Genomic DNA, 57,671 nt, shown 5'->3' on the forward strand with positions numbered 1-57,671 from the left:
AGGAATATAAAAATATTCAATGTCAGTAATGGCTTTTGCTGAAAAATCATACGTTTTTTCTAAAAACATACCTCCATATGGGAATATTGTATTATGTTTCACATAATCAGTATATAAAAACGTACCAGAGCTATCTGTATCTTCTAGTTTTACATAGCCAGATTTGATTAAAAATAACTTGTCCCGATTATCTCCCTTAAAAAATAAAACATGATTTTTAGATGCTTTTCTTAAGTGTGTAGCTGCCATTAATTGGTCAAAACAATCTATAGGTAAGTACTGAAATTCCTCTAGATTTCGCAACATTTGGTAATCATCTTTAGATATCATATCGCCTTCCCTATTATAGTTACTATCACCGACTGGCACAAATCCTTAAATGGTCATACTTTGATGGGTTATGTCCAGTATTTTTTGACTGCTCTTACCTTTTAGATACTTTTGAGCATTCTTTTCAATAAAATCAAGTGCAGCCTGCAAATCTTCCATTCTATCACTATCCAATAACTCAATGACAATAAAGGCATTCTTTGTATCACTGGTAATCATTGTCCGTTCTCCATCCCTCCAATTAAGGCATCTACAAACAGCTCCTTTATCATCTCTATAACATAGCTCACCAGCTAAAGTAGGAGTATTTTCCGAATCTCCAATCAAATAAAAGGCGTCTCCTCCCTCAGTGAGTTCTAATCGCAAATCACCTTCAAAAGTATCTCTATCTTCTGCACCGACTGGCAAGGCATAACGTAGACTGGCGACATTATAAATATCTACCAAAGGATTGATACTGCCGATTGGTTTATCCTTGCTAACCCGTTTCAACAAGGCTTCAATACTTGAACGCGCTCCCTTCTTCGTTTTAAATTTCTGATAAGCTTGTCTGTAAACTTGTATCTCTGCATTATCACTAAACTTATCTTCAATCAAATAAGTCTTAGCTGTTTTTTGACTTTCTTTCAACAATTCGATAATAGAGTCTGGTGACTGTTCTTGAGACTGAAAATCCTTTAATAAGATGACACCAATTTTAGCTTGAGGAAACAATTTCCAAAAAGAATCATCAACAATAAATTTTGACATATAAAACAACTCCTTTATTTTATTATACCTATTATTATACCTAGTTTTAAATTTTGAACAAGTAAAAAAATCTTTACAGGAGGTAACCAGCAGAGCCAATAGACTGCAAATATTTATCTTGATAATTTGATATTTATGATATAATGAAAGGGAGTTACTACTTTGTCACATCACAAGGAGGTAGAAGTAATTTGAATAAAAAAAAGATGCGACATAAACTAATTCTCTCTTTAATCTCTGAAAAAAAGATTAACACTCAACAAGAACTGCAATCTGAACTCTTAAAAAATGGAGTAGTTATTACACAAGCTACGCTTTCGAGAGATATTAAAGAATTACATTTAATTAAAGCGTCCGGTAACCAATATGAGGTTCATAAAATCTCTCCAAGTCGCTGGGAAGAGAGACTGCGATTCTATATGGAAGATGCTTTAATTATGCTAAAACCTGTCCAGAATCAAGTGATACTAAAAACACTGCCTGGCCTGGCCCAGTCATTTGGCTCAATCTTGGATTCTATGCAGCTGCCTGAAATTACAGCGACAGTTTGCGGTGATGATACCTGTCTTATCATTTGTAACGACAACGAAACAGCCATTAACTGTTTTAATCAGCTGTGTAACTATACCCCTCCATTTTTCTTTAGTGATAAATAGAAACTATGGGCTATTTAAAATAAGCTGTGACACTTTTATTAATTATAAGGAGAAATAAATGAACTACAATGTACTAATCGCAAAAGAGATTGCTAAAATCGTTCCTGACTTAACGCAAGAAGAGATTTTAAGGTTACTTGAAAAACCGAAAAATACCGAAATGGGCGATATTGCTTTCCCCACTTTTAGTTTAGCTAAAATTTTCCGTCAGGCTCCACAAAAAATTGCCAGCGAACTCGCTGAAAAAATTAATGATCAAGCCTTTGAAAAAGTAGTGGCAACCGGACCTTACCTTAATTTTTTTCTGGATAGAAAGGCTGTATCAACCCAGGTTCTAAGAGAAGTTGTCAGTCATGGGAGCGATTATGGACAACAAACAGTGGGGCAAAATCGCAATATTGTCATTGACATGTCCAGTCCCAACATTGCTAAACCTTTTTCTGTCGGACATCTGCGCTCAACTGTCATTGGCGATGCTCTATCTAATATCTTTAAAAAGTTAGGCTATAAAACAGTAAAAATCAATCACTTGGGTGACTGGGGCAAACAGTTTGGCATGTTAATTGTCGCCTATAAAAAATGGGGCAATGAAGAAGCTGTTAGGGCTCATCCTATTGATGAACTTTTGAAACTCTATGTTCGGATTAACGATGAAGCTGCAAGTCATCCTGAGCTTGACGAAGAAGCGCGGGAATGGTTCCGTAAACTAGAAAATAATGACGAGGAAGCTATGGCTCTCTGGCAATGGTTCCGCGATGAAAGCTTGGTAGAATTTAATCGTCTTTATACCGAACTTAACGTTGATTTCGATAGTTACAATGGCGAAGCTTTTTACAACGATAAGATGGATGAAATTGTTGAACTGTTGACTGAAAAAGGACTCTTGAAAGAATCTGATGGCGCTCAGGTGGTCAATCTTGAAAAATACGGCATTGAGCATCCAGCTTTAATTAAGAAATCTGATGGTGCCACTCTCTACATTACCCGTGATTTAGCAGCCGCCCTCTACCGCAAACGCGAGTACGATTTTGCCAAAGCTATTTATGTTGTCGGTCAGGAACAGTCAGCTCATTTCAAGCAATTAAAAGCTGTGCTAGCAGAAATGGATTACTCTTGGAGTCAAGATATTCAACATGTTCCCTTTGGACTTGTAACCCAAAAAGGTCAAAAATTATCAACGCGTAAAGGAAATGTTATCCTGCTTGAACCAACAATTGCCGAAGCTATCAAACGCTCCTTGGCACAAATTGATGCTAAAAACCCTGATTTAGCTAATAAAGAGGCTGTTGCTCATGCTGTTGGTGTTGGAGCCATTAAATTTTACGACCTTAAGACAGATCGAACAAACGGTTACGATTTTGATCTTGAAGCAATGGTTTCCTTTGAAGGGGAAACTGGGCCTTATGTTCAATATGCTCATGCCCGCATTCAATCTATCCTTAGAAAAGCTAACTTTCAGCCTGAACCTAATGAAAATTATCCTTTAGAGGATGCTGAAAGCTGGAAAATTATTACATTAATCCAAGATTTTCCAAATATTATTGTTAAAGCTGCCAATAACTTTGAACCATCAATTATTGCTAAGTTTGCTATCCTTTTAGCTCAAAGCTTCAACAAATACTATGCGCATAACCGTATTTTAGACGACGGTCCAGAACGCAACAGTCGACTGGCTCTTAGCTATGCAACTGCTACTGTTCTCAAAGAAGCACTCGCTCTCCTTGGTGTTGAAGCACCAGATGAAATGTAAATAATAAAACCTCTCTTAAATTCTTTTACTTGGATTTAAGAGAGGTTTTATTAAGTTTAAAAGGCTTATAATCCCTATAATGGATTTACCCACTAGAGGCATTATAAGCCTGTTTTACTTTGTCACTGTAATTAATTACTTACTTTTATTTATAAAGATTCTATGCTCACCCCTACGAATAATGAAATCGGGACTGATAACTTCTTCTACATTTAAAACAGAAATAAAAGCAGCAGGATCCAATTCTTCCATTAAAGTCTTGAGTTCCCTGACTTCTACAGGATTTAAGACAACATAAAGGACATTTTTCCCTTTGCCAGAATAAGCACCTTGTCCTTTCAAATAAGTGACACCTCTATTGAGTTCTTTGAGGACAGTATCGGCGACTTCTTCATATTTATCTGTAATAATCAAAACACCACGCACAGAATAGCCGCCATTTTGTATAAGAATAACAACCTGACTGAACATGAAGCTGGCAATAAGAGCATACATCATCTGCGGAATCGAAACATAAGTCAAGGATAAGAGCATGACAAAAATATCAAAACCTAAAAGGGCTTGCCCCAGCTGAATACCATACTTCTCCTCAACAACGCGCGCAATAATATCAGAACCACCAGTTGTTCCGCCATAGCGAAAAACAATCCCGCTGCCAATCCCTGCACAAATTCCTGCTACTAGAGATACGACAAGATAATCATGCTGTAAATCAATATGAAGGGGGATTTTTTGAAAGATATAGACAAAAAAATACATGGCAGTCGTGCCATAGATTGTATAAACCATGGCTCTCCGTCCAAAAATAGAAATCCCTAAAGCCATTAGCGGTAAATTAAGAAAATAGCCCGTATAGGTCGGATTAATCCCAAAAAGTGCGTGGATGACCAAGGTAAGACCTGCCATCCCCCCTTCAGCTATATGATTAGCCATATTAAAATTAACAAAACCAAAGGCATAGATAGCTGCTCCTAAAGTAATAAAGATGATATTGCTAGAATGAAAGTTATGTTCTTTTTTCATAATGCCTCCTTATATCAAAAATTATCACTCATCTTCAACAAAACGCCCAATGATATTAACATTATCTACTACCGAAACAAAAGCATCTTTATCTGTTTTTTTCATGATATATTTGAAGTCATTAAACTCTGCACGTGTAATGATGGTAATCAAGACAGCCTTGTGTTCATGATTATAAGTGCCCTCTGCATCATTTATGATAGTAACTCCCCGATTTAGCTTATGATGAACCATACGAATGACACGATCAGGTCTGCTGGTAATAATCATTGCCTGCATTTTCTTTTGCTTCACAAAGACAGCATCAGTCATTTGACTGGATACGAAAATAGTTACCATAGAATAAAGGGCATACTGCCAGCCAAAAGTCAAACCAGCAACTGTCATAATTATAATATTAACTATCAGAGAGACACTGCCGACATTTCGACCCGTTTTTTTACGAACTAAGAGACTGATAATGTCTGTTCCTCCGCTGGAAACATTATTTTTCAGAGCAAAACCAATCCCTGTCCCCATTACCAGTCCCCCAAAAATGGCGTTTATCATCGGATCAGATGTCAGCGTGATTTGCGGAATAAATTGTATAAAAAGGGAACTTAAAGTTACTGTGATAAAGGTAAAAACAGTAAATTTATGTCCTATGGTATACCAAGCAATCACCAAGAGAGGAATATTGATAGCATAAAAAGTCACTGAGACGGGGATTGTAAACCCTAGATATTTGGTTGATAAAGCTGAGACAATCTGTGCTAGACCTGTGGCACCACTAGCGTAAACATTTCCTGGCTGAAAGAAGAAATTAACAGCAATGGATGATAATAAAGCATAAATAATAGAACCAGAAATGCGCTCTCCATATTTTTCTTTTGAAATAGATGATAAAACATGGATAATTTGATAACGCTTAGCTAACTTTTTTAGTTGATGCTTGAAGATGAGAGAGAACTTATTTTTATTCATTTTCTTCTTGAGACTCTAATACTTCTAAAGATAGTTCATCAAGCTGCTTATCGGAAACCAGACTTGGAGCTTGCGTCATAGGATCAGAGGCCTTATTATTTTTCGGAAAGGCAATCACTTCTCGAATGTTGTCTTTGCCAGCCAGCAGCATAACAAAGCGGTCCAACCCCAAAGCTAAGCCCCCATGCGGAGGGAAACCATAATCCATAGCTTCAAGCAAAAAGCCAAACTGTTCCTTAGCGCTTTCTGGTGTAAAGCCTAAAGCAGCAAACATACGTTCTTGCAATTCTTTATGATTAATACGCAGACTGCCGCCGCCGAGTTCATAACCATTTAAAACAATATCATAAGCTACCGCACGTACCTTGCTCAAATCACCTTCGAGTTCAGCAGCCGTATTTTCTTGCGGTAAGGTGAATGGGTGATGGGCACTGGTATAGCGTCCCTCTTCTTCAGACCATTCAAACATTGGCCAATCGACCACCCATAAGAAGTTGAATTTAGAATAATCAATCAGACCCAGTTCTTTAGCCAGACGATTACGCAAGGCACCCAGAGAATTATTTGCTACTTCAAGACTGTCAGCTACGAATAAAACCAAATCATTTTCTTCAAGCTGTAAAGTCTCTGTCAATCTATCTTCGATTGCCGTTAAGAATTTTGCCACAGGACCTGCTAGTTTACTGTTATTATATTTAACCCAAGCCAGTCCCTTGGCACCAAATTGCTTGACAAAGTCTGTCAACTTATCTATATCCTTACGAGAGTATTGATCTGCAGCATTCTTAGCGACAATGGCTTTTACAGCTGGTGCCTGAGTAAATACTTTAAACTCAACATCCTTGACAGTATCTGTCAAGTCTTGTAAAGTCATTTCAAAACGAGTATCCGGTTTGTCAGAACCGTAGCAATTCATGGCATCATCATAGGATAGTCTTGGAAATGGCAATTCAACCTCAATCCCTTTACTATCCTTCATGACACGTGCAATCAGACCTTCTGTAATATCTTGAATTTCTTCTGCTGATAAAAAGGAAGTTTCCAAATCAACTTGCGTAAATTCAGGTTGACGGTCTCCTCGTAAGTCTTCATCACGAAAACATTTTACAATTTGATAATAACGATCAAAACCTGCATTCATCAGCAACTGTTTGGTAATCTGCGGACTCTGCGGAAGAGCATAAAAATGCCCCTGACTGACACGGCTTGGTACCAGATAATCACGCGCTCCTTCTGGTGTTGATTTACTCAGCATAGGAGTCTCAACGTCAATAAAATCCAAATCATCAAGATAGTTTCGAATCGAATGGGTCACTTGAGCACGCAGCTTAAAATTCTTCAGCATTTCCGGACGGCGGAGATCCAAATAGCGATAACGCAAACGTGTGTCATCAGTAACTTCAATATTATCCTTAATTTCAAAAGGTGTTGTTTTAGACGTATTTAAAATCGTTAAAGCTTCAACCTGTAATTCGACTTGGCCTGTCGGCAGCTTGTCATTAGCCTGATCACGTTCAACAACAAGTCCTGTTACTTCAATAACATACTCACTGCGTAACTGCTCAGCAGACTCAACAACTTCCTTAGGTGCATTTTCTGGATTAATAACTAGCTGCATAATCCCTTCTCGATCACGTAGATCAATAAAAATAAGCCCCCCAAGATCTCGGCGTCGGCCTACCCATCCCTTAAGAGTCAGTTTTTGGCCAACTTCTTGAATGCGAACAGAACCAGCATACATTGAACGTTTCATATTATTTCCTTTTCTATGACTTTACTTCCTTATCTATTTTAGCACAAAAACAATGAAATGAAAGCAGCTTTATTTGAATAAAAATAGTAAATAGTGGTCTGAAAGATGATCTAGCCACCGTTTATCTTCATCAAACGGTGTAATAGATAAGTCTTCCATTCTTTCATCATGATACTTATAAACTTTCATTTAAAAATAGAATAAACTACAGTTACCTAAAAAAGGAGCCAGTCTGCCTGATGCGGAACTAACTCCTTTACTTAATATCTTTTGATTAGCCTTTAAAAATGCTAATCAAAAGGTTATTCTTGATTTAATTGTTTAAAAATACTAGCAAAATTTGTTTTGAGGTCATCAAAACTAGCGGTTATTTCCTGACGAGTGGTATTGTTTTTAATCGTCACTTGTCCAGCTTCGACCTCACTCTCACCCAGTGTTATGATTAATTTAGCTTTAAAAGCATCGGCTGATTTGAATTGTGCCTTAATTTTGCGATTCAAATAATCACGTTCTGCTGAAAAACCTTGTTGACGAATAGCTTGAACAAGTTCTAAAGCTGTGCTGTTAGCTCCATCTCCAAGTACAGTCATATAGACATCCAAACTCTCATCTAGCGGCAAGTCAATCTTTTGCTTATCAATAACCAATAACAGACGTTCCAAACCAAGACCAAAGCCAAAACCTGCTGTTGCTGGACCGCCAAAGTATTCAACCAAACCATCATAGCGGCCGCCAGCGCAAATCGTTAATTCACTCTTATCAACTTTAGTAATAAATTCAAAAATCGTATGATTATAATAGTCAAGGCCACGAACCATATTAGTATCAATGACATAAGGAATTTTGAGCAGCTCTAACATATCACGTACAGCCTGAAAATGTGCTTGTGACTCCTCATCCAAGTAGTCCAGAATGGAAGGAGCATTTTCAACAGCAGCTTTATCCTCTTTTTCTTTAGAATCCAATACACGTAGAGGATTTTCTTCCAAACGGCGCTGTGAATCTTTAGAAAGGCTGTCTTTCATCGGTGTTAGATAATCAATTAGTGCCTGACGGTAAGCTTTACGGCTGTCTGAATTTCCCAAACTATTAAGGTGTAAAGTAACGTCTTTGATTCCCAATTCATTGAACAGCTGATAAGCCATGGCAATGGTCTCTACATCAGTAGCAGGATTGCTAGAACCAAAGCATTCTACTCCTAGTTGATGGAATTCCCGCAAACGCCCTGCCTGAGGCCGTTCATAGCGAAACATCGAGCCAATATAAAATACTTTAACAGGTTTTTGAACTTCTGGTGCAAACAGCTTATTTTCCACATAGGAACGCACAACTGGAGCAGTGCCTTCCGGACGAAGAGTGATGTGACGATCTCCCTTGTCATGGAAATCATACATTTCCTTAGTTACAATATCTGTCGTATCACCAACAGAGCGGCTGATCACTTCATAATGCTCAAACATCGGTGTTCTGATCTCACCGTAATGATACTTTTTAAAGGTTTCGCGCGCAAAATTTTCCACATACTGCCATCTAGCGGTTTCTTTAGGTAAAATATCCTGCGTTCCCTTAGGTTTTTGTAACTTCATATCAAAGTCTCTTTCTAAACTAAATTCTTCTTATCTATTCTATCATAAAATGGTAGACAAAACAGGTCTAATCTCAAAAAGCACTAAAGGAACGGACATGCTTGCCATCTTTGATATCCAAAATAATTGTATCCCAGATAGTATCTTCCTACCTCCTCATCTACCGTGTAGGCTAAAGCCAACAACATAGTAACTGTCTCAAAATGGACTATAATCTCTTTTTTACTTTTTCAAAAAATGTTTTGGCATAATTGTTCTTGTTTAGACGAGAAATCATTCATACTATTGACTAACAGTTCATAATCAACAACAATTTTTAAAGTATAGCTTTTGAGATAGGGCACAAATCCGCTGTTTATCCACTTTAATCAAATTTTCATTAAAAATTAGTTAATGTATTGATTTTCCTGAAAAATAGCGCTATAATGCCTTGTCGATAAATTTTTAGGAGAAAAAAAGTGTTTGAAGCTTTAAAAACATTCCTGCTGGGAAAACCCTTAAAATCTGAGCCGGAAGAAGGAGACAGCCATTCGCTGTCTAAATCGCAGGCTTTAGCTATGTTGTCAAGTGATGCCTTATCATCTATTGCTTACGGACCTGAACAGGTCATTTTAGTCTTGACAGCCTTATCAGCTGGAGCTATTTGGTGGTCCTTGCCAATTGGTATCGGTGTCATCATCTTATTGATTAGTTTGACGATTTCTTACAGTCAGGTTATCCATGCCTACCCAAACGGCGGCGGAGCCTATATGGTATCATCGGACAATCTGTCGCCTTCAATGGGACTTCTGGCTGGCGGCAGTCTTCTGATTGACTATATGCTGACAGTTGCTGTCTCAGTCTCATCTGGAGCTGATGCTATTACGTCAGCCTTCCCAGCTCTTAAAAGTGTTAATCTTGAGATTTCTATTGTCTTAGTCTTGATTTTGATGATGATGAATTTACGCGGTCTGCGTGAATCAGCAACCGCTCTTTTTATCCCTGTTTATCTTTTCATTGCATCAACACTATTTCTTTTAGTTTTTGGACTCATCCAAATCTTTACCGGAAATCTCTCTTATGCCGCAACTGCTCATATCGGCCAACCCATATCAGGTTTGAGCTTGGTGCTTTTGCTGCGTGCTTTTACCAGCGGTTCTGCATCTCTGACTGGTGTTGAAGCCATCTCAAATGCTGTTCCCTTTTTCAAAAAGCCTAAAGCTAAAAATGCCGTTAAGACATTGGTGATGATGTCTGCTATTCTTGGTTTTATGTTTATTGGCATCACCTTTCTCAACTATTGGCTTGGTATCATTCCAAATCATAATGTGACTATCTTAGCCCAAATAGCTCAGAAAGTTTTCGGTCACAGCGTTATCGGACAGGCTCTCTTTTATATTTTCCAAATTGCAACAGCTCTTATCTTAGCAGTTGCTGCTAATACTGGATTTTCAGCCTTCCCAATCCTGTCTTACAATATGGCAAAAAATAAATACATGCCCCATCTCTATTTAGAAAAGGGAGCCCGCCTAGGTTATTCTAACGGGATTTTGACCCTAGCTTTCGGTGCTATCTGCCTGCTCTTTATCTTCAACGGATCCACTGAACGCCTCATCCCGCTTTATACCATCGGCGTCTTCATTCCTTTTGCCCTAGCACAAACAGGTATGATTGTTTATTGGAAGAAAACCCTAGGAAAAGGTTTTCTGAAACAGGCTTGGGCCAATATCCTCGGTGCGGCTATTTGCTATGGCATTATTCTGATTCTATTAATTTTCCGTCTGCATGATATTTGGCCATTCTTCCCTATTATTGCCATTCTGATTGCCATGTTCCAAAAGATTAAGAGCCACTACAACAGTGTCGCCGAACAGCTGCGAATCACTGAAGCTAATAAGGCTGTGCATTATTCTGGCAATAAAGTCCTTGTGCTCGTTGGCAATATGACTCAAGCTACTATTGGAGCTGTTAATTACGCCCGCTCTCTCAGCAAAGATGTCATCGCCCTGCATGTCTCAACGACAGAAACTATTTCTAAAGATAATGAAGTGGAGGAAGAATTTAAACACTTTTTCCCAGATATTACCTTTATCAATGTTTACTCAGATTACCGTGACATTATCAAACCAACCGTCAACTATGTTAATGACATGAGCCAGAAGGCCAAGGCGGCTAACAGCACACTGACTGTTTTAATTCCGCAGTTTGTCCCGCGTAAACGCTGGCAGACCCTGCTGCACAATCAAATGAATCTTCGGCTCAAATATTATCTGAGATGGAACCAAGACATCATCATTTCCAGTTACTCCTTCCATCTCAAGAAATAAAGATTTTTGTAAAGTAAACTTACTTTACAAAAATCTTTTGATATACTGTTAAAGTTGACGTAAGTCATATTAACCCAAAAATAAATAGGGGCTAAAGAGCCCTTTATATCGGCTCTATAATTTCTGTAGCGGGTAGAATCTCCGCTAGATGTTATAGAGCCAGAAAAACTCTCCAAGGAAGGCTTCCTTAGAGAGTAGAAGATTTCTTTTCGAATCCGAAATGACTGGAAATTAACCCCAGACCTGATCTGTGATGGTCTTGATGAGGCGGAGCTTCTTCCATTCGTCTTCTTCGGTCAAAATGTTGCCCTCTTCCGTTGAGGCAAAGCCACATTGGGTGGAAATGCCGATATTTTTCAGAGGGATGAGCTGAGCTGCTTCTTCAATCCGGGCAATGACTGCATCGATATCTTCCAGTGCTGGATCCTTGGAAGTAATGACACCTAGCACCAATTCCACTTGGTCACGGCCATTCCAAATGTCCACGATAGGGGCAAAATCTCCTGATCGCTCATCGTCATATTCTAGGAAGAAAATATCGTAGTTGAGCTGACCCAAGTATTTGGCAACAGTCTGGTAACTTCCCTTAAAGAGATAGGTTGATTTGAAATTTCCACGACAGATATGGGTCGCCACTGTCAAATCTTCTGGCAGACCTTCCAAGACCTTATTAATGACATAGACATCATTCTCGGCGATCTCTTCATAAATACGGCGCTGTTCTGGTTGGTCCTGATAGGTTTCCAGCTGCTGAATCAAGTAAGCCCATGTTGTATCGTCTAACTGGACATAGCGAGCTCCCAAATCGTAGAAATGCTGAATGGTATCATGATAAGCCTTAGCCAAGCCATCTAGAAAGTCTGTCCAGCTATCATAGTAATCTGCATAAAGGTCGCTACGATGGTCACGTTTGATAACAAGAGATGGACTTGGAATCGTGACTTTGGGTGTCACTCCTGCTGGTGTAATGGATTTGAGGTATTCAAAATCGCGGTAAAAAGGATGGTTGGGATTTTCTGCAACTTGTCCATTAAGCCGGACATTGGTGGTGCGAGTTTTAGCACCATGAAATTTATAGGAGCTCTCTTGCTGGTAGGCTTCAAAACCGGTCAATTCCCAGAGGAAATCCAAGTGCCACCAAGAACGGCCAAATTCACCGTCTGAGATCACTTCAAGACCATTTTCAACCTGATGATGAACTAGCTCCTCTACCAGATGGTCTTGAATAGCCAAGAGTTCTTCTTTGCTAATCTTCCCTTGTGTAAACTCCTCACGCGCCTCTTTCAACGCTTGAGGACGAAGATAAGAACCGACATGATCGAAATGAGAATGTATTTTTGCCATAAGAAAACTCCTTGAAAATAATGATATGTTCATTTTAAGGGGAAAAGGTATAATTGTAAAATATATATTTTTTATGGTTTTTGATAGCTTTTGGCTATATCAACAAGTCTGCTCTGCTTTTTCCAAAAAAACTATGTCAAGTAACTTTACTTTACAAAAATCTTTTGATATACTGTTAAAGTTGACGCAAGTCATATTAACCCAAAAATAAATAGGGGCTTATAGCCCATCATATCTTACGGAGGAAAGAAAAAATGGCAGTACCTGCACGTCGCACGTCAAAAGCGAAAAAAAACAAACGTCGTACACATTATAATTTGACAGCTCCAACTGTGAAATTTGACGAAACTACTGGAGATTACTCACGTTCTCACCGTGTATCCCTCAAGGGCTACTACAAAGGACGTAAAATCGCTAAAGCTAAGGCTGCGGAATAATAGAAGGGAGATACCATGCGCGTAAATATTACACTTGAACACAAAGAATCTGGTGAACGCTTGTACCTTACTTCAAAAAACAAACGTAACACTCCAGACCGTCTTCAATTGAAAAAATACTCACCAAAATTGCGCAAACACGTGATTTTTACTGAAGTAAAATAAGGTTTCATTACATTTCAGTACATACTGAAAACCCTGATTTTATGCGATTTTTGAAATTTTGAATTTCAGTATATTGCAGCACAAATTAATGAAATCTCTACTTTTTTTCTCTACCTTTTTAGGTTTGAAAAATTGAATCGGATAGTATAAAAAGTTCTAGTTAGACTAGAGCTTTTTTATGTACCAAAGTCATTTGTTGTGCTTTTGAACAATATATGCTATCATATAACTACAATGAAAAAACCAAAGTTTGAATTTTACACACGCCCAAATGGACGTACTGAATTTATTGAGTTCTTACAAACTATTCCACAAAAAGATCAGCAGAAATTACTTGCTACCATTAGTGTTATTCAGGAGCAAGGATTGTTGGTAGCCCAACGTATGGAATGGGTTAAGAAACTTGACAGTGATATTTTTGAAATCCGCTCAAAGGTATCTTCTAATATTCAACGTGCGCTCTATTTTCATGTGGTCGATAATAGCTATGTTATCACACATGGTTTCACCAAGAAAACACAAAAGACACCAGCTAGTGAAATTCGGCATGCCAAGGAACTGAAAAAAGAATTTGAGGAGAACGACCATGACAACTATTAAATTTGATGATTTTTTACAAGATGAACTTAAAAATGATGATTTCAAAGCTGGCTATTTGGTAGAAAAGGCTATTTTAGAAAGCGCAATCGCTGTTTCTAATGCCAGACAAAAGGCTGGACTATCTCAACGAGAACTTGCTACTTTGTCGCATGTTCCCCAATCAACCATTGCACGAATTGAACGTGGTAACAACACCAGTATTGAGACTATGAGCAAAATTGCTTTTGCCCTTAATCAACCTCTTACCATTCACATTGGGTAATGTCATTATCGTAGTTTAAATAAAAGTAAAAAGCCCTAGTTCAAGGGCTTTTGTTGTCTCATAATTCTATGCTGATTGTAGAAATTTTTCCCAATTTCTCTTTGCAAAGAGAAATTAAAATGTGCTATCCCTTTTCAAACAATACTTTCACACGAGCTAGCAAGCTAATCAATAACTCGCCTGAAACATCTTCGATATACCGATAGTCTCTAGCATTGAAATCTATCGTTACTAACTGGTCGAGCAAGACCTTGCCTGTTGTCTCGGTATCTTTCAGGGGAACATAAAAAGGATAGTCCCTTTTAGTGTTGCTGATAGGGGCAAAGATGGCAAGGTTAGAATACTTTGTGACAACGCTGTGGCTCAAACAAATATAGGGACGATAACCTTTTTGCTCATGACCTTGTTTAGGGTTAAGGTTAATTTTGATGATAGACCCCTGCTTAATACTTACCATTGTTCATTACCAACACTTTCAAAAATGAATGGCGTTACAGAAACTGGCTCACCCTGATAATCTTTAAAAAGGTCATCAACTGTTAATTCTGGGACTGTCGTTGCCTTTTTAAGGATAATCTTGTTCCCTGACACTTCATAATCAAGAATATCATTGGTATGTAATTGTAGTTGCTGTACTAATTGTTTTGGGAGACGTATAGCTGAACTGTTCCCCCATTTATTAACTGTTAATTGCATAATGCCACCTCCTCTTTTTAAATATTATATCACAAAAGTATCATTTTGTATATACTTAAATATCTCAACTTTCTTTATCTAATAAATCCTGAGTATTTACAATATATTGCATTTTTTGGTACAAATCTTCAATTTCTTCTATTCTGTCAAAAGCTTTTTCTAAAACACTTGACTTGTAGGCCAGTTCATATTCTGTTTCAGGATCTAGGATAGGTTCTCTTTTTAATAAGTTATCTAATTTTGTAATAGTTTCTAACGCATAAGCTTCAGGAGTACTATAATCTTCCAAATCTAGGGAAAAATTGTGAAAAGTATTTACAGCCTTCAAAAGTAAGTTAGCTTTATCCACATAGTCGTCAGTCTCAAAGATATTATTTTCCAGTTCAATTTGAGAACTTGTCCCAAATAACTGGTTAGGTGTTGCTTTAAAAAATTTTGCAATCTTTTCTAGATTAGCAAATGTTTGGATACCCCATTACTAATAGGGGGGTACGAACGTACATAAAAAGTAGGTTGAATCCTTGATACATCTTGGGTTGCGGGTAATTGGTTCTACTGATTGGAGAAAAGTCCATTTGGATAATTTTCTTCAATCTTTTTCTTTAGTAATAAATAAAAGCTCTTAGAAATACTGCTATACCAGGAATTCTAAGAGTTTTTATTATTTTACAATTTTCGATATTTTGTTTGATTCTTCAACAAAATATTGTCCTATTTTTTGAAAAGAACTACTATTGATTTTTGATTCTTTTTGCTTACCTAGATAAAGGTTGAAGTTTAGTTGAAAAGAATTATTTAATTTAACTAAATTTATGTCTTTAAAGTTCCCTAAATCCACCAATATTCCTATTGAATTTTTCCTTTCAATCAAGGTTTTAAAACTACCTATATCACTAACTTCTGCTAAAATATTTGGAACAAACTTTGAACCATTGACATATTTCCAAAAAACTTCATTGTGTACAAAACGTTCATTAAATATAACGAAGTCTTCATTACTACAGCTTATTAGGCTAATTGTAGATGAGTTAGAAAACTCATGCTTTTTTGATACTGCTAGTTTAAATGGTAAAGAGGTTAGTTTCATTAAATCAAGGTGATCACTATAAAGCTCTTTAGATGATGCAAATAGTGCAATATCCAATTCATTAGATGATATTTTACTAGTTATCTCTTTTGAGCCGTCCTCAATTAAACTCACTTCATTTCGAAGAATATTTTCAATATTTGTAAGATGATCAGTAAGAGCATAAAAACGTGATAAATTCGCTGATATACCAAATTTAATTCGCTTACTCTTTAAAGATTTTAAGGCAGCCTTCCCCATATCCAATTGTTGTATTGCATTTTCTGAATAGTTTCTAAAAATTTCTCCCTCTGCTGTTAAAGATATTTCTGAGTGTGATTGATCCCTAGTAATAAGTGAAACCTTTAGACTTTCTTCAAGTGATTTAATAGCATAACTAACAGTTGGTTGACTGACATTAAACTTACTTGCCACTTTTGAGTACGTTTTTAAAGTACACAGAGCGTTAAAGTATTCCAATTGGCGGAGTTTCATTTCATCACCTCATATAGATAGTTTTTATAGGAAATGCTGTATTTGACTATATTACATTCTTCCTTCTATAATGTCAACCATAAAGTAACTTTCATAAATCAATAATACGGTGGTTTGCTATTTTGATTTAGTCAAATTGATCAAGTATTTTTTCAAAAGTTTCAATAAGAGATACTTGTTTCCCTTTGGGAAGTTGCTTTATTTTCATTTTTAATCGTCTAAGAGCGATATCAGATAATGGTTCAGGTACTTCTTCTGAATTATTAAAATTAAAAAATTCTTCTATTGTTAAACCTAGTGCAGTAATAACTTTATTAAGAGTTCGAATACTTATATTAATATTTTGATTTTCAATCTGATTAATATATTTTAAACCTAATCCAGCTTTTTCTGATAATTCTTCCTGACTAAGTTTCTTCTTTTTCCTACAGTATTTAACTTTTTTAGCAATGTATTGCTGTAAATAATTATCTTTTACCATAACTATAGGATACAAGTTTCGTAACAAAGTTTTAACCCCTTATATAATACTTTGTATTGTTTAAAATACTATGATGTGCTATAATTTGCTCTATATGTATAGCGCGAGCCTATACATATAGGATATTTTATTCTATAAAAATATTTAAAGGAGTATAGCCTATGGAAAATATTGTTGTCTCCATTTTTCATATTGAAAGTGAAGCCTTTCAAGCCTTTTCGGATCTAAAACAATTTGGACAAACAGAAAATACAAAATTAGCTCAGGCTTCGATTGTGAAAGCTGAAAATGGCGTTATTAACGTCAAAGATAGCTTTGATTTAATGAATTCCTTAGGAAACGATTATTTCAAAGGAGGATTAATTGGTAGTCTAGTCGGAATTTTAGGTGGACCACTTGGTGTTCTCCTTGGTTTCGCAGCAGGAGGAACTATCGGTGCTTCTATTGGTTCAGACAAAGAATTAACCAATTCGGCATTAATCACAACTGTCAGCAAAAATCTTATTAATGGTGAAGTGGCAATTATTGCACTTGTGCAAGAAAGTGATGAATCTGTTTTAAATGCTATTTTTGAAAAGTATCAGGTTCACATTGCTAGGTGGGATGTCGCTACTGTTTCAGCAGAAGTAGAATCAGCCTTCCAAATTCAACAAGACCTAGCGCATCAAGCTAAGGCTCGATTAATGGCTGATAAAAAAGAAGCTCGTCATAAAAAGTTTGATAAGCTAAAAGCTGATATTAAAGAAAAATTTTCAAAAGAGAAATAGCTTTTTAACTTAATCAAGTCATCTTACGTTTATTTTTAATTTTTAAAAGGAGAAATCTCTATGACAAATTCAACTATCCCTCAACCAACTCGTAATAAAGACAATAAAGGCTGGTTAGACTTTGGGCCTCGTAACGTTGAACGTGATCGTGAAAATCCAGATATTTTAGTTCCACCAACAACAGACCATGGTACTTTATCAAATATGCGTTTTAGTTACTCTGATGCTCATAACCGTATGGAAGAAGGTGGATGGGCACGTGAAGTCACCATCCGTGAATTACCAATTTCAGATGAGCTGGCTGGTGTTAATATGGCATTAGCACCTGGGGCTTACCGAGAAATGCACTGGCACAAAGAAGCTGAGTGGGGACTAATGCTTTATGGGAATGCACGGGTAACAGGGATTGACGAACATGGTCAAACCTTTATTGACGATGTCCAAGCTGGTGATTTGTGGAACTTTGAGTCAGGGGTAGCCCATTCCATTCAAGCACTAGATGAAGGCTGCGAATTCTTGCTTGTCTTTAATGACGCCAACTTCTCAGAAAATCAAACCCTTTTGCTAAGCGATTGGCTAGCCCATACACCAGAAGAAGTTGTTCAAGCTAACTTCAAGCAAAGTGAAGAGGTTCTTGAAGCCCTTCCTAAAAAAGAAAAATACATCTTTAACGGAACATTGCCTCAATCCATTGCAGAAGAAAAACGTCCTAACTCAAAAGGGGACACTGTTCATCCACTAACCTTCCATTTGGACGATATTGACCCTATTGAAACGGAAGCTGGTCGTGTTTGGATTATTGACCAATCTGTCTTTCCAGCTGCTAAAAGTATTGCAGGTGCGATTGTTGAAGTGGAACCAGGTGGTATGCGTGAACTTCACTGGCACCCTAAATCATCTGAGTGGCAATATTACATTTCAGGTCAAGCAAGAATGGGTGTTTTCAACTCTAATGGTTTAGCTCGGACGTTTGACTTTAAGGCTGGAGATGTTGGTTATGTGCCAAATGTCGCAGGCCACTATGTTCAAAATACAGGAACAGAAAAACTCGTTTTTGTTGAAGTCTTTCCAAATCCTGATTATTCCGATATTTCTCTTAATAAATGGCTGGCATCTGTTCCTACAAAAACAGTTGCTGAACATTTGAACCTCTCAGAAGATGTTGTGAAACGTTTCCCACAAGAAGCTCAACCTGTTGTCTGGTTTGACCCTGAAAAGATTCAATTCAATAAATCTGAAAAAAAGCCTTTCTAATGACTAATTCTGAAAAGAAAACCAAAAACTTTGATTTTTTAGTCATTGGTGGAGGAATAACGGGGTTAACCGTTTCAAGTAATTTAGCAACTGAAGGTAAGTCAGTTGCCTTGATTGAATCCAGAGATTGGGGTGGAACGAGTATTAACCGTGGTGCAACAGCGAAAAAAGCGATTCTGGCTTTAAGTGAGTTACACCATAAGATTGAAGCCTTTCAAGGTAAAGGTTTCGATGACGTTCCAACCATCAACTGGGAAGATATGATTAGCCATCGTGATTGGCTAGTTGAAGATCAGCGAGCGAGGGCAAAAGAGCGCGCTATTTCTTCTGGTGTTTATACCTTTGAAGGGCAAGCGAGATTTCTAGATGATCACCATGTTATCGTTGATGGACGAGTTCTGTCAGCTGATACGATTGTAATCGCAACAGGGTCTAGACCTCGAGAGCTGACGTTTGAAGGTGCTCAATTTGTAGATGATAGTGGTAATTTGTTACGACAACATCGGAAACCAAAAGAGATTGCTATTATTGGCGCTGGCGTTATTGCTCTCTCGCTCATTTCAAGCTTTACCGAGGCAGGCATTAAGGTACATGTTATTCAGCACAATGATGGTATTCTCAGAGGCTTTGATAAAGAGCTCGTTGATACTTTAGTCTCACGATTACAGGCAAAAGGAGCTGAGTTCCATTTAAATGCCGAACCCATGAAGGTTTTTAAAGAGGATAATGGGCTCTACACCGTATTACTATCAACAGGGGCTTCCTTAAACGTTAATGGCATTTATGATGCTGCTGGACGTGCTCCTTATATCCAGCAACTAGATTTAGAGAAAGCAGGTATTAGCTATAATGCCAAAGGGATTGCAGTTAATGATTATTTGCAAACCTCTAAAGAATGGATTTATGCTTTAGGAGATTGCTGTGACGCTCCTGTTCCTAAATTGACGAGCTACGGTGATTATCAGGCAAAATATCTAGCTAACTTACTATTAGGTCATAGGAGTGATCGTATTTCCTATCCTAAAGCACCTGCTGTAACTGTTTTTAGTATTCCTAAGTTAGGTCAGGTTGGTATGTCTATTAATCAAGCAAAAACAGAGCCTCATAACTATACCATTAAAGCTGTTGATATGAGTCATTGGCAAAATTATAGGCGTGTTAGGGATGATTTAGCACAATTAAAACTAGTTATTGATAATCAAAGTCAAAAAGTTGTTGGTGCAGAAATCTTAAGTGATAGCGCAGATATTTTAGTAAATTATTTAGCTTTACTCATCAACTTGGGGGCCAGCATGCAAGATGTTCAGGATATCATTTTTGCTTACCCTTCCATAGCAACTGATTTATATGGTATTTGGACGTAACAATAAAAGAGGAACTCACTTTTTATGGTGGCTTCCTCTTTTTAGAAGGGAAATCAATGAAAGCATCTGAAATCACGGCACTCAACCAACGAACGATTATAGCTATGTTCCTAACTTTTACGGGAGGTTTTATTGATAGTTTTGCCTATAGCAATTTTGAACACACCTTGCCACTGACCCAATCTGGAAATATGGTTTTGCTGACAAGTGATTTTATTTCAAAGGATTGGTCTGGAGTCTCTATTAAGCTTTCGACACTCTTTGGATTCTTTTTAGGAATTATTATTTCAAGGTATCTTGCTAAAAAAGTTCACACCATTTTCTTGGAGTTTTACTTGCTCTTTCTCTTTTTAGCATCGGTTTTGTGCAGCTATATTTTAATTGATACGGTTAGCGATCCACTTGCCCTATTTCCTTTATCATTTAGTTTAGCTTTAACCGTTGCTTGCTTTGATAAAGTTGATGGACAACCTTATAATGATGCGTTTACAACGGGAAATATTAAAAAAATGGTCTTATACTGGTCAGATTTTGTCCTCACTAAAGATGATAACAAAAAGAAATTAGCCTTATTATTTACAAAAGTCGTTTTTTCTTTTGTAACAGGTGCACTTGTTGCACAGTATTTCCAAAAAATGATATCACGCCATACCCTACTTTTAGTGTCAATACCAATCCTATTTTTAATAATATATTATGGATTTAGTATTTTAAAAATAATTACTTCAAAGTCAGACTGAATATAAAAAGCAAACATGGTACGTAAGTTTTACAGGCAATGTAATCGTCATATCAGAAAGTAGTGCTATGAAATTTTAAAAATATTTTAAATGGAATCTAAGGTAAGAGATTTCAACGATTATTATAAGGACTATATTTTTACTACAAATATTTAAAAAGGCGAACAATATCAACTTCTAAATAGAATCTTAAATTGTTTGCTTCTTTATTTGATTTTGCCGTTTGCTGCTAATTTTTGGATGGCTGAAATTCTATTGACAATAATCTATATCAATAACGGATTTATTTTCCCGCTATTCATGACAACTCTGCAAGGAACTGTCGAAAATGCACGGAGTACCATTTCCTCATTATCAAATGCGGCGATGTACTTAGGTGAAACAATTGCCGGCATTGTCGGAGGAGTCCTTTTTGTAACTTTTACAGGATTCTCAGGAATTTCTGTTTTTGCTGCTATTATGATTGCCTTATCTTGGCTGCTTTATGCACAAGCAGGAGCCTTTAAGAAAAATTGACCATAGATTCTATTGTTTTCACAATAATATTTTATACTAAAAAGACTGAAAAACTAATATTAGTTTTTCAGTTCTTGTCTTGTATTTTTATGATAAATTGTAAAATATAGTGCAACAAAAAAACTCATAGCGTTTCATTGGTGTAAACTGTAAGTAACCACACAAACAGAACCCGAGGAAAAACTATGAGCTACTCCCATCTTACCATAACCGACCGAATAAAGATAGAAACCTACTTAGAATTAGGTTTGAAACCTTGCCAAATTGCAAATAAACTTGGCATGGCGAATAATAGACACTCTCATCTGCAAAACTTTCTAAGTATATATTAGTGACATTCATTATATCACAGATATAAATTTCATATAAAAAGTCTGGTGCTTTCGCCTCAGACTTTCGTTTTCTTATACCATTCCGCCCAATACTTGACCGACCAAATAGGCCACGAGTGCTGCACTCAGACCAACAAGCACTGTACGGAGAATCCCTTTTTTCTTTTCACGCCTCCCTAGTATAACCTATAATAAAAAGGTTTACAATTTATTGATGAATACTTTCAGAAAAATCAAAGAGCAGCGTTAGGGCTACTTTTTGATCCGCAGGGTCAGTGCAGCAAAAGCGAGAGAGCCTAGCATATTATACGATTATTGATGACGCTTTTGTACAGATAATTCTTCTCTGTAAAAATTTATCTTCTCGACTAACTTCTCGCGATTTTCCTGTAACTCTGAGAGATTGCTGTCCAATAACTTTAAATGATCTTCCAACAATGCCAGTCTCTCTGGATAGGTTCTTTCTCCTTTTTCACGAAGATCTGAATAATGCTTGATATCCTTTATCGGCATACCGACAGCTTTTAAGCGCAAAATAAAAAGCAGCCACCGATAATCATCGTCATCGTAATACCTTCTGTTGCCAGCGTCCCTGTGCGGTTTTAACAAGCCTTCGCTTTCATAATATCTCAGCGTGTGAATGCTCAGCTGAGTCAGCTTTGCAAATTTTCCGATTAGATAGTGCATTTTCCCCTCCTGCTTGACCTCTAGTTAACTCTAGGTGTTATAGTCATTATATCTTAAAAGGAGGATTTTTACATATGAGAAATTCACAAGGTTATGTTTGTATTACTGGGGCAAGTTCTGGCATTGGTTTAGAGACTGCAAAGGCGTTTGCAAAATTGGGGAATAATCTCATTTTAGTTGCTAGACGTCAGCAACGGTTAGAAAAGCTCAGGGAGGAAATACTTGTCAATTTCCCAGAGTTAGATATTGTTGTCAAATCAAGAGACCTTTCTATTGCAGAGAATGCTGTGAAACTTTATGATGATTTAAAACCTTACCCTATTATGACTTGGATTAATAATGCTGGTTTTGGCAATTATGACAGTGTTGCTCACCAGGATTTAGAAAAAATCGAGAAGATAATCCATTTGAATATTGAGGCTTTGACCGTACTTTCCTCTCTTTATGTCAGAGATTATCAGGATAGCGATGATGCCCAGCTAATCAATATTTCATCTCGCGGCGGCTATATGCTGGTCAGCAATGCTGTGACCTACTGTGCCACAAAATTCTACGTCAGTGCCTTCACTGAAGGACTGGCGCTAGAGATGAAAAACAACCAGCATAAACTGCAGGCAAAAGTCCTTGCCCCAGCTGCAACGCAAACCGAATTTGGGAAAGTCGCAACAAACTCCAGCACCTATGATTACAATCAGCATTTCAAACAATACCACACCGCTAAAGAGATGGCAGATTTTTTAATCCAGCTGTATCAAAGCGACAGCGTGGTGGGTTTAGTGGATGTCAAAGATTTTAGCTTTCACCTGAGCCCGCCGCTTTTTCACCATTAACTTTAGACGATAAAGCTTCGATAGTCTTATGTATCGAGGCTTGTTTTATTTTTTAATGTTCCTCTTGTCCCAGCAGGCTGGATTAGTGATATGGGAACCGACTGAAGGAAGCTTAACGGACAAATTATTTTTGAAGGCACAATTTTAGACTGTCAAACCTCTAAAATGACAATATTTGAAACAGCTGCCCTGCAAAGATGATGTGGGGCGTTTTCTCTCATAAAAAATAGAGAGTGAATAAAAATTAATTGATAGCCGTCAAATCAACTTTTTTCACTCTCTTTATTTTGAGGCTCGGGCGAGATCAGCCGCTGGATAAGATTTCTCTCGTCCGCTGCATCACATCACTAGTTCAGTACAAAGTTCAAAGACCAACCACTTGTCTTCTCTTGGCATTATACTGCCGGCTCTGTTGGCAGATTCATTCCTTTCCAGCCTTCAAATGCTCCTGCCAGTTCATAGGCTTTGAAGCCAGCCTTATACAGAGTCAGTAGAGCTTGTTTCCCTAAAATCGTACCACCGTTCCAATCATATACTACATAGGTTTTACTCTTGTCAAGATTATCCAACTGATCAGGTAAGTCCTTAGCAGCTATGGCCTTTGCTCCCTTGATTTGTTCCTTCTTCATTTCAGCCGGAGCATTGCGAATATCAAGAACAACATAGTCCCCATTCCCACTTTTCATGGCTTCTAAAAGGGGAAAATGATTAATGTATAATCCCATGTACATTTCTAAAAATTCAATTTTATCCATTATTTTCCTCCGATCTTATTTGCTATACTGTCAAGTAGGTCTTTTTGCCAATCAGACAGGTTTGCGATGACATCCTGCTCTATTTGCTGCATTTCTTCCCAACTGTTTAGTACTAAGTTTTGACCCTTACGTGTCACAGCTATTAGATTTTGCCGCCTGTCTTTGGGATTTTGCTGACGCTTTACAAAGCCTTTTGATTCAAGGCTATCAATCAACTGCCCTACTGTGGTCCTGTCAATAAACATGAGCTCACTGATCTTAACCTGTGTCATGGAATCATGATTGGTAAGAGTAAGCAAAATGCCATAATCCCTCGAATCAATATCATAAGATGACAAATGTGTTGAAAAGCGCCTATCCATTTCCTGAGCTACTTTACTCAGTGCATAGCCCCATGATTGTTCTAATTTCAAATAATCACCTTCTCTGATTATCAGTATAACTGATTATATGATTTATCCATCATTTTGTCAAATATCAAAAAACATGAGGACTTTGGCACTGGCTCCACCAGCGGGGCAGAAGACAATCACTACAATTTCTTATTGAGTAAGATAGCTTTATTGCCAGCTTTTAAAAATGTTACGTATTTTTAGATAAATCTTTGACAAAGCTGTTATTAAACTGTATTCTTAAGATAAGAATACATCAAATCTTTTTGATATGAGGTGATTACAATCAGTCAGTATACACGTAACGCTCAAGTTTTCAAGGCACTTGCTGATGAGAAGCGCCTGCAGATATTGGATTATTTACAGCATGGGGAAACATGTGCCTGTGTCTTGATTGAGGCCTTAGATATTCCCCAGCCGGCACTGTCCTATCACATGAAAATTTTATGCCGGTCTGGACTTGTTATCAGCAGGCAGGAGGGAAAATGGAAACACTACAGTATCAGTAGTTTGGGCTTCAGCTATGCCATAGAGCGCCTCGAGCAATTAACCGCTGCTGACAGCAGACATTCTAAAATGTGCAATTGTCAGCGAAAGTCATCTTAAGTATGACTTTTATTTGAACATAATATATCAATTTTTTTTGATGTATTATCTGTAAAATAGGAATGGAGACATGATAATGGGGACATTTATCCAAGATCAGATACTCGGTATGAAATGGCTCAACAGACTGATTGGCAGAATTCTGTCATTGCTCGGTCTTAACTTAGAGTCAAGACTGGGAGGCAGCTTACAGTTTTTTATTTACGATGTTATCAAGATTACCATTCTTTTATGTGTCTTGATTTTTATCATTTCTTATATTCAAAGTTATTTTCCGCCAGAACGCAGCCGAAAAATTTTAAGCCGTTTTGACGGTTTGGCAGCAAATAGTATCTCTGCTTTGCTGGGAACCGTAACACCTTTTTGCTCTTGCTCCTCCATTCCTCTTTTCATGGGATTCTCAAGTGCCGGACTTCCAGTTGGTGTGACCTTTTCGTTTTTAATTTCATCGCCGATGGTTGATTTAGGAAGCTTAATTTTGCTGATGAGTATCTTTGGCGGTAAAGTTGCTGTTATTTACGTTGTTTTTGGCTTGGTGCTTGCCGTTGTCGGCGGCTCCATTATTGAAAAACTGGGCATGGAAAAATATGTTGAGGATTTCGTAAAAAGTGCTCAGGCTGTTAATTTGGAGGCAGCAAGCTTATCCCAGTATGACAGACTCTCTTTTGCCAAAGAACAGGCTGCTGAAACCTTTAAGAAAGTCTTTCCTTATATTCTGGCAGGTGTCGGCATTGGAGCTCTTATTCACAATTGGATCCCAGAAGGTTGGGTAACTCAGGTACTTGGCAGCCATAATCCTTTCAGTGTGATTCTTGCAACACTTATTGGTATTCCTATGTATGCGGATATTTTTGGCTCTATTCCAATTGCTGAAGCCCTTCTGAGTAAGGGCGCTCAGCTGGGAACGGTACTATCTTTTATGATGGCTGTCACCACTCTCAGCCTGCCGTCACTCATTATGCTAAAAAAGGCTGTCAAGCCTCAGCTCTTATGCGTTTTTGTCCTTATTTGCACTGTTGGTATTATTTTAGTAGGATATGGCTTTAATATCCTGCAGTCATTCATATTTTAGGAGGTATAAAGATGTCACTATTTGCCAAAAAAGAAAATCAGCACCCTAACAAGACTGCTGCTGAAAATGATGCTGCCGTTTTTAAAGTACTGGGATCCGGTTGCAAGAAATGCCAAACTCTAGAAACTAATGTCAGGCAAGCTTGTGAGGAAACGGCATTGAATGCTGCTGTTGAACATGTCACCGATTTCAGCCAAATCGCTAACTATGGTGTTATGTCTACGCCAGCTCTTGTTTTAAACGATGAAGTCATCTCTGCCGGTAAAGTCTTGTCAGCAGAGGATGTGAAAGTCATTATTCAGGAGAAACTGTCATGACCTAAAGCTCAAAGTTGCCTTTGTCTGCCTGCACAATTCCTGCAAAAACCAGATGACCGAAACCCTGTTCCATTATTCAGATATTTTTGAGGCCTATTCAGCAGGGATACAGACAAAATTAAAACAGCTTAGGTAAAATTTATCTAGAGCTGTTTTTGTTGTTAATGTCCCCCTCTAACTGGCTAATACGAGGCTTTATTTAAGTCCTGGAAATCTGCTAATAAACCGCAAGAGCAGCACAAACCAAGTCAAGAAAACAGGCAAGGCGCATGCTTTTTCGACACTTATTTCTCTCCTGCTTTCTCTAGCAGACTAACTAAATCATAAGTCTCCTCAATGAATTGTTCACGGCTATAATTTTTTTGTGATAAAAACCACTCAATCATGGCAATAAGTCCAGCAATTCGGATGTGGATGGTAAAATCTTTTGAGTTGCCAATTTCCTCAGAAAAGACGCTATCGTTCTCTGTTAAAAATACTTTGAGCACTTTGCGTATCGAACGAATGGCAAAGGGATAATTCGTTTCATTGAATAAGCGTTTGAAAAAGATGGTCTTTTCCTGAAGATAGTCATAAAGCTTACCCAAGCTGACAAGAAATACATCTTGTTGGCTAAGGGATTGCATCAAGTCAATATCACTGACAATTGGCAGCAGACTTAGCAGATAAGCATCTAAAAGGGCATACTTATCCTCAAAATGTAAATAAAAGGTTGAACGATTGATGTCAGCTAGGTTGCTAATATCATTGATGGTTATTTCGGTAAAATCTTTTTCTAAAAGTAAGTTTGCAAAGGCTTCATATATAGACTTTTGTGTTCGTTTGAAGCGACGATCTTGTTTATTCATTGGTGATTTCCTAGACAATATTAAATATGTGTTGATTATACAACAAATAGGAATTTTTGCCCATTGTTTCCTCGTTTTCATCTGATAAACTGAAGGCATTAAGAAACTGGAGGAAAAACGATGAAACGTATTATCTTTATGGGAGTTCCCGCATTTGGTCACACCAATCCGACCTTATTAGTGGTCCAAAAATTAGTTGAAAACGGACATCAGGTTCGCTACTATACCGTCTCAAATTTCAAAGAAAGCTTAGAAAGACTTGGTGCTGAGGTGATTTGCTACGATGAGAAAATGGCTTATATGACAGTTGAACATGTCAATCAACCCACTCACAATCAAAAAAACCATTTTTCAGCCCTTTTAGCCATCGTTTCAGAAGCTATTGAGGATATCCGAAATACCTATCTTGAAGAGATTGGAGCTTGGCAGCCTGATGTCATTGTTGGCGACTCTCTTGCCCTGTGGGCCTCTGTCATTGCTGATAACCTAGATGTTCCATACGTTTCCTACAATACGCATTTCGCTTTTAACGAACAGACACCAAACATGTTAAGTGATACTTCTTTCAAAGACAATTTTAAAATGTTTTTGCACTTGCCTGAAATGATGGCAAATTACCAAAAAATAAAAAGGCTTGGCTATCCAACCAAGCACGTCACCGATCTCGCTTTCACCAGAAGTGACTGTCCTGTCATCGTAACAACATCACGGAGTTTCCAGCCTGCCGGTGCTAGCTTTGGCGAAACGATTCACTTTGTCGGACCGGTTATCCGAGAAAGCACCGCAGTTTGGAAAAAGTCTAATCGCCCGCTTGTTTATATTTCATTGGGGACTGTTAATAACCAAGCGAGCGACTTCTATCGTCACTGTTTTACAGCTTTAGGGAATAAGGAGTTCGACGTCCTCTTATCTGTTGGGGCCAAAACAGATATAAACTCATTAGGACAGACTCCTCAAAATTTTCAAGTCGCTCATTCGTTTGATCAAATAGCTGTGCTAAAGTCAGCTGATGTTTTCCTCACTCATTGCGGCCTAAACAGTACTAGCGAGGCACTCTATTACGAGGTTCCCCTCCTTGTTTTTCCTCAAACAGTCGAACAAAATATGGTTGCTGAGCGAGTTCTGGCAGCTGGTGCTGGTTTCAAACTTGAAAGCTGCGCCCCTACGACCATAGCTCAAGGCATTGAGGAAGTCCTTTATCATACTAATTATAAGAAACAAGCCAGCAAAGTAGCACAAGATTTTAGAGCTAGCGGTGGTGTTGAAGCAGCTATGCAAATTATTCTAAATCCCAAACAATAATGGAGTGAATAGCCTATGAGCAAGACAGACAGAACAATCAAAAATTCAGGTCAAGAAATTGTCTGCGCTAGCATCAAAAACCTACGTGATTTAGGTGGTTACAGAACCGTTGATGGAAAAACGGTCAAACACCATCTCCTTTTCAGAGGACCTGTCTTAGCAAATCTCTCTCAAGAGGCTCAAGCAAGGATAGATAGCTTACAGCTCAAACAAATTTTAGATTTAAGGTCAGAGCAGGAAGCCATGCAAATGCCCGATTATATTCCGAAAAAATGTTCTTATGTGAGACACTGTGCCAGTGTCATCAACGGAGTTGAAATCGACCTATCTCCAGAAGCATTAAAAAACAATATTTTCAAAAGCCCTTGGAATTTTATCCGCTTGCTAAAAAACTCTTTCAATCAAACCAGTTATAATGACATGGTCTTTTCAAATCCAGCCTTCTATGAGCTCTTTCAATTACTAGAAAATCAACAAGTACCGCTTTACTTTCATTGTACAGCCGGAAAAGACAGAACTGGTCTGGCAGCACTTCTCGTCTTATTGGCATTAGGCGTAACCAAAGAACAGGCTTTAGATGATTTCGAATTGACAAATCATTACTATGCGAAGAAGATTAAAGCAGCACAAGAAAAACATCAATTACTATGTCGTTTTTCCAAAAAAGCAAGGCTACTTATCCAGTCAAGTGAAGGGGTAACTAGACTAGCTGCAGAACATGCTCTGCAAGCTATTTTAGACAAATACGCTTCCTTTGAAAACTACTTTTATCAAGAATTTGGTCTAGATGAGACAAGGTTGGAACAACTTAGACAAAATTATACAGCTTAACGTATTTTAAAATCATACAGCGCCTCTAAGAATAGGCAAAAAGTCCATCTTTTGAGGTGTTGTATGATTTATACCAAAAGACTTCCTACTCCATCTAACTAGGTCATATAAAACTTTATTTAATCCCTAGAAATCTGCTAATAAACCGCAAAAACAACATAAACCAAATCAAAAGTGCAGGAATAATGATAAAGATAGTCTCAAATGGCAGTAACCAAGGATAGGCCATGACAAGCTGCGATAGTGCGACAAGTATCCCCGTAACTAAAATGAGCTTAGATTTTTTAGACAGCGAGAAACTGATGGTCACAATAAACACAGACAGCGCTAGGGAAGCCATGTGAACTGCTGCCACCATAGATGAGATGATCAGTTTAGCAATGGTATCATCTAAAACCATATGATAGACTGGGTAAACAAGCCTTCCTGAAAATAGAGAAGTTAAAACTAAAGCCATAGCAAGGATAATGATCAAACTGCTGCCAATACTTTTAACCAGTCGACATTTGACGTAGGCCAATAAGAGATGACTAGAGATGAGCAGAAAAACCGCAGAGAAGATGGCTGCTTCAGAAATAACCGCAAGGGCTGTGCCATGTTTTTCTACCCATAATACGAGTTCAGAAGAGGTTGATAAATCTTGCGTTATGGACATCAGAAAGTAATAAATGGCTGAAATGAATAAAGCAAAGCCCCAAAGCGAGCAAAATAGCAAGTATTTTTCTATTTTTCCCTTGTTTTTCATTTCGCCTTTCCCTCCATGATATGCTCTATCAAAATAAGTTCATTTCACAAAGCACTCACTATTTCAAACCATTAAACTTTTCTGTTTTCAGCTGCTTTATGTCAATCCCCTTATCCGCAAGAAACTTTTTCATAGCCTCAACATCATCAGGCTGACCAGCTAAGAGATAGGTGGCTTTGTTGCCGTACTTATCTACTACTTTCTTCAAGCTTTCTTTACTTTGGGAAAGGCTGGCGCTGCTGTCGTAGGTCAGCTTGCTGTCTTGTTGATCCAGCCGATACAATTCTTTATCAAAGACCGTCACTCCCTTATCCAAATGGTTGAGGATAAGGTCACGTTTACCGACCCACTCTTTAACGATTGGCCTCATCGCTGCAATACCAACATCAGAGGCAAAGCAGACAAGCGGTGAATCATCATTTTGAATCTTTAAGGTGGACTCCAGCCAACTCACCTCAACCTTGCTGCCAACTGGCAAACTGGTCAAGGTTTTCTTAAAAGTACTGCTGCTATTATGCGTCAGAATGAGAATCTCATTGTCATCAGGATTGGAAGCAATAGTCAGCCGGCGACTCTTTTGAGCGCTTTCTTTGACTTCAGGTAAAGTAATCTTAGCGTAAGAACCAGCTTTCCAAGTCATATTCTTGGGTTTCGTCAGATGAATGAAATAAAGATCGCTGCTGGGATTTTCAATGGATTTGACAGTCAGAGTTTGACTGCGGCCCAAGTAGCTAATCACTCCCCAAGTTATCAGACAGCCAAGAAGTCCCACTGCAAGAATTGATAGAATAATCGTTAACATTTTAGAAGGTCCTTTCTTCATTTATTTTCTCCTTATTATTGCCAAAATTTAAGCGATAGCCAAGCCGCCAAAGCAAAGACAGGAACAAAACCAATTACCTTAATGATTAAGTCCGTATCCGGCAGGCTGTAAATATAAAGCATGGTAGCTGCTGCCGCCAGCCAAATCCCTAAAACTTTGCAAATTGCAGGCAAGTCCGCAATCATGCAAAGTCCAATAGCGGCAAGCAGCAAACCGCCTGTCACAAAAGACATAAAGTCAGGGCTTGAAAAATTGATTGGCTGTAGAGTCGCTCCCCAAATCACCACCAAAAGCCCAATCACAGCCAAGGCTGCTCCAAAAATACCTAATCCATTCATTTCTTTGCCTCCATTTTTAGTCATAATTTTTCTCCTTTTATTTTAAATTTGAGTAACCTCTAAAACCTGTTTGCTTAGGACTTTTCGATTGAATGAACAAAAACACTTATTCATTCAGTCGCTTTTAAAAAATAAAGAATTTCTATTCTTTATTTAAAAAGTCCTTTGACAAAATAAGTAGCTAAAATTTCAATGGTCTGACTGACATTAGAAAAATCCTTTTCAGTGATATGGGTGTCCATATAGTAGAAAAGCTGATAAACCTGCAGCACCTCTTGGATTTTCTCTTGAGAATAGCCTTCTGCCAGCATGCGATTAGTAAAGGTTTCCACTAAAAACTGATGAAAGGGATTATCAGACTTGCCTTTTTCTGAAGCATAATAGCTGTGCAGCTCATCAGAGATGGCGGGATTATACCATTCTGTCAGAATCTTATTGGATGAAATAAGGCTGCGCGACTGCCCAAAAATCTGACCAATGAGTTCAACCGCGTCTCCTTCCCAATCAATCTCATCCATCATAGCTTGGCGCACGCGGTTATTCTCATCAATATAAACATCCAGAAAAATAGCTTCCTTGCTGTCATAGTAATTATAGAAAGTCCCAGCTGCCACTCCGGCTTTTTTAGTAATTTCAGAAATGCCTGTCGCCTTGTAGCCTTTTTTCGAAAAGATCTCACAGGCAGCTGTCTTTAAGGCTTGTTTTTTGTTTGTCAGCATCAATACCATCCTTCTCAGCAATATGAATGAATTTCAACTTCTATTCATTCATATTTTACAATCTTTTTTTCTGCCTGTCAAGCCAAGGATCAAAGTTAAACGCCTTATCGCTTTAAAGAGCAGAAAAGAAAGCGGAACAGATTTCCATTGCGGTTAACAATGGCGTTTTAGTCTTTATCCATATGATGTTTTTCTTTCCACCCTTTAATATAATTGAGCCTTTGTTTTATTCTGGCTTCATTGCCTTCTTCGGTTGGTTTGTAGTAAGTATGATTGGCTACACTTTCAGGGCGTGTCGGCATTGCTGTCAGCTTATCTTTATAAAAATGCGCCAGCTGGTAGCCTTTGCCGTAGCCGACTTTTTTCATGAGTTTGGTAGTCGCATTGCGCAGGTGCAGAGGTACAGGTTCGTCAATGGTCTGCTTGATATCTTTTTGCACAGCCGTTCTTGCCTTATAAACAGCATTGGATTTGGGTGCTAAGGATAAATAAATCACACACTGGGTTAAATGCACATCACACTCGGGCAGACCGATATAGCGGCAAGCCTGAAAGACATTGACTGCCAGATTAAGAGCACTGTTGTCCGCTAGGCCGATATCTTCGCTGGCAAAACGAATCAAGCGCCTGGCAATATAAAGAGGATCTTCACCGCCGTCAATCATCCGTCCCAGCCAGTAAATGGCCGAGTCCACATCGCTGTTGCGCATAGACTTATGAAGGGCAGAGATAATATTATAATGCTCTTCGCCAGCCTTATCATAGTAAGCCGTTTTCTTATCCAGCAGCTCTTCTAAAAGATCGCCTGAAATAGTCACTTGTTTATCTTTTATATCGCTGTTAATCACCAGCATTTCCAGCGTATTGAGAGCCGTTCTTGCGTCCCCGTTAGAATAAATGGCAATTTGTTTCAGCAAATCATCGCTGACAGTAAGCTCTAAATCCGGAAAGGCCCGCGAGGATTTGAGAACACGTTTGAGCAAATCTGTAATATCACCTTCACTCAACTGTTTGAGGACAAAAACACGAGTGCGTGACAACAGGGCTGAATTAACCTCAAAAGAAGGGTTTTCAGTTGTCGCCCCAATCAGAATGATACTGCCCTTTTCGACATAAGGCAAAAAAGCATCCTGCTGAGCCTTGTTAAAACGATGAATTTCATCAATAAAAACAATGGTACGCTCCCCCAGCTGACGGTTTTCCTCCGCTTCGTTCATAATTTTACGGATTTCTTTGATCCCATTTAACACCGCGCTGAATGTAATAAACTTTGATTTGGTCTTTTTGGCAATAATTTCAGCAAGCGTCGTCTTTCCCACTCCGGGCGGTCCCCAAAAAATCATAGATGACACCTGATCCTTATCAATCATTTCCCGCAAAAACTTTCCTTCCCCCACCAAATGCTTTTGACCAACAAAATCATCCAGATTGGTCGGTCTCACACGGCTGGCTAGGGGGGCTGCCATATCCATATCTTGATCAAATAAAGATGTTTGCGGCACAGCTCTCCCTCCAATCTCAATACAATAACAAAATCTTAACTGACTGTTTTTATTTCAGCATCTGCTGTTTGACCTCCAGTTAACACTAAGGACTATCCCTATTATAACGCAAAAGAAAGCTATTGGGCAGGGCCGCAAATAAAAAACTTATGGCATAAGTTCAGTAGCCACTTGAAAACAGCCAAAAATTAAAGGAATAAATACTGGCAAGCCATCTGGAACTGGAATGCTTGATAAAAACAGCTGACCGACTGCTTCTGACTCATTTGTCCCTCACGAATTCCTGCCGGGCTGGCTCTTGATTTTTTTGGAAAAACCATTTAAATAAAATGAAAATATTTTCCGAAAATGATTTGATTTATAAGAATATTTCATTTTTTTACATAAATTTGATACACTACTAATAAATAGAATTTTTTCTCCGCCTATTACTAACTGATAATCGGAAAGAGCTAAAGGAGGCCAGTATGGTAAAAGAACCTGTTATTGAGTTTAAAGAGGTCAATAAAATTTATGGAGACAATGTTGCTGTTGAGCATATTAATCTAAAAATTATGCCTGGAGAATTTGTCTGCCTGATTGGTACCAGCGGTTCCGGAAAAACAACCATCTTACGTATGATTAACCGGATGTTAAAACCAAGCAGCGGTGAAATCTTGATTAAGGGTCAGAACATTTCACAGTTCAATCCTGTCCAGTTGAGACGCAAAATTGGCTATGTCATTCAAAATATCGGCCTCATGCCTCACATGACTATTTATGAAAATATTACTCTGGTTCCAAGGCTCTTGAAATGGCCGGAAGAAAAGAAAAGAGCTAAGGCTAAAGAACTGATAAATTTGGTTGAGCTGCCCGAAGATTTCTTAGATCGTTACCCTTATGAGCTATCTGGCGGCCAGCAGCAGCGGATTGGTGTTATCAGAGCACTGGCTGCTGATCAGGAGATTATCTTAATGGATGAGCCCTTCGGAGCCTTGGACCCCATAACCAGAGAAGGGCTTCAGGATCTTGTCAAATCGCTGCAGGAAAAGACCGGAAAAACTATTGTTTTAGTTACCCATGATATTGATGAAGCCTTAAAGCTTGCAACCAAGATTGTTGTCATGGACGATGGTCATACTGTTCAGCAGGACAGCCCTACTGACTTGCTGCGCCATCCGGCAACGCCTTTTGTCCAAAAGATGATTGGGGAAGACCGCCTGATTCAGGCACGCGCTGATGTAACACCTGTCAAGACAATCATGCTGAAAGATCCGGTTTCTATTATGCCGGAACAGTCTCTGCATGAAGCCATTTCTTTAATGAGACAAAGACGCGTTGACTCGCTTTTAGTTACAGATAAAGACAATAAACTGCTTGGCCTTGTTGATATTGAAACCCTCAACAATAACTACAAGAAAGATCTTTCTGTCGGCGATATCCTAAACAAGGTTAATTTCTACTTGGAAGAAGACCAGCTCCTGCGTGACACCGCCCACCGTATTTTGAAGCGCGGCTTGAAATATGTTCCGGTGGTTGACAAAGAGCATCACCTCAAGGGAATTGTAACACGGGCATCATTGGTGGATATGCTCTATGATATTATCTGGGGCAGCCAAGATACGGAGGACACGCTATGAGTGATTTTTTAGCACAGTACGGCAGTGAATTAATCGTTAAGACCTGGGAGCAGATTTATATTTCAGCAATGGCTCTTCTGATGGGAATTATTGTAGCTGTTCCTATCGGAGTTGTGCTGACGCGCTTTCCTAAACTAGCTAAACTTTTCATTGGTCTGGCCAGTATCCTGCAAACCATCCCCAGTCTAGCTCTTTTAGCAATGATGATTCCTTTGTTTGGTGTCGGAAGGACGCCGGCAATCATTGCGCTTTTCATTTATTCTTTGCTGCCGATCATGAGAAACACCTATATCGGAATGAATAATGTTGACCCTATTTTAAAGGACAGTGCGAAGGGTATGGGAATGACCCCTACTCAATCCATTTTTCAAGTTGAGCTGCCCTTGGCCGTCCCTGTTATCATGACGGGAATCAGGCTGTCTGCTATTTATGTCATTGCCTGGGCTACCTTGGCATCTTATATCGGTGCAGGAGGCCTTGGAGACCTTATTTTCAGCGGTTTAAGCCTCTTTCAGCCTTCTTTAATCATTGGGGGAACCATTCCTGTTATTCTCCTTTCTTTAATTGTTGATTATCTGCTGGAACGCCTTGAAAGTTATTTGACACCGCGACAAAAGAGGAATGTATGACATGAAAAAATTAAACTATTTTTTAGCCATCCTTACAATAATTCCAATAATCGTCTTAACCGGCTGCAGCAAAGACAATAGTTCGAAAAATAAGAATGATGCTAATATAAAAATTGCCGCACAGAGTACGACAGAATCCAGTATTATGGCCAATATGATCAGCGAATTGATCAATCATGAGCTGGGCTATAAAACAACCTTGATTTCCAACCTCGGTTCTACCAATGTGGTTCATCAGGCTCTGATGCGAAAAGATGCGGATATTGCAGCAACCCGCTATACGGGAACAGACCTGACAGGAACACTGAACCTGCCGGCTGAAAAGGATAATGTTAAGGCCAGTAAAATTATCAAAAAAGAATTCACCAAGCGCTTTGATCAGACATGGTTTCCAAGCTATGGTTTTGCTGATACCTACGCCTTTATGGTGACTAGCAAATTTGCCAAGGCCAACAACCTTACAACTGTGTCGGATTTAAAGAAGATAGCAACAACGGCCAAGGCAGGTGTTGACAGCACCTGGATGAAGCGCGAAGGCGATGGCTATAAGGAATTCAGCCGCACCTACGGTTTTTCCTTTAAGAATATTTACCCTATGCAGATAGGCCTCGTCTATGACGCTGTTGAGAACGATAAGATGCAGGTGGTTCTGGGATATTCCACAGACGGCCGCATTCAAAGTTATGACCTTACGATTCTTAAAGACAATAAGCACTTCTTCCCGCCTTATGATGCGTCCATGGTTGCCAACAATCGTATCTTAAGGCAGTATCCTGAGTTAAAGCCGCTGCTGCACCGCTTAGACGGCAAGATTGACCTTGAGACAATGCAAGAACTCAACTATCAGGTAGATGACCAATTACTGGAGCCGTCTGTAGTCGCCCATAAATTTTTGAAAAAACATCATTACTTCCGCGAAGGAGGGGATTAATCATGAGTCATATGAGTATCACAGAGCAGCTGATTTATTATTTTCAGCACAACAGCAGCTATATTCTGACACAATTTCTGCGGCACTTCCTTATTTCCATATACGGTGTGCTGCTTGCCGCCCTTATAGGAATTCCAGTAGGCATACTAATTGCTAAGAAGGGACATCTAAAAGGATTTATCATGGGGATCGCCAATGTTATACAAACCATTCCTTCTTTAGCCATGATTTCCATTATCATGCTGGCTTTGGGGCTGGGCACAAAAACTGTTATCGCTACCGTCTTCTTATACTCCTTGCTGCCTATTATCGGCAATACTTATGCCGGCATCCGAAATGTGAATGCTGACTTAGTTGACGCTGCTAAGGGCATGGGGATGACCGGCAAACAGCAATTGCTGATGGTCGAGCTGCCCTTGTCTTTAGCCGTCATTATGGCCGGTATTCGCAATGCCTTAGTACTGGCAATTGGGATTACGGCTATCGGTGCCTTTGTCGGCGGCAGCGGTCTGGGAGATATTATCATTCGCGGTACCAATGCCACCAACGGGGGCGCTATCATTCTTGCAGGTTCCTTGCCAACCGCCTTTATGGCAGTTGTTTCCGATTTAATCCTCGGAGCTATCCAGCGCTACTTGGAACCCAAAGGCATGTCAACCAACCGTTAAAACCACAAGCGCCTGTCTGATGGATGGTCTATTTGCTTCGCGGCTAGGACTGTGGAGTAAATTAAAACCATATAGCCAAAAAAGGGGAGTTAGACAGCCACACATAACTGTATCGCAATCATGGCTGTCTGTCTAACTCCTTTAACTTAACCAAGTCTCTTCATCTGGTAAGAGGCTTTTTTTAGAAATCTTGGAAACATGACGATTTCCTACGACATAAAAACAAAGCGGCTCTTTGCGCCAGCGGTCCTTGCAGGTCAGGCCGATGCGGGGTCTGGAGGCGATGACGCGAGGCACCCGGTCCTTTAGCAGCTGCAGTTTAGAATCTGGTAAAAAATCTCCGTTGAATCTCTTATCAATCCCTGCAAATTTTGTTAATTTTCCAGGTCCGTTGGCCATAATTTCACCATTTGGCAGCTCAAGAGCCCGGATAAGAACGGCTTCTGCAACATCGCGCCTTTTAGTCACCAAGTTAAGCATCTGATGCCCGTAAATCTGATAAACGTACCAGTGACCTGCTGACAGATACATGGCTTCATTTTTAGGCGTTCGCCGGCCGTTAGCACTGTGGCAGGCACTATCTTTGCTGCCCAAGTAGGCTTCTGTTTCCACAATTCTGCCCAAGGGCCGGCCGGCCAAACACAGCTTCATTCCTAGCAAAGCCTTGGCCGTTCCAATGGTATCTGTTTTCATTAACTGCTTAAATTCATTTGATAACATAAGATTATTATAACATTTTACAGCTTCAGCAAAATATTACCATCTAAGATTTTTGAACAGCAAATCACTGGACAGCGATATTTTAATCAGCTTGCAAAAAAGCTCTTAAGGCCTAAAAATAATAACAAGGACATAGTAGTTTCATTAGCTTAAATTGACTTTGTTTTGTGAGGTGCAGCAAAAAAACATACACAATTCTTGAAATCGGTTTCAAAAGTGCTATAATGAACTTAATGAAATAAAAATTGGAGGAAAAACTATGGCCTATAAGACGACCTACCCTTATACGAACGAAGTTTTACAAGAATTTGCAAACAACAGTGATGCAGATTTGGAAAAGGCACTAGCAACAGCACATGCCCTTTATAAGAAATGGCGTGCTGAAGGCGGCTTGGAAGAACGTAAAGCTCAATTACATAAAGTAGCTGACCTTCTTCGCCGGGATCGTGACAAATACGCTGAAGTGATGACAAAGGATATGGGTAAACTCTTTGTCGAAGCTCAAGGGGAAGTTGAGTTATGTGCAGAAATTGCAGACTACTTTGCTGATAAAGCTGAAGAATTCCTGCAGCCTAAATCATTTGAGCCCATCCATGGAGAAGCTTACTATATCAAGCAGGCTATCGGCGTACTCTTTATGGTAGAGCCATGGAATTTCCCATTCTATCAAATCATGCGCGTGTTTGCTCCTAACTTTATGATTGGCAACCCAACTGTTTTAAAACATGCTTCGATCTGCCCGGGCTCTGCTCAAGCTTTTGAAAACCTGGTTAATGAAGCAGGTGCCCCAGAAGGATCCTTCAAGAATCTCTTCATCAGCTATGACCAAGTCAATAATGCTATTGCTGATCCTCGTGTTCAAGGGGTTGCACTAACCGGTTCTGAACGCGGCGGTGCATCCATCGCTGCTGAAGCAGGTGCAAACCTTAAAAAATCTGCTCTGGAACTCGGCGGCAATGATGCCTTCCTGATTTTAGAAGATGCTGATTTTGATCTCTTAAAAGATACTATTTTCTTTGCTCGCCTTTACAATGCAGGTCAAGTATGTACATCATCTAAACGTTTCATCGTTGTTGGCGAAGAAAACTACAAGAAATTCACAGACATGGTTGTCGAAACCTTTAAGACAGCTAAGTGGGGCGATCCAATGGATCCTGAAACAACACTTGCACCCTTGTCATCAGCTGAAGCCAAAGAAGAAGTTCTGGGACAAATCAAATTGGCTGTGGACAGCGGAGCACATGCGGTTTACGGTAATGAACCGATTGACCATCCAGGCAATTTCGTTATGCCTACTGTACTGACAGATATCACTAAAGACAATCCAATTTACAATCAAGAAATCTTTGGCCCTGTTGCTTCCATTTACAAAGTTGACACCGAAGAAGAAGCTATTGAACTGGCCAACGATTCCAGCTATGGACTGGGCGGCACCGTCTTCTCTAAAGACCTTGACCATGCTAAGGAAGTTGCTGCTAAAATTGAAACGGGTATGTCCTTCATCAATTCTGGCTGGACATCACATCCGGAAGTTCCATTCGGCGGTATCAAAAACTCTGGTTACGGCCGTGAGCTTAGCAATCTCGGCTTTGACGCCTTTGTCAACGAACACCTTGTGTTCACGCCTCATTAATAAATTCTGCCAACCATTTCCTATCTCCTAGATGCAGCAGCATCTAGGAGATTTTTGATTTGATCCTATTTTCCAGAAAAATTGAACTTTTTTTGTGCCACCTTCAGAAAATAGGCGTATAATCATCTTATAAAGTAAAAGGCCTACATTAGATGGGAAGTGTTTTTCGTGATTAGAAAACGTATTCAGCAAAACATTAACAGACAGCCTAACTTATACCAATGCGATGTAAAGACTGTCTTTGAGCAGGCAAAGAGCAGTCCCCAAGGGCTCTCTTTTGATGAAGTTACCAAAAGACAGGCAGAGTACGGCTCTAACCAGCTGGAAAAAATTAAGGGAGAGCCCTTAATTGTCAAATTGGCTAAGAACTTTTTGTCCTTGATGGCAATTCTGCTCTGGATTGGCGGAGCAGTTGCCTTCTTCTTTGCAGGAACACCTGAGCTTGGAATCGCTATCTGGCTGGTCAATGTGATTAATGGCTGTTTTTCTTTTTTCCAAGAATATAAGGCCGGCAAGGCAACAGAAGCACTCGAACATATGCTGCCTTCTTATGCCCGTGTTACTCGGCAAAATCAAGAAGAAAAAATTCTTGCTCAAGAGCTGGTGCCGGGCGATCTGATGATGATTGAAGAAGGTGACAGTATTTCTGCTGATGCTCGTATTATTTCTGCGACAGATGATTTTCAGGTCAATCAATCGGCCCTTACCGGCGAATCTAACCCTGTCACCAAAAACAATCGGCCTATTTTTGAGAACAATCCCGACCTTCTCAGTCTGGATAATCTCGTTTTTGCCGGTACGTCCGTCAGTAAGGGAAATGCTAAAGTTCTGGTCACCAATATCGGTATGGCAACAGAATTCGGACAGATTGCCCATCTAACACAAGGGGTCACAAATGTTACCAGTCCCCTGCAAAAGGAACTCAACCACCTGACCAAGCAGATTTCTCTCATTGCTATATCGGTAGGTATCTTCTTTTTACTCACTTCTGTTTTAATAATTAAAGAGCCCTTAGCTCAGGCTTTCGTTTTCGCACTGGGAATGATTGTCGCCTTTATCCCTGAGGGGCTTCTGCCAACAGTGACCCTATCGCTTGCTATGGCCGTTCAAAAAATGGCTAAGAAAAATGCGCTGGTTAAAAGCTTGGCTTCTGTAGAAACCTTGGGAGAAACATCCGTTATCTGTTCTGATAAAACCGGAACCCTGACACAAAATGAAATGACGGTCAATCATATTTGGACGCTACAGCAAGAATACGACGTAACGGGGCTGGGCTACGCTCCCCAAGGAACTATTCAGGCAAACCAACAGCCTATTCAAGTCAGTGATATTCCCAGCTTAAACTGGCTCATTAGAGGAGCTGCCCTTTGCGGCAATGCTTCAATTGAGCCGCCCCACGGAGATCAGACTCGCTACACGGTCTTAGGCGACCCAACCGAGGCCTGCCTAAGCGTCCTTGCTCAAAAGGCTGGAATTGATCTAACAGACAATGAAAAGACGGCTCCCAGACTTCATGAACTGTCCTTTGACTCTGAACGCAAACGAATGACAACCATTCACCAGCTTGAAACAGAGCTTTCGGGAAGCCGCCTAATCAGTTTTACCAAAGGAGCACCTAAAGAAATCACAGAGCTGTCCAGCAGAATTTATGACCAGAACCAGATCAGACCTCTGACAGATAAAGAAAAAGCTGCCATTCTCAAAGCGAATGACCAATATGCCAAAGACGGCCTGCGCGTATTGGCTTTAGCCTGCCGTCAGCTTGATAAGACAGCTGATCTGCCGCAGGATTTTACCGATTATAGCCCTGAGATGATTGAACAGGATCTCATTTTCATGGGACTCCTTGTCATGCAGGATCCTGCGCGTATGGAGGTTGCTAAAGCTGTTGAAAAATGCCATAAAGCAAACATCAGAATTATCATGATCACCGGCGATTATGGCCTGACTGCTCTTAGTATTGCTAGAAAAATTGGTATTGTCCAAGGAAAGAATCCCCGTTTGATTACAGGTCAGGAATTAGGAGACTTATCCGATTCTGAGCTTCAGGCAATTTTAAAAGATGAGGTGGTCTTTGCCCGCATTGCTCCCGAACAAAAATACCGCATCGTTACCAATTTGCAGGAACTGGGCCATGTTGTTGCCGTAACCGGTGACGGTGTCAATGATGCCCCTGCACTGAAAAAAGCTGATATTGGTGTTGCGATGGGAATTACCGGAACTGATGTTGCTAAATCATCGGCTGACATGATTTTAACTGATGATAACTTTGCTTCCATCGTTAATGCTATTGAGGAGGGACGAACCGTTTATCAAAATATTAAGAAGTTTTTAACCTATATTTTTAATTCCAATACTTCTGAGGCAATTCCCTCAGCCAGCTTTCTTTTCTCCCGCGGCTTTATCCCTTTGCCTTTGACCGTCATGCAAATTCTTGCTATTGACCTTGGCAGTGACATGCTGCCGGCTTTGGGCTTAGGTATTGAAAGCGCTGAAAAGGATATTATGGAAAGACCCCCTCGGCGCAAATCTGACGCGCTGCTTACCAAAAATCTGCTGATTAAAGCCTTTATCTGGTATGGCCTCTTAGAAGCCTGTTTGGCCATGGGAGCTTTCTTCTTTACCTATTTGATTCACGGTCAAGGCTTTGCTTTTAACAGTAGCTATTATGCAGAAGCCACGACCATGACCTTGGGAGCCATCATTTTCTGCCAAATCGGCATGGTGCAAAACTGCCGGACAACGAAACAGTCTGTCTTTGATCTCAAGCTCTTTTCTAATTCTTATATCAATCTGGGAATGCTAGCTGAAATCCTGCTCTTTATCCTTTTGAGCTACCTTCCTCTTTTCAACCGTATTTTTAACACGGCACCCTTAGAAGCAGTAAACTGGCTCTATCTGATTCTCTGTCCGCTTCCTATTCTTGCTTTGGAGGAAATCCGCAAGGCCTGGCTTAGGAAACACTCTCGCAAATGAGATGAAGAGAGAATAGAATTTTTCAGAAAATAATAGAATTTTGCAACAATTATAATGATGACAGGCATGATTTGTGTTATAATGTTTTATAAAGTTATAGTATTCTGCTTCAGATACCTATATACGATGAGATGAAAGGAAGCGGTCAAATGACTGACAAAGAAACTCTTAAAAATTTAAGAAATCGCAGTTCTGTCTACGATTCAATGGTTAAATCACCCAACCGTGCTATGCTGCGGGCAACTGGCATGCAGGACGAAGATTTTGAAAAACCTATCGTTGGCGTTATTTCCACTTGGGCTGAAAACACACCATGCAATATCCACCTGCATGACTTTGGCAAACTGGCAAAAGTCGGAGTTAAGGACGCCGGAGCATGGCCTGTTCAATTCGGAACAATTACGGTTTCGGACGGTATTGCCATGGGAACCCAAGGAATGCGTTTCTCACTGACTTCACGTGATATCATCGCTGATTCTATCGAAGCTGCTATGGGAGGGCATAATGTTGATGCCTTTGTAGCTATCGGCGGCTGTGATAAAAACATGCCAGGTTCGATGATTGCCATTGCCAACATGGATATCCCAGCAATCTTTGCCTACGGCGGTACTATTGCTCCCGGTAATTTAGACGGCAAAGATATTGATCTCGTCTCTGTCTTTGAAGGTGTCGGCCACTGGAACCACGGTGATATGACCGAAGAAGAAGTTAAGGCTCTTGAATGCAACGCCTGTCCTGGTCCTGGCGGCTGTGGCGGTATGTACACAGCCAACACCATGGCAACAGCTATTGAAGTTTTGGGAATGAGCCTTCCTGGTTCTGCTTCACATCCTGCCGAATCTTCTGAGAAAAAAGCTGATATTGAAGAAGCCGGCCGCGCTGTAGTGAAGATGCTGGAGATGGGAATTAAGCCATCAGATATCTTAACACGCGAAGCCTTTGAAGATGCCATTACAGTAACTATGGCCTTGGGCGGATCGACTAACTCAACTCTCCACTTGTTGGCTATTGCCCATGCGGCCAATGTTGAGCTGACACTCGATGATTTCAACACTATTCAAGAAAAAGTTCCTCATTTGGCTGACTTGAAACCTTCTGGTCAGTATGTCTTCCAAGACCTTTATAATGTCGGCGGAGTACCGGCTGTAATGAAATATCTCTTGGCAAACGGCTTCCTTCATGGGGATCGCCTCACTTGTACCGGTAAGACCGTCGCTGAGAACTTAGCCGAGTTTGAAGATCTGACCCCAGGGCAAAAAGTCATTATGCCGCTGGACAATCCAAAACGCGCTGATGGCCCGCTGATTATCCTTCACGGTAATCTTGCTCCGGAAGGTGCGGTTGCTAAGGTCTCGGGTGTTAAAGTGCGCCGCCATGTCGGCCCTGCTAAGGTCTTTGATTCAGAAGAAGCTGCTATTGAAGCCGTGCTGACAGATGAAATTGTTGATGGCGATGTCGTTGTCGTGCGTTATGTCGGACCAAAAGGCGGACCAGGTATGCCGGAAATGCTTTCTCTCTCGTCAATGATTGTTGGTAAAGGACAAGGAGATAAGGTTGCCTTGCTCACTGACGGACGCTTCTCAGGCGGCACTTACGGCCTTGTTGTCGGTCATATCGCTCCCGAAGCTCAAGCCGGCGGACCGATTGCCTATCTCCGTACTGGTGATACGGTTATTGTGGATCAAGATACCAAAGAAATCACTATGGATGTCTCAGAGGAAGAACTTGAGCGCCGTAAGGCTGAGACTGAGATCCCGCCGCTTTATTCCCGCGGAGTTCTGGGCAAATACGCTCATATCGTGTCATCCGCTTCTAAAGGAGCTGTGACAGACTTTTGGAAACCGGAAGAAACTGGTAAAAAATAAATTAATACCGTTATTAAAACACTAAAAATCACCGTTTAATTGAAACGGTGATTTTTCCTATTTAGGGCTGATTCCCAGGGCTATTCTGCCAAAACGGCTGATCCGCGTAACCTTCCAAGCCGGAGACCAGACGACTTCTACTCCAACTTTATTAATACCTTCAATTTCAGACAAAGAATCAATGATTTCTGCCGGCAGCGTGTCTATACAGCCGCAGTTAACCTCAGTAAAGGTAATAACCAATTGACAAAAACCCTCTTCATCAAGATTAATTTCATAAATTAAACCGAGGTTATAAATATCCAGTTCAATCTCTGGGTCATATATTTTTTCAAGTTTTTCAATCAGCTGATCGCTGATGGCTGCAGCGCGCTCATTGATTTTGATATCATCTCGCATTTATGTTCTCCTTCGCAAAGTGATTTGGCTATATTTTCCCATAAATAATCCCTTTTTTCAATGTTTAATAAACGATTTTTTTGATTTAAGATAACTTTCTCTCTAAAAGTATTTTTTTATGTTACAATAAGGAAAATTATAAAAGAAATGGAAGTTTAGAGGAGATGAAAGCTGTAAAAAATCCACCCCTTGTGATGTCAGGTCTAAGTCTGGGCTTGTTTGCTCTTGGAAATCTGCTGGAGCTCTACCATCCGGCCTTGCGCTACTTATTGGGAATAGCTGCCATCTTTATCTATCTGCTTTTAATCATTGGGATTTTGAGAAATCTTCCTCAGGCCAAAGAGCAGCTGCAGCAGCCCTTAGTTGCTTCGGTCTTTCCAACCTTTTTTATGTCTGGTATGCTGCTTGCAGGCTACATTCAAATTTTTTCAGGATTAGGAGCTTGGGTTAGCGCTGTTAGCATCCTTGTCTGGTGGCTGGCTTTCTTGGGAAATGCCTGGTTAATCCTTTATTTTACAATTACATTTGTCCTGCATTTCAGCTGGGATTATGTCTTTCCCTCATGGTCTGTTCTCTATGTTGGTATTGCGGTAGCCACTCTGACAGCTCCTATCAGCGGCCAGTATTTTCTGGGACAAATAATCTTTTGGATCTGCTTAATTCTGACTCTGCTGGTTTTACCTTTTATGACCATCAAATCCTACCGCATTGGTCTGCCTGAAAGTGCCAAGCCTAATATTTCTACGTTTTGCGCTCCCTTATCACTCCTACTTGCAGGCTATTTAAAAACTTTTCCAGACGGACAAAGTCCAAACACCAGTATCGTCTGGCTATTGCTTTTTGCTTCGCAGCTCCTCTATATCTTTGTTGTTATTCAATTGCCCGTTCTTTTAAAACGAGACTTTAATCCAGGATTTTCCGCCTTTACCTTTCCTTTTGTCATATCAATCACCTCACTGCGCTCGGCCGGTCTTTACCTAAATATCCAGCATCCCTTATTTCATGTCTTGGTTAAACTAGAAGAGGTACTGGCTATTGTGCTGGTTTTCTTCGTCCTTATTCATTACCTGAGCTTCCTATTTCAAAATAAAGCACCTAAACCTAAAGCTAAGCAGCAGAGATGAGGTCTCAGCACAGCTTTTTATGAGATACCAACGTCAAACGACCACTTCCAATCTGTCTTTACAGCTCCTCCTTATTGTCCTTATTCTCCTTTACAGACTTGTCAACCTGTAAACGGACATCCGACTTTTATCTGTGCAGGCTTTATGTTACACTATTAACATGAATTATAAAGGCTTAGTATTTTTTGATCTTGACGGAACGCTTTTAAACAAGCAGTCACAAATTTCACCCGATAATAAATTAGCTCTTCAAGAGCTGACAGCAAATAGCTATCTTCCCATCATTGCTACCGGACGTTCAATAAAAGAGCTTAAAGGAGTTCTCAAACAATCAGGAATAACCTCTGTCATTATGATGAATGGCATGTCTATCTATATTGAAGGCAAGGAAGTCTTTGCTCAAACTATCGACAGCGACATTACCGACAAATTGCTTGGCTTAGCCCGCAGTCTTGGAGAAGAGATTGCCTACTATACTCCTTTTGACATTTACTTATCAGGAGACTGTCAAGGTCTGCAGGAACATTTTACTTATTTTAATGAGGAACTTCCGCCAGTTGATGAAAATTTCTATCTTGACAATCCTGTCAACATGCTGCTTGTCGGCAGTTCTGATAACAGTCATGATGCCATTTATCAAGAAACGATTCCTCAGCTTCATTTTTTCAGAAACAGTCCCTATTCTATTGATGTCACAAAGGCAGGGTTTAATAAGGGAACAGGTGTCAATATCATCAAAGATATCCTTAATCTGCAGCACATTCCAACTTACGCCTTTGGAGACGGTAAAAATGATATCCCCTTGCTTTTAGCCGTTGATTATGCTATTGCCATGGAAAATGCCGTTGAAGATGTTCTGGAAGTAGCAGATTTCATAACTCACCATCATGATCAAGATGGTATCAGACATGCTCTGCAGCATTATCATTTAATTTAAATAGTAAAAAAGATTAGCAACCAATTGATTGCTAATCTTTTTTCTGTTCTCGTGTAATCAATTAAAACGGTAAAAGATCAGGAAAGCTATCTATTTTGTTTAGGATACTCTGGCTGCTCTTTCCAAAGTGACTTTGCGTTTTCCAACCAGCAGGCCCAAAACAGCAAAGATAAGGAAAAATACTCCTAAAGCCAAAACCTGACTGCTGATTGTACCGGCCATTGAAATAGTTTCTCGCAAACCCGATACCGAATAACTCATTGGTAAGTAAGGATTGACCCTTTGGAAAAACTTAGCGGTTACGGCAAGGGGATAGGTTCCTGCACTGGATCCTAATTGCAGTAGAAGCAAAATCAAGGAAGCAAAGGCACCAAATTTATCATGCCAGGTTACTAAAGCCGTTACCAGCGCCATAAAAGTGATACTTGTAAGAATAGTCAGACCCAAAGTCCTGAGCTCGAAATTAGAAGTCAGACCTATCATACGAACGCCAAAGTAAAGGATGACAGCTCCCGCTATAGCAATTAAACCATTGACTGCAAGTTTTTGCTCAACCCATTCTTTAAGATTTTTAGCCTTTTTACCTGAAAGAGCCTCTCTAAAAATAGTGTTGGTTGATAGAGCCATAACCATCAATGCTGCTGACATCATGTAAGGTGCCATCCCTACACCGTTGTTCTTGACATGATCTTCGTCTCGATGCTTGATGGACACAGGACTTGCTAACGTTTTAGCATTTGAATCAGCAACTGCGACTATGGACAGTTTGTTCTTAGCGCTCGACAAAGCTTTAGCAAGCTGGCCGGATCCACTTGACAAAGTTGTCAAGTTTTTCGTCAGGGTATTGCTGCCTTCTGCTAACTTACCAGCTCCTGCTGAAATTTGATTGGCACCGTTAGCCAACTGGCTGGCTCCTGCAGTTAATTGACTGCTGTTTGCAGCCAAAGTATTGGCACCACTGTTAAGAGTTCCAACTGCATTTGTATAAGCTGTCAATCCTTTAGTCAGTGCAGCAGTCCCTGCTGACAAACCATTACCAAGCAGACTGGCACCATTAGCTAAAGAGCTGCTGGCTGGAATAATTTGTGTATTTAAAGCTGTATTAATCTGTGTCAAGCCACTTGACAAAGTTGTCAAGCTAGTGGAGGCGCTTGGTAGGACCAGATTTGCTATTTGTTTTAATTGAGTTAAAGCGGCACTATCATTAGCAGTGTTACTTGCTGTCACCTGTCCATTCGGCAGCAGTTTTTGAATACTTTGAACACTGGTCAAAATAGCATTGGCCTGAGAAACCGCTGCAGCATTAGGCTGTGTTGTTGCCGCTGCACTTGAATTACCTGTATTGGCTAAGGCAGAAGCAATTTCAGATTGATCAGCTGCTGACATCTTTTGATAAGCACTGGTTGCCTGCACTGCAGCCAGTGGATTCTGCTGACTGCTGGCTGCTGGCTGCTGAGTCGTATTAGCTGAATTAACAATATTTTGTGCTGCTGCTGTAATAGCTGACAGATAGCTGCTGATATCAGCATTGCTGGTTGTTGGTGCAGAAGCCCCGCCATAATTTTGAATAGCTGTATTGAGACTAGTTAAAGAAGCAATCAGCTGATTAATTTGCTGGCTTTGTTCTGCAGACAGACTGGTCTTGCTTGACAGACTGGCTAATCCCTGATTGAGCTGACTGGCTGCCGTTACCAATTGCTGAATTTTAGCTGACCCATTAGTTAATTGGGAGACCCCTCCTAAAAGCTCTTGTGATTTGCTGTTAAGCTGGTTTGTCCCAGCAGCTAACTGGCTGACTCCTCCTGTATAGGTCTGCAGACCTGAGTACAGAGTATTAGCCCCTTGGTTAAAGGTTTGGCTGGAAGTAGCCAAAGTTGCCAGATTGGTACCAATCATTTGGCTTCCCTTCTCCAGCTGCTTAGAGCCGCTTGCCAACTTTTGACTGGCAGTGCCTGCCTCACCAAGACCGGTTTTTAAGCTTGACATGCTCTTAAAAAGAGATTTTGTGTAGGTACTGGTAATATTTTTTGAAACAGAATCTTTTAAAGTTTTAGCAGCTGTTTCGCTCATTTTAGAAGCAACAAAACTGTGCCCTTTAGAGGTTTGATAGGGGATAGTGATTTGCTTGGGATCATCTGTCAAAATACTGGCTGCATTTTGGGATAGATCGTGCGGCAGTGTAATAATCATATAATAATCACCCTCTTGCAGTCCCTTGGTGGCCTTCTCGCTGCTGACAAAATGATAATCGAGATTTTTATTTTTGGCCATAGTCTCAACCATGTCCTTACCAATTGTCATTTTTTTATTGTTATAAGATGCTGCTTTGTCTTCATTAACAACAGCAACCGGCAAATCAGATACATGGCCATAAGGATCCCACATCGAACTCAAAAAAATAATATTATATAAAGCAGGAACAAGGGCTATCCCTACCATTGTAATCCAAAGCATGGGCTTTTTTAAGACCGCTTTTAATTCCGTTAGCATTTTTTCTCCTTTTTGTACATTATGTCTAAATATTTGATATAATAGATTATACTCATAAATAAGTATTTTACAAGATAAAAAATAAAATTTTAGACAGTGTGTATAATTTTGTTCAAAAGGAGTTTCGCTATGACAAAATCTCTAAAAAAAGAAAAAGCAAAACAAGCCTTAGAAGCAGCCATGGCTCATTTATTAGAAAAAGAAAGCTTTAACGACATCACAACAACTGAGTTGGCAAAAGCAGCCCATATCAGCCGCAGCGGTTTTTACACGCATTATAAAGATAAATATGAAATGATTGATATTTACCAGCAGACGCTTTTCAGCAAATTGGAGTACATTTTTGATAAAAATTCAGCCAATCAGGAAGGAGCTATTTTGGAAGTCTTTGAATTTCTCCATCGCGAACCTCTATTTGCAGCTCTGCTTTCTGAAAATGGAACTAAGGAAATTCAGGAATTCCTGAAGAACAAATTTCGGCTGTTAATCACTCAGGATTTACAAGTCGGTCTTTCGATTACCATCCAAAATAATTTTCAAAATAAAAATCTGACTGATGTTGAAAGGGAATATGGAACGATCTACATCATCAACGCCCTCTTTGGCGTCTGCCAAATGTGGATTGCCCGCGGTAAAGTTGAAAGCCCTGAACAAATGACAGATTTTATTATTAAAATGATGCATTAACTTTTTAGACCTCTCTTTAAAAATTAAAAAACGCAAGGGATAACTTCTCTTGCATTTTTTATGGTAATGAAACACCATTATTATCTTATCACGGGCCTTGACTGGACTAACATTAATTAACTTATAAAAGGCTGAAACGTTCAGTTCCAGCCTTTTAATAATAAGCAATCCTATATTAAAGCATTTTGTTGTAGTATTCAACGACAAGAGCTTCATTGATTTCCGGATTGATTTCATCACGTTCCGGAAGACGAGTCAGTGAGCCTTCAAGTTTATCAGCATCGAAAGAAACAAATGCTGGACGTCCAACAACAGCTTCGACGGCTTCCAAAATAGCTGGAACCTTAGCTGATTTTTCACGAACCGAAATCACTTGACCCACTTCAACACGATAGCTAGGAATATCAACACGTTTGCCATCAACAAGAATATGACCATGGTTTACGAATTGACGTGCTTGGCGGCGGGTAGTTGCAAGACCCAAACGGTAAACAATATTGTCAAGACGGCGTTCAAGAAGAATCATAAAGTTGAAACCGAGTGTTCCGCCTTTAACTTTAGTAGCCTGAACGAACAAGTTACGGAATTGTTTTTCACCAAGACCGTATGAGAAGCGCAATTTTTGTTTTTCAGCCAACTGCAAACCATACTCAGACAGTTTTGAGCGATTGTTTGGCCCATGCTGACCTGGTACATAATTGCGGCGTGCTAATTCTTTACCTGTACCTGTAAGTGACAAGCCAAGACGGCGAGATTGTTTCCATGATGGACCTGTATAACGTGACATATTCATGTCCTCCTATAAAATAAAAATTTTGTAGGAAATAACGTTTTGAGCAAACCTAATTCGTGCAGATGCCCTTCGCCTAAACAGCAAAGGTTACTGATAAAAGTTAGTAGGCCAATTTATGCTGAAACAAAGTGCTAGGAGGCAAAAACAACAAATGTTAAGCCTAGGCAGCAATGTATTCAGTTCAGTCAGCCACTAGGGACACCTGTTGACGAGCTTTATTTTGCTCTGCTGCTATTTCACACAAACGATAGTATAACACAGAAAAAAGGCTTTGTAAAGCCTTTTTTCATAATATTTTATCTATAGAAGGTAACCAAATCAGCGTCTAAAAACCAATTGTATTTAATAGGCTAGCAGATAAAATTCACCAACTGAATTTTTAGAAGGCTGTTCTTTCAAACTTTACAGTCTTGTCAAGCCTTTGTAAACCAACTTGATTAGTAAAAACTGCTGATAAGTTCAAAATATAGCTTAGGACATAGTCCTGTCAAAATTTTTCTAAGCAATAAGTAAAAAATCAGACCTTTAATATGATCTAATCAAAGTAACGAATCAGCGTTTTTTCTGTCAAAATATCAGAATAAGTATATGATTCAACATAGGTATTGTCAATTTCACCTGGAACGTTTGCCTCATCTTTATATTCAACAATAAAAAGTGAAGGATAAACTTCAATAAGACGGCCAACTTTATTTTTTTCTCGTTTACGGCCGTTTTCAAGTGTCAGTTCAACCAACTGACCCTCATGATTTTTGACATCTTCTTTAATTTTTTTCATCTTTGCGACATCTGCAAATGCATCACTCATTTAATTGTATCTCTCCTATCTTTCTTCAAATGGGGCTATCGTTGAAAATTTATTGTACTGCTTCTGGAATATTAGTTTCACAGTTCCTCTGGCACCCGCCCGGTTTTTTTCCAGTATAACTTCAATAGTATTGTCTTCTAATTGATCCTGCCCTTCTTCCTTATCGCCTCTGTCATAATAATCATCACGATACAAAAAAGCGACAATATCAGCATCCTGCTCAATGGAACCGGACTCCCGAATATCAGAGAGAACCGGTCTTTTATCCTGGCGCTGCTCAACACCGCGAGACAGCTGACTGAGGGCAATAACCGGGACCTTAAGCTCTTTAGCAAGAATTTTTAATTGGCGGGAAATATCAGAAACCTCCTGTTGACGATTTTCAGGACGTGTACCTGTAATGAGCTGAAGGTAATCAATAACAATCAAGCCCAACCCATTTTCAAGCTCCTGATCCAATTTGCGGGCACGCGCTCGAATCTCTGTAACTTTAATCCCTGGAGTATCATCAATGTAAATGGGGGCCTCGGCAAGAGTCCCTTGGGCCAGCGTGATGTTTTGCCATTCCTGCTCACTTAACTGACCGGTCCGCAAATTATGAGCATCTACCATGCCTTCTGATGCAAGCATCCGATCAACTAAGCTTTCTGCTCCCATTTCAAGTGAGAAAATGGCAACCGGACGGTTACTCTTTGTTCCGACATTTTGAGCAATATTAAGAACAAAAGCTGTCTTACCAACTGCTGGTCTGGCAGCCAGGATAATCAGCTGATCCGGATGCAGACCCGTTGTAATCTTGTCAAGTTCCTGGAAACCAGTTGGCAGCCCAGTAACATCTGAAGTCTGTTTAGAGCGCAATTCAAGATTTTCATAATTGATAGCCAAAACATCAGAAATCTTTCGAAAACCGCTGCGATTACTGCGCTCATTTACATCAACAAGAGCTTTTTCAGCGCCTGCAATAATATCTTCAGCCTCTGTTGCTCCCTCATAGGCCTGATTGACAGTTTCTGTCAAGCGATCAATAATCCGGCGCAGCATAGATTTTTCAGCCACAATCTTAGCATAGTACTCGGCATTAGCACTGGTCGGCACACTGTTGACTAATTCAACAAGGTAAGAGATACCGCCGACATTTTGCAGGTCTCCCTGACTGTCAAGTATGGCACGAACAGTTGTCGCATCAATAGCATCATTTCTATCATTAAGACTGATCATAGCCTTAAAAATGACTCGATGCGCATACTTATAAAAATCCTCAGGCTCAATATATTCTCGAACAGTAATGAGCTTATCCGGCGCTATAAAAATAGAACCTAAAACAGATTGTTCTGCTACCAAATCCTGAGGCTGAACTCGTAATTCCGGAGTCTCTGGCAAAACCTCTCACCTCCTAACCCTAACCTTATTTTGTCTGATCATGCACTCAGGCTTCCTTAACTTGAAGTTTAATGATACCATCAACTTCTTTATGAAGTTTTACAGGCACCTCAATAAGCCCAATCGCACGAATAGAATGATCGAGTTTAATGTGGCGTTTGTCTAGTTTGATACCAAACTGTTTGTTTAATTCTTCAGAGATCTTTTTAGCTGTGATAGAACCAAAAGTCCTACCGTCTGGACCAACTTTTTCTGTAAACTGAACAAGGGTCGCTTCTTTTTCTAGCTCCGCCTTGATTTCCTTAGCTTCTGCCAACAGTTCTGCCTGGGCTTTTTCTTCAGATTTCTGCTTGCCTTTAAGTTCATTAAGGGCCTGCTTGGTAGCTTCTTTAGCCAAGTTTTTCTTAATTAAAAAATTTTGAGCATAGCCTGTAGGAACTTCCTTGACTTCGCCTTTTTTACCCTTTCCCTTAACATCTGCCAAAAAAATAACTTTCATCACTAAGACTCCTTATTTTCTTTAAATTCTTCTTCAATTTTTTCTAACAAAAGCTCACGGACTTCTTTAACGGTCATATCTTGTATTTGACAAGCCGCTAAGTTGAAGTGGCCGCCTCCGCCCATTTCTTCCATAATCCGCTGAACATTGATTTTATTGCGGCTGCGTGCTGATACCGAAACAAAGCCTTCAGGTGTTCTGGTAATGACAAAAGTTGCCTCAATGCCCGCCATGTTTAGCATAGTGTCAGCAGCCCTGCTGGCAATAACATTAGAATAGCTGGCATCTTCTGCCCCGGCTGTCACAATGATATTTGGCAGAATACGTTCTCCGCGTAAAATTAATTCATTAACTGACCGGTACTCATCAAAATCAAGAGCTGATATGTTTTGAATTTCAACATTATCACTTCCCAGCGTCCGCAGATAGCTGGCAACATCAAAAGTACGGCTGGTGACACGCGTTGAAAAATTCTTAGTGTCAAGCATGATTCCTGCCATGATAATGCTGGCTTGAATTTTACTTAAACGGTATTTACTGTCTTGGAACTGTAAAAGCTCGGTTACTAACTCGCTGGCACTGCTGGCACCACTTTCAATGAAAGTCAGCGTAGCATTTTCCGGAAAATCATCATCTCTTCTGTGGTGATCAATAACGATAACTTCTGTAAACTTATCGTAAAGCTCTCTTGACAGTGTCAACTGCAGTTTGGAATGGTCAACCATGATAAGAAGGGAGTTTCCCGTAACCTGATTCAGAGCTTCCTTTACAGTCAGCAGCTGCGTATTGCCATCATACTGTAAACGCTCAATTGCTCTTTTGACATCATGGCTGATACTGTTTTCGTCATAAACCGCATAAGCATGTTCAATGATATTATTAGCAAAAACCTGCATACCAACAGAAGCCCCCAAGGCATCCATATCCAGATTTTTATGACCTACCACAAAAACACTGTCAACTGTTTTTATCTTATCGGAAATAGCAGTCATCATAGCACGCGTTCTTGTTCGGGAACGTTTGATTGTTGAAACAGAGCCGCCGCCAAAATAAAGCAGTTTTTTGTTCTCCTCATTTTCACGAACAACAGCTTGATCACCACCCCGAACCAGAGCAATATTAAGATTTTTAAGAGCAATCTGGCCAATCTGATCATGATTGGTTCTGCCGTGGGATATTCCCATACTCAGAGTCAGAGGAAGCTGGCGCTCCTGGGCCTCTTTGCGAAATTGTTCCAGTACATCAAATTTATCCTGAATTAGCTGATTTAAGGTACCGTAATCCGTAAAGAAATAAAATCGATCCATATTGACACGGCAATAAAAGATACCGTTAGTTTGGGCAAATTCAGAAATAAAATTAGCAATAAAACCATTAATCTGAGATACATCTGCATCAGCCAGAGATTCGACAGTATCATCATAATTGTCAATAGAAATAACACCGATGACTGGCTGCAAATCCAAGCCTTGCTTTGTGCTGTCATTTTCTCTGGATAAATTAAAGAAATAAAAGATACCGTTAGTTACATCTAAATAAACCGAATATTTATTATCGCCAACCTCCATTGTCTGGTCGGAAGAGCCTTCTTTTTTACTTTTGATGACGGAGGTGATAAACTCACTGTCAAATTCGCCGTCTTCCTTAGTAAAAATCAATTCTGCAAAGGGGTTGAACCATTCAATTTTGTCTGTTTCAGGATCAAACTGAACAACACCGACCGGCATCTGATCAAGCAGAGCAATCAGCTTACCTTCTGTCTGACTGTTCAAAAGTTCAATCTGCTCTAACTCAGAAATTTCATAGACGCTTTTTTGATAATAAAGTAATATGATGATGGCTACACATGTTAAAAAAATAATAAACATTAACAGCGCAGAATCTGGAAAAACACGAGCACTGACAGCCAGAATTCCAAATATAATCATACCTATCATGATTAGGTGACTGGTTGCAAAACGAAATCTTCTCATTATCTAAACCTCTTAAGCCCTAATTATACCATAAAAACTTGATAAAATATAGGGGGGAAAGACGCCTGCTTACCTCTTATTGCTTATTTTTAGCTGTCTGTCTTCTTCCTTCAAGATAAACCATAAGAATGGAAATATCCGCTGGGTTAACTCCAGAAATACGGCTGGCCTGCCCAATTGTTTCTGGATTGATCTTTTTAAATTTCTGACGTGCTTCTGTTGCAATGGAATCAATAGCATCCCAGTCAATATTTTTAGGAATGCGTTTTTCTTCCATACGCTTCATTTTGGCAACCTGATCAAGAGCTTTTTTGATATAGCCTTCATATTTAATTTCTGTTTCTAAAAGCTCAATCAGTTTACTGTCTAAGTCCTCTGCTGCCGGACCGATAAAGCAGACAGCATCAGCATAGGTCACTTCTGGACGGCGCATGAATTCCTTAGCAGTTACCGCATCTGTTAAAGGCTTAAAGCCCATTTCCTCAACCATCTGGTTCGTTTCAGGCACTGGTTTTAATTTCAACGATTCTAACCGTTTGAGTTCATTGTCAAATTGGACCTTTTTAACAGCAAACTGCTGATAGCGTTTTTCATCAACAAGACCAACCTGATATCCAATTTCCGTCAGGCGCATATCAGCATTGTCATGCCGCAGGATAAGACGATATTCCGCACGACTTGTCAGCAAACGATAAGGCTCCAAAGTTCCTTTGGTTACCAAATCATCAATCATAACACCAATATAAGCATCACTGCGTTTAAGAATCATTTCTGGCTTACCTTGAACTTTCAAAGCGGCGTTGATACCAGCAACGATTCCTTGGCCCGCAGCTTCTTCATAGCCAGATGTCCCATTTGTTTGACCAGCTGTAAATAATCCTGAGATTTTTTTCGTTTCCAAGGTTGCCCGCAATTGATGCGGCAGGACAATATCATACTCAATCGCATAGCCGGTCCGCATCATTTCAGCATTTTCAAGGCCTTTAATGGAATGAACCAAATCTTTCTGAACATCTTCTGGCAAACTTGTTGACAGACCTTGAATATAGACCTCTTCGGTTTCACGTCCTTCAGGCTCCAAAAATAGCTGATGGCGATCCTTGTCAGCAAAGCGAACAATCTTATCCTCAATAGATGGACAGTAACGCGGTCCCACACCTTTGACAATGCCAGAAAACATGGGAGCACGGTATAGATTTTTATTGATGATGTCGTGGCTGTTTTGGTTGGTATAAGTCAGCCAGCAGGGAATTTGATTTTGCAGGTAATCGGCGTCTTTAGACATGAATGAGAAATGATTAGGTCTCTCGTCTCCAGGCTGAATTTCCGTTTCATCGTAATTAATAGAATTAGCCTTAACACGCGGCGGGGTTCCCGTTTTAAAACGGCCGATTTCCAAACCTAAACCTCTCAAATTATCCGCCAAAGTTACCGAAGCTAGACTATTATTGGGACCAGATGAATATTTTAATTCACCCAGAATAATCTCACCGCGCAAAGCTGTACCGGTTGTCACGATTACAGCCTGAGCGCTGTACTTTTGATTCGTCGCAGTCCTAACACCAACAACCTTATCATCTTCAACCAAAATTTCATCAATCATGGTCTGACGTAAGGTTAAATTTTCCTGCTGCTCAACCGTATGCTTCATGTTGCGGGCATAAAGTGCCTTATCTGCCTGAGCACGTAAGGCTCGAACCGCAGGACCTTTACCTGTATTGAGCATCTTCATTTGAATATAGGACTTATCAATGTTTTTACCCATCTCACCGCCAAGAGCATCAATCTCACGAACCACAATCCCCTTGGCAGAACCACCAATTGAAGGATTACAAGGCATAAAAGCCAACATTTCAAGATTAATAGTTGCCAATAAAGTCTTACAGCCCATGCGGCTAGTAGCAAGACTGGCTTCCACACCAGCATGACCAGCGCCAATGACAATAACATCATAGTTTTCAGTAAATTCGTGTGTCATTTTCTAACTCTTCCTCTTATTTTCTTAATATAATTTAAATCTGATATTTCTTCTTGAATTCCCCTAAGCGTCTCAGATATCTGCTGTAATTCTTCTCCAGTAGAGCAATCACTATCTAAGTTACTATGATAGTATTGAATATCTTTCAAAATATTCTCT

At 39.7% G+C, this 57,671-nt stretch carries 58 protein-coding genes and 2 pseudogenes (2 of these 60 running past the window's edge); 29 read left to right on the forward strand and 31 right to left on the reverse strand.

Features of this window, described 5'->3' with window-relative positions; translation table 11 throughout:
• Both SRA_RS08720 and SRA_RS08725 read right to left on the reverse strand, forming a co-directional pair.
• Positions 1–330, reverse strand: the 5' end (the start) of a protein-coding gene (locus tag SRA_RS08720; RefSeq protein WP_003089942.1) for a Crp/Fnr family transcriptional regulator. It extends 348 nt beyond the left edge of the window; the window shows 330 of its 678 coding nt (coding positions 1–330); it begins with the start codon at positions 328–330; the stop codon falls past the left edge of the window.
• A 45-nt stretch (positions 331–375) separates the two neighbouring features.
• Positions 376–1,080 (reverse strand): B3/B4 domain-containing protein, encoded by a 705-nt coding sequence (locus tag SRA_RS08725; protein ID WP_003089944.1) that lies wholly within the window; start codon positions 1,078–1,080, stop codon positions 376–378.
• Between the two features lie 191 nt (positions 1,081–1,271).
• Between SRA_RS08725 and SRA_RS08730 the strand changes: the two genes are divergently transcribed.
• Together SRA_RS08730 and argS are read left to right on the forward strand one after the other, a co-directional pair.
• On the forward strand, positions 1,272–1,736 hold the full coding sequence (locus tag SRA_RS08730) for an arginine repressor (RefSeq protein WP_003089947.1): 465 nt from the start codon (positions 1,272–1,274) through the stop codon (positions 1,734–1,736).
• Positions 1,737–1,794: 58 nt separating this feature from the next.
• Entirely contained in the window at positions 1,795–3,486 is a 1,692-nt protein-coding gene (gene argS, locus SRA_RS08735; RefSeq protein ID WP_003089949.1) for an arginine--tRNA ligase, read from the forward strand.
• A 135-nt stretch (positions 3,487–3,621) separates the two neighbouring features.
• Here the strand turns inward: argS and SRA_RS08740 are convergent, their stop codons facing one another.
• The 4 genes from SRA_RS08740 to hisS all read right to left on the reverse strand — a co-directional run bounded on the left by SRA_RS08740 (position 3,622) and on the right by hisS (position 8,811).
• Positions 3,622–4,509 (reverse strand): YitT family protein, encoded by an 888-nt coding sequence (locus tag SRA_RS08740; protein ID WP_003089953.1) that lies wholly within the window; start codon positions 4,507–4,509, stop codon positions 3,622–3,624.
• A 24-nt stretch (positions 4,510–4,533) separates the two neighbouring features.
• On the reverse strand, positions 4,534–5,472 hold the full coding sequence (locus SRA_RS08745; RefSeq protein ID WP_003089956.1) for a YitT family protein: 939 nt from the start codon (positions 5,470–5,472) through the stop codon (positions 4,534–4,536).
• Positions 5,465–7,225, reverse strand: a complete 1,761-nt coding sequence (aspS, locus tag SRA_RS08750; protein ID WP_003089959.1) for an aspartate--tRNA ligase — start codon at positions 7,223–7,225, stop codon at positions 5,465–5,467. Before aspS ends, SRA_RS08745 begins: the two co-directional genes overlap by 8 nt.
• 302 nt (positions 7,226–7,527) lie before the next feature.
• On the reverse strand, positions 7,528–8,811 hold the full coding sequence (hisS, locus tag SRA_RS08755; protein WP_003089961.1) for a histidine--tRNA ligase: 1,284 nt from the start codon (positions 8,809–8,811) through the stop codon (positions 7,528–7,530).
• Between the two features lie 458 nt (positions 8,812–9,269).
• Between hisS and SRA_RS08760 the strand changes: the two genes are divergently transcribed.
• The gene (locus SRA_RS08760; protein WP_003089963.1) at positions 9,270–11,117 is read left to right on the forward strand and encodes an APC family permease; all 1,848 of its coding nucleotides are present in this window, start codon (positions 9,270–9,272) and stop codon (positions 11,115–11,117) included.
• 231 nt (positions 11,118–11,348) lie between these two features.
• Here SRA_RS08760 and SRA_RS08765 read toward each other — a convergent pair whose 3' ends face one another.
• Entirely contained in the window at positions 11,349–12,461 is a 1,113-nt protein-coding gene (locus SRA_RS08765) for a vitamin B12 independent methionine synthase (RefSeq protein ID WP_003089965.1), read from the reverse strand.
• 254 nt (positions 12,462–12,715) lie between these two features.
• Here SRA_RS08765 and rpmF point away from each other — a divergent pair, with 254 nt between their 5' ends.
• The 4 genes from rpmF (at position 12,716) to SRA_RS08785 (ending at position 13,925) form a co-directional block, all read left to right on the forward strand.
• On the forward strand, positions 12,716–12,898 hold the full coding sequence (rpmF, locus tag SRA_RS08770) for a 50S ribosomal protein L32 (protein ID WP_003079131.1): 183 nt from the start codon (positions 12,716–12,718) through the stop codon (positions 12,896–12,898).
• 15 nt (positions 12,899–12,913) lie between these two features.
• A complete protein-coding gene (gene rpmG, locus SRA_RS08775; RefSeq protein ID WP_002262412.1) occupies positions 12,914–13,063 on the forward strand; it encodes a 50S ribosomal protein L33 in 150 nt (49 codons plus the stop codon).
• Positions 13,064–13,297: 234 nt separating this feature from the next.
• Positions 13,298–13,663 carry a type II toxin-antitoxin system RelE/ParE family toxin gene (locus tag SRA_RS08780; RefSeq protein WP_003089968.1) on the forward strand — a complete coding sequence of 122 codons (366 nt, stop codon included), beginning with the start codon at positions 13,298–13,300 and terminating at the stop codon, positions 13,661–13,663.
• Complete coding sequence (locus tag SRA_RS08785) at positions 13,650–13,925, forward strand: helix-turn-helix domain-containing protein (RefSeq protein WP_003089969.1); 276 nt, start codon at positions 13,650–13,652, stop codon at positions 13,923–13,925. The genes SRA_RS08780 and SRA_RS08785 overlap by 14 nt, the downstream gene beginning before the upstream one ends.
• A 124-nt stretch (positions 13,926–14,049) precedes the next feature.
• On the opposite strand, the gene SRA_RS08790 is transcribed toward SRA_RS08785, so the two are convergent.
• The 5 genes from SRA_RS08790 to SRA_RS08810 form a co-directional block, all read right to left on the reverse strand.
• A complete protein-coding gene (locus tag SRA_RS08790; RefSeq protein WP_003089972.1) occupies positions 14,050–14,382 on the reverse strand; it encodes a type II toxin-antitoxin system PemK/MazF family toxin in 333 nt (110 codons plus the stop codon).
• Entirely contained in the window at positions 14,376–14,621 is a 246-nt protein-coding gene (locus tag SRA_RS08795) for an AbrB/MazE/SpoVT family DNA-binding domain-containing protein (RefSeq protein ID WP_003089974.1), read from the reverse strand. Before SRA_RS08795 ends, SRA_RS08790 begins: the two co-directional genes overlap by 7 nt.
• A 64-nt stretch (positions 14,622–14,685) precedes the next feature.
• Positions 14,686–14,970, reverse strand: a complete 285-nt coding sequence (locus tag SRA_RS08800) for a hypothetical protein (protein WP_003089975.1) — start codon at positions 14,968–14,970, stop codon at positions 14,686–14,688.
• Between the two features lie 312 nt (positions 14,971–15,282).
• Entirely contained in the window at positions 15,283–16,182 is a 900-nt protein-coding gene (locus tag SRA_RS08805; protein ID WP_003089978.1) for a LysR family transcriptional regulator, read from the reverse strand.
• 127 nt (positions 16,183–16,309) lie between these two features.
• Positions 16,310–16,663: a helix-turn-helix domain-containing protein gene (locus SRA_RS08810; RefSeq protein WP_037611279.1), complete on the reverse strand. Its 354-nt coding sequence runs from the start codon at positions 16,661–16,663 to the stop codon at positions 16,310–16,312.
• Between the two features lie 161 nt (positions 16,664–16,824).
• Between SRA_RS08810 and SRA_RS08815 the strand changes: the two genes are divergently transcribed.
• The 6 genes and pseudogenes from SRA_RS08815 to SRA_RS10535 all read left to right on the forward strand — a co-directional run.
• Positions 16,825–17,430, forward strand: a complete 606-nt coding sequence (locus SRA_RS08815; RefSeq protein WP_003089981.1) for a DUF1269 domain-containing protein — start codon at positions 16,825–16,827, stop codon at positions 17,428–17,430.
• A 60-nt stretch (positions 17,431–17,490) separates the two neighbouring features.
• A complete protein-coding gene (locus SRA_RS08820) occupies positions 17,491–18,684 on the forward strand; it encodes an oxalate decarboxylase family bicupin (RefSeq protein WP_003089982.1) in 1,194 nt (397 codons plus the stop codon).
• Positions 18,684–20,048 carry a dihydrolipoyl dehydrogenase family protein gene (locus SRA_RS08825; protein ID WP_003089984.1) on the forward strand — a complete coding sequence of 455 codons (1,365 nt, stop codon included), beginning with the start codon at positions 18,684–18,686 and terminating at the stop codon, positions 20,046–20,048. Before SRA_RS08820 ends, SRA_RS08825 begins: the two co-directional genes overlap by 1 nt.
• Entirely contained in the window at positions 20,039–20,788 is a 750-nt protein-coding gene (locus SRA_RS08830) for a YoaK family protein (RefSeq protein ID WP_225310758.1), read from the forward strand. Before SRA_RS08825 ends, SRA_RS08830 begins: the two co-directional genes overlap by 10 nt.
• A 201-nt stretch (positions 20,789–20,989) precedes the next feature.
• Positions 20,990–21,304: pseudogene (locus tag SRA_RS08835) on the forward strand (MFS transporter); the annotation flags it as partial.
• A 185-nt stretch (positions 21,305–21,489) separates the two neighbouring features.
• Positions 21,490–21,588, forward strand: a pseudogene (locus tag SRA_RS10535) (IS30 family transposase); the annotation flags it as partial.
• 360 nt (positions 21,589–21,948) lie between these two features.
• On the opposite strand, the gene SRA_RS08840 reads toward SRA_RS10535, so the two are convergent.
• A complete protein-coding gene (locus tag SRA_RS08840) occupies positions 21,949–22,323 on the reverse strand; it encodes a MerR family transcriptional regulator (protein WP_003089988.1) in 375 nt (124 codons plus the stop codon).
• 74 nt (positions 22,324–22,397) lie between these two features.
• Between SRA_RS08840 and SRA_RS08845 the strand changes: the two genes are divergently transcribed.
• Entirely contained in the window at positions 22,398–23,153 is a 756-nt protein-coding gene (locus SRA_RS08845) for an SDR family NAD(P)-dependent oxidoreductase (protein ID WP_003089990.1), read from the forward strand.
• Between the two features lie 395 nt (positions 23,154–23,548).
• Here SRA_RS08845 and SRA_RS08850 read toward each other — a convergent pair whose 3' ends face one another.
• Together SRA_RS08850 and SRA_RS08855 are read right to left on the reverse strand one after the other, a co-directional pair.
• Entirely contained in the window at positions 23,549–23,908 is a 360-nt protein-coding gene (locus SRA_RS08850; RefSeq protein ID WP_003089991.1) for a rhodanese-like domain-containing protein, read from the reverse strand.
• A complete protein-coding gene (locus SRA_RS08855; RefSeq protein ID WP_003089994.1) occupies positions 23,908–24,321 on the reverse strand; it encodes a MarR family winged helix-turn-helix transcriptional regulator in 414 nt (137 codons plus the stop codon). The genes SRA_RS08850 and SRA_RS08855 overlap by 1 nt, the downstream gene beginning before the upstream one ends.
• A gap of 255 nt (positions 24,322–24,576) precedes the next feature.
• On the opposite strand from SRA_RS08855, the gene SRA_RS08860 reads away from it, so the two are divergent.
• The 3 genes from SRA_RS08860 (at position 24,577) to SRA_RS08870 (ending at position 26,295) form a co-directional block, all read left to right on the forward strand.
• Positions 24,577–24,906: an ArsR/SmtB family transcription factor gene (locus SRA_RS08860; protein WP_003089996.1), complete on the forward strand. Its 330-nt coding sequence runs from the start codon at positions 24,577–24,579 to the stop codon at positions 24,904–24,906.
• 76 nt (positions 24,907–24,982) lie between these two features.
• Positions 24,983–25,978 carry a permease gene (locus tag SRA_RS08865; protein ID WP_003089997.1) on the forward strand — a complete coding sequence of 332 codons (996 nt, stop codon included), beginning with the start codon at positions 24,983–24,985 and terminating at the stop codon, positions 25,976–25,978.
• A gap of 11 nt (positions 25,979–25,989) precedes the next feature.
• On the forward strand, positions 25,990–26,295 hold the full coding sequence (locus SRA_RS08870) for a thioredoxin family protein (RefSeq protein ID WP_003089999.1): 306 nt from the start codon (positions 25,990–25,992) through the stop codon (positions 26,293–26,295).
• 284 nt (positions 26,296–26,579) lie between these two features.
• Here SRA_RS08870 and SRA_RS08875 read toward each other — a convergent pair whose 3' ends face one another.
• A complete protein-coding gene (locus SRA_RS08875) occupies positions 26,580–27,143 on the reverse strand; it encodes a TetR/AcrR family transcriptional regulator (protein ID WP_003090002.1) in 564 nt (187 codons plus the stop codon).
• Positions 27,144–27,263: 120 nt separating this feature from the next.
• Between SRA_RS08875 and SRA_RS08880 the strand changes: the two genes are divergently transcribed.
• Both SRA_RS08880 and SRA_RS08885 read left to right on the forward strand, forming a co-directional pair.
• The gene (locus tag SRA_RS08880; protein ID WP_003090004.1) at positions 27,264–28,445 is read left to right on the forward strand and encodes a macrolide family glycosyltransferase; all 1,182 of its coding nucleotides are present in this window, start codon (positions 27,264–27,266) and stop codon (positions 28,443–28,445) included.
• 15 nt (positions 28,446–28,460) lie between these two features.
• Entirely contained in the window at positions 28,461–29,276 is an 816-nt protein-coding gene (locus SRA_RS08885; RefSeq protein WP_003090006.1) for a tyrosine-protein phosphatase, read from the forward strand.
• 115 nt (positions 29,277–29,391) lie between these two features.
• Here SRA_RS08885 and SRA_RS08890 read toward each other — a convergent pair whose 3' ends face one another.
• From SRA_RS08890 to SRA_RS08910, 5 genes are all read right to left on the reverse strand, one after another.
• On the reverse strand, positions 29,392–30,021 hold the full coding sequence (locus SRA_RS08890; RefSeq protein WP_003090008.1) for a hypothetical protein: 630 nt from the start codon (positions 30,019–30,021) through the stop codon (positions 29,392–29,394).
• 58 nt (positions 30,022–30,079) lie between these two features.
• Positions 30,080–30,844, reverse strand: coding sequence for a ferredoxin reductase domain-containing protein (locus SRA_RS08895; RefSeq protein WP_003090010.1), 765 nt, complete (start codon positions 30,842–30,844; stop codon positions 30,080–30,082).
• 14 nt (positions 30,845–30,858) lie between these two features.
• Entirely contained in the window at positions 30,859–31,182 is a 324-nt protein-coding gene (locus tag SRA_RS08900; protein WP_174267043.1) for a hypothetical protein, read from the reverse strand.
• 149 nt (positions 31,183–31,331) lie between these two features.
• A complete protein-coding gene (locus SRA_RS08905) occupies positions 31,332–31,901 on the reverse strand; it encodes a TetR/AcrR family transcriptional regulator (RefSeq protein ID WP_003090013.1) in 570 nt (189 codons plus the stop codon).
• A gap of 167 nt (positions 31,902–32,068) precedes the next feature.
• Positions 32,069–33,403: a replication-associated recombination protein A gene (locus SRA_RS08910; RefSeq protein WP_003090015.1), complete on the reverse strand. Its 1,335-nt coding sequence runs from the start codon at positions 33,401–33,403 to the stop codon at positions 32,069–32,071.
• A gap of 467 nt (positions 33,404–33,870) precedes the next feature.
• Between SRA_RS08910 and SRA_RS08915 the strand changes: the two genes are divergently transcribed.
• From SRA_RS08915 to SRA_RS08930, 4 genes are read left to right on the forward strand one after another with little or no spacing between them, the layout of a single operon-like run.
• On the forward strand, positions 33,871–35,022 hold the full coding sequence (locus tag SRA_RS08915; protein ID WP_003090017.1) for a betaine/proline/choline family ABC transporter ATP-binding protein: 1,152 nt from the start codon (positions 33,871–33,873) through the stop codon (positions 35,020–35,022).
• Complete coding sequence (locus SRA_RS08920; RefSeq protein ID WP_003090019.1) at positions 35,019–35,651, forward strand: ABC transporter permease; 633 nt, start codon at positions 35,019–35,021, stop codon at positions 35,649–35,651. Before SRA_RS08915 ends, SRA_RS08920 begins: the two co-directional genes overlap by 4 nt.
• A gap of 1 nt (position 35,652) precedes the next feature.
• Entirely contained in the window at positions 35,653–36,582 is a 930-nt protein-coding gene (locus tag SRA_RS08925; protein ID WP_003090020.1) for an osmoprotectant ABC transporter substrate-binding protein, read from the forward strand.
• Positions 36,583–36,584: 2 nt separating this feature from the next.
• On the forward strand, positions 36,585–37,250 hold the full coding sequence (locus tag SRA_RS08930; protein ID WP_003090023.1) for an ABC transporter permease: 666 nt from the start codon (positions 36,585–36,587) through the stop codon (positions 37,248–37,250).
• A gap of 141 nt (positions 37,251–37,391) precedes the next feature.
• Here SRA_RS08930 and SRA_RS08935 read toward each other — a convergent pair whose 3' ends face one another.
• A complete protein-coding gene (locus tag SRA_RS08935) occupies positions 37,392–37,970 on the reverse strand; it encodes a DNA-3-methyladenine glycosylase (protein WP_037611274.1) in 579 nt (192 codons plus the stop codon).
• 259 nt (positions 37,971–38,229) lie between these two features.
• On the opposite strand from SRA_RS08935, the gene SRA_RS08940 reads away from it, so the two are divergent.
• From SRA_RS08940 to ilvD, 3 genes are all read left to right on the forward strand, one after another.
• Positions 38,230–39,603 (forward strand): NAD-dependent succinate-semialdehyde dehydrogenase, encoded by a 1,374-nt coding sequence (locus SRA_RS08940; RefSeq protein WP_003090027.1) that lies wholly within the window; start codon positions 38,230–38,232, stop codon positions 39,601–39,603.
• 195 nt (positions 39,604–39,798) lie between these two features.
• The gene (locus SRA_RS08945) at positions 39,799–42,579 is read left to right on the forward strand and encodes a cation-translocating P-type ATPase (protein WP_050990615.1); all 2,781 of its coding nucleotides are present in this window, start codon (positions 39,799–39,801) and stop codon (positions 42,577–42,579) included.
• A 149-nt stretch (positions 42,580–42,728) separates the two neighbouring features.
• Positions 42,729–44,444: a dihydroxy-acid dehydratase gene (gene ilvD, locus SRA_RS08950; RefSeq protein WP_003090031.1), complete on the forward strand. Its 1,716-nt coding sequence runs from the start codon at positions 42,729–42,731 to the stop codon at positions 44,442–44,444.
• Positions 44,445–44,501: 57 nt separating this feature from the next.
• On the opposite strand, the gene SRA_RS08955 is transcribed toward ilvD, so the two are convergent.
• On the reverse strand, positions 44,502–44,843 hold the full coding sequence (locus SRA_RS08955; protein WP_003090033.1) for a metal-sulfur cluster assembly factor: 342 nt from the start codon (positions 44,841–44,843) through the stop codon (positions 44,502–44,504).
• A 164-nt stretch (positions 44,844–45,007) separates the two neighbouring features.
• Between SRA_RS08955 and SRA_RS08960 the strand changes: the two genes are divergently transcribed.
• The gene (locus SRA_RS08960; RefSeq protein WP_003090034.1) at positions 45,008–45,967 is read left to right on the forward strand and encodes a TDT family transporter; all 960 of its coding nucleotides are present in this window, start codon (positions 45,008–45,010) and stop codon (positions 45,965–45,967) included.
• A 160-nt stretch (positions 45,968–46,127) separates the two neighbouring features.
• Positions 46,128–46,904, forward strand: a complete 777-nt coding sequence (locus SRA_RS08965) for a Cof-type HAD-IIB family hydrolase (RefSeq protein ID WP_003090038.1) — start codon at positions 46,128–46,130, stop codon at positions 46,902–46,904.
• Between the two features lie 99 nt (positions 46,905–47,003).
• Here SRA_RS08965 and SRA_RS08970 read toward each other — a convergent pair whose 3' ends face one another.
• Positions 47,004–49,394, reverse strand: coding sequence for a YhgE/Pip domain-containing protein (locus SRA_RS08970; RefSeq protein WP_003090040.1), 2,391 nt, complete (start codon positions 49,392–49,394; stop codon positions 47,004–47,006).
• 129 nt (positions 49,395–49,523) lie between these two features.
• Between SRA_RS08970 and SRA_RS08975 the strand changes: the two genes are divergently transcribed.
• Positions 49,524–50,081: a TetR/AcrR family transcriptional regulator gene (locus tag SRA_RS08975; protein WP_003090042.1), complete on the forward strand. Its 558-nt coding sequence runs from the start codon at positions 49,524–49,526 to the stop codon at positions 50,079–50,081.
• 175 nt (positions 50,082–50,256) lie between these two features.
• On the opposite strand, the gene rpsD is transcribed toward SRA_RS08975, so the two are convergent.
• From rpsD to SRA_RS09010, 7 genes are all read right to left on the reverse strand, one after another.
• Complete coding sequence (rpsD, locus tag SRA_RS08980) at positions 50,257–50,868, reverse strand: 30S ribosomal protein S4 (RefSeq protein ID WP_003090044.1); 612 nt, start codon at positions 50,866–50,868, stop codon at positions 50,257–50,259.
• A 541-nt stretch (positions 50,869–51,409) separates the two neighbouring features.
• A complete protein-coding gene (locus tag SRA_RS08985) occupies positions 51,410–51,682 on the reverse strand; it encodes a Veg family protein (RefSeq protein WP_003090045.1) in 273 nt (90 codons plus the stop codon).
• A gap of 15 nt (positions 51,683–51,697) precedes the next feature.
• Positions 51,698–53,062: a replicative DNA helicase gene (gene dnaB, locus SRA_RS08990; RefSeq protein WP_003090048.1), complete on the reverse strand. Its 1,365-nt coding sequence runs from the start codon at positions 53,060–53,062 to the stop codon at positions 51,698–51,700.
• A 46-nt stretch (positions 53,063–53,108) separates the two neighbouring features.
• Positions 53,109–53,561, reverse strand: coding sequence for a 50S ribosomal protein L9 (rplI, locus tag SRA_RS08995; protein ID WP_003090051.1), 453 nt, complete (start codon positions 53,559–53,561; stop codon positions 53,109–53,111).
• A gap of 2 nt (positions 53,562–53,563) precedes the next feature.
• Positions 53,564–55,534 carry a DHH family phosphoesterase gene (locus SRA_RS09000; RefSeq protein WP_003090054.1) on the reverse strand — a complete coding sequence of 657 codons (1,971 nt, stop codon included), beginning with the start codon at positions 55,532–55,534 and terminating at the stop codon, positions 53,564–53,566.
• A 76-nt stretch (positions 55,535–55,610) separates the two neighbouring features.
• Positions 55,611–57,512, reverse strand: a complete 1,902-nt coding sequence (gene mnmG, locus SRA_RS09005) for a tRNA uridine-5-carboxymethylaminomethyl(34) synthesis enzyme MnmG (protein WP_003090057.1) — start codon at positions 57,510–57,512, stop codon at positions 55,611–55,613.
• On the reverse strand, positions 57,509–57,671 hold the 3' portion of the coding sequence (locus SRA_RS09010; RefSeq protein WP_003090060.1) for a hypothetical protein. Its footprint extends 665 nt past the window's final position; only the last 163 of its 828 coding nucleotides appear in the window; its start codon lies beyond the right edge, outside the window — the gene reads right to left on this strand; it ends in the stop codon at positions 57,509–57,511. Before SRA_RS09010 ends, mnmG begins: the two co-directional genes overlap by 4 nt.

Source organism: Streptococcus ratti FA-1 = DSM 20564 (genome assembly GCF_000286075.1).
Lineage (GTDB): Bacteria > Bacillota > Bacilli > Lactobacillales > Streptococcaceae > Streptococcus > Streptococcus ratti.

Excerpts from the sequence above, each read along its gene's own strand:
- SRA_RS08725 (WP_003089944.1), bottom strand. The coding sequence starts at position 1,080 with ATGTCAAAATTTATTGTTGATGATTCTTTTTGGAAATTGTTTCCTCAA.
- argS (WP_003089949.1), top strand. The coding sequence starts at position 1,795 with ATGAACTACAATGTACTAATCGCAAAAGAGATTGCTAAAATCGTTCCT.
- SRA_RS08740 (WP_003089953.1), bottom strand. The coding sequence starts at position 4,509 with ATGAAAAAAGAACATAACTTTCATTCTAGCAATATCATCTTTATTACT.
- SRA_RS08745 (WP_003089956.1), bottom strand. The coding sequence starts at position 5,472 with ATGAATAAAAATAAGTTCTCTCTCATCTTCAAGCATCAACTAAAAAAG.
- aspS (WP_003089959.1), bottom strand. The coding sequence starts at position 7,225 with ATGAAACGTTCAATGTATGCTGGTTCTGTTCGCATTCAAGAAGTTGGC.
- hisS (WP_003089961.1), bottom strand. The coding sequence starts at position 8,811 with ATGAAGTTACAAAAACCTAAGGGAACGCAGGATATTTTACCTAAAGAA.
- SRA_RS08765 (WP_003089965.1), bottom strand. The coding sequence starts at position 12,461 with ATGGCAAAAATACATTCTCATTTCGATCATGTCGGTTCTTATCTTCGT.
- rpmF (WP_003079131.1), top strand. The coding sequence starts at position 12,716 with ATGGCAGTACCTGCACGTCGCACGTCAAAAGCGAAAAAAAACAAACGT.
- rpmG (WP_002262412.1), top strand. The coding sequence starts at position 12,914 with ATGCGCGTAAATATTACACTTGAACACAAAGAATCTGGTGAACGCTTG.
- SRA_RS08780 (WP_003089968.1), top strand. The coding sequence starts at position 13,298 with ATGAAAAAACCAAAGTTTGAATTTTACACACGCCCAAATGGACGTACT.
- SRA_RS08785 (WP_003089969.1), top strand. The coding sequence starts at position 13,650 with ATGACAACTATTAAATTTGATGATTTTTTACAAGATGAACTTAAAAAT.
- SRA_RS08790 (WP_003089972.1), bottom strand. The coding sequence starts at position 14,382 with ATGGTAAGTATTAAGCAGGGGTCTATCATCAAAATTAACCTTAACCCT.
- SRA_RS08795 (WP_003089974.1), bottom strand. The coding sequence starts at position 14,621 with ATGCAATTAACAGTTAATAAATGGGGGAACAGTTCAGCTATACGTCTC.
- SRA_RS08805 (WP_003089978.1), bottom strand. The coding sequence starts at position 16,182 with ATGAAACTCCGCCAATTGGAATACTTTAACGCTCTGTGTACTTTAAAA.
- SRA_RS08810 (WP_037611279.1), bottom strand. The coding sequence starts at position 16,663 with ATGGTAAAAGATAATTATTTACAGCAATACATTGCTAAAAAAGTTAAA.
- SRA_RS08815 (WP_003089981.1), top strand. The coding sequence starts at position 16,825 with ATGGAAAATATTGTTGTCTCCATTTTTCATATTGAAAGTGAAGCCTTT.
- SRA_RS08820 (WP_003089982.1), top strand. The coding sequence starts at position 17,491 with ATGACAAATTCAACTATCCCTCAACCAACTCGTAATAAAGACAATAAA.
- SRA_RS08825 (WP_003089984.1), top strand. The coding sequence starts at position 18,684 with ATGACTAATTCTGAAAAGAAAACCAAAAACTTTGATTTTTTAGTCATT.
- SRA_RS08840 (WP_003089988.1), bottom strand. The coding sequence starts at position 22,323 with ATGCACTATCTAATCGGAAAATTTGCAAAGCTGACTCAGCTGAGCATT.
- SRA_RS08845 (WP_003089990.1), top strand. The coding sequence starts at position 22,398 with ATGAGAAATTCACAAGGTTATGTTTGTATTACTGGGGCAAGTTCTGGC.
- SRA_RS08850 (WP_003089991.1), bottom strand. The coding sequence starts at position 23,908 with ATGGATAAAATTGAATTTTTAGAAATGTACATGGGATTATACATTAAT.
- SRA_RS08865 (WP_003089997.1), top strand. The coding sequence starts at position 24,983 with ATGGGGACATTTATCCAAGATCAGATACTCGGTATGAAATGGCTCAAC.
- SRA_RS08870 (WP_003089999.1), top strand. The coding sequence starts at position 25,990 with ATGTCACTATTTGCCAAAAAAGAAAATCAGCACCCTAACAAGACTGCT.
- SRA_RS08875 (WP_003090002.1), bottom strand. The coding sequence starts at position 27,143 with ATGAATAAACAAGATCGTCGCTTCAAACGAACACAAAAGTCTATATAT.
- SRA_RS08880 (WP_003090004.1), top strand. The coding sequence starts at position 27,264 with ATGAAACGTATTATCTTTATGGGAGTTCCCGCATTTGGTCACACCAAT.
- SRA_RS08885 (WP_003090006.1), top strand. The coding sequence starts at position 28,461 with ATGAGCAAGACAGACAGAACAATCAAAAATTCAGGTCAAGAAATTGTC.
- SRA_RS08890 (WP_003090008.1), bottom strand. The coding sequence starts at position 30,021 with ATGAAAAACAAGGGAAAAATAGAAAAATACTTGCTATTTTGCTCGCTT.
- SRA_RS08895 (WP_003090010.1), bottom strand. The coding sequence starts at position 30,844 with ATGAAGAAAGGACCTTCTAAAATGTTAACGATTATTCTATCAATTCTT.
- SRA_RS08900 (WP_174267043.1), bottom strand. The coding sequence starts at position 31,182 with ATGAATGGATTAGGTATTTTTGGAGCAGCCTTGGCTGTGATTGGGCTT.
- SRA_RS08905 (WP_003090013.1), bottom strand. The coding sequence starts at position 31,901 with ATGCTGACAAACAAAAAACAAGCCTTAAAGACAGCTGCCTGTGAGATC.
- SRA_RS08915 (WP_003090017.1), top strand. The coding sequence starts at position 33,871 with ATGGTAAAAGAACCTGTTATTGAGTTTAAAGAGGTCAATAAAATTTAT.
- SRA_RS08920 (WP_003090019.1), top strand. The coding sequence starts at position 35,019 with ATGAGTGATTTTTTAGCACAGTACGGCAGTGAATTAATCGTTAAGACC.
- SRA_RS08925 (WP_003090020.1), top strand. The coding sequence starts at position 35,653 with ATGAAAAAATTAAACTATTTTTTAGCCATCCTTACAATAATTCCAATA.
- SRA_RS08930 (WP_003090023.1), top strand. The coding sequence starts at position 36,585 with ATGAGTCATATGAGTATCACAGAGCAGCTGATTTATTATTTTCAGCAC.
- SRA_RS08935 (WP_037611274.1), bottom strand. The coding sequence starts at position 37,970 with ATGTTATCAAATGAATTTAAGCAGTTAATGAAAACAGATACCATTGGA.
- SRA_RS08940 (WP_003090027.1), top strand. The coding sequence starts at position 38,230 with ATGGCCTATAAGACGACCTACCCTTATACGAACGAAGTTTTACAAGAA.
- ilvD (WP_003090031.1), top strand. The coding sequence starts at position 42,729 with ATGACTGACAAAGAAACTCTTAAAAATTTAAGAAATCGCAGTTCTGTC.
- SRA_RS08955 (WP_003090033.1), bottom strand. The coding sequence starts at position 44,843 with ATGCGAGATGATATCAAAATCAATGAGCGCGCTGCAGCCATCAGCGAT.
- SRA_RS08960 (WP_003090034.1), top strand. The coding sequence starts at position 45,008 with ATGAAAGCTGTAAAAAATCCACCCCTTGTGATGTCAGGTCTAAGTCTG.
- SRA_RS08965 (WP_003090038.1), top strand. The coding sequence starts at position 46,128 with ATGAATTATAAAGGCTTAGTATTTTTTGATCTTGACGGAACGCTTTTA.
- SRA_RS08970 (WP_003090040.1), bottom strand. The coding sequence starts at position 49,394 with ATGCTAACGGAATTAAAAGCGGTCTTAAAAAAGCCCATGCTTTGGATT.
- SRA_RS08975 (WP_003090042.1), top strand. The coding sequence starts at position 49,524 with ATGACAAAATCTCTAAAAAAAGAAAAAGCAAAACAAGCCTTAGAAGCA.
- rpsD (WP_003090044.1), bottom strand. The coding sequence starts at position 50,868 with ATGTCACGTTATACAGGTCCATCATGGAAACAATCTCGCCGTCTTGGC.
- SRA_RS08985 (WP_003090045.1), bottom strand. The coding sequence starts at position 51,682 with ATGAGTGATGCATTTGCAGATGTCGCAAAGATGAAAAAAATTAAAGAA.
- rplI (WP_003090051.1), bottom strand. The coding sequence starts at position 53,561 with ATGAAAGTTATTTTTTTGGCAGATGTTAAGGGAAAGGGTAAAAAAGGC.
- SRA_RS09000 (WP_003090054.1), bottom strand. The coding sequence starts at position 55,534 with ATGAGAAGATTTCGTTTTGCAACCAGTCACCTAATCATGATAGGTATG.
- mnmG (WP_003090057.1), bottom strand. The coding sequence starts at position 57,512 with ATGACACACGAATTTACTGAAAACTATGATGTTATTGTCATTGGCGCT.